We start from the raw sequence: 56,075 nt of genomic DNA on the forward strand, positions 1-56,075 counted from the left end.
CGGTATAGCGGACGTCGATGAAGTCGGCGCTGCCCGCTTTGGCCCGGATCGACATGAACAGGTCGAGCAGTTCAGCCAGCCGCTTTTCCCAGAACGCGCCGATCCGCTCACGATCGACCGTGGATGCCATGTGGTAAAGCGTCGTCATCATCGAACAGTATGACGGCACAGTGGCAACCGGATCGCGATGCGTCATCACGATCTTTGCGCCGGGGAAAGTCTCCAGAACGCCATCCAGCGCCATCAGGTGGCCGGGCGTCTTCAGCACCCATTTTGCACCCTTGCGACGCTTGTCCTGCCATTGCAGCGACTGGAGGATTTCCTTCAGATCCTTGTAGCAGCGCGTGCGGCTGTTCTCGATCAACCAGCGCGCATAGCTCGGCACATAATACATGCCCTCGATCATCGTGCTGGAAAACATCAGGCCCATGATGATCAGCTCTTCGTCCGATTGATCGATGTTCATCGGATGGATCGACATCAGATCGGGTGCATGGACGAGCATGTAATCCAGATAAGACTTGGCGGCGGCGCGGCGCGGTTCCGGGTCGCCGGGGGCTTCACCGGGGAAGGGCGCATAATTCTGGCATTCCCACCATTTCACGCCGGTCATCCCCGGCGCGGACGACAACATACGGTGAAGCATGGTGCTTCCTGTACGCGGCAGACCGACAACGACGGCCGCGACTTCGACCTTTTCTTCCAGAATCTCGGGATGGCGTTTTATCAGATCGACATGGCGCAATCGATTGACGAGTGCGGTCACGATCATCGTATGCGCGCCCGCCGCACCGACTGCGGTCAGTTCCGACTCGGTGTTGAGGATGGGAATAAGCGCATCGAGATTTTCGAAAATCCAGGGATCGCCGAAATCATTGAGTCCTGCAGTTTGCTGCGCTTCGGCGGCGAGAATAGCCCGATCGGGAACTTGGGCAAAGTTATTGGTCATTATAATACTCCTGAAATCAGACGCCGTAGCCGCCGGCGACGGCAAGCTGCTGGCCTGTGGTGTAGGCGGCGCGATTGGATGCGAGAAAGGTAACGGCGTGGCCGATTTCTTCGGATTTGCCCCAGCGCTTGAGCGGAAGTGCCTTTTGAACCTCAGCAACCCAGGTCTCATCGAATGAACCATTGGCGAGGAGGTCGTGGAACATGCCCGCGTCGATCACGCCGACCAGCACCGTGTTGGCACGAATGCCATAGCGGCCTTCCTCCTTGGCGATGCCGCGAACGAGCGATTCGTTTGCTGCCTTGGGCGCGACCGAAAGGCCGTCCCGTTCCGGCCAGTGGAGATCGCCTGCCGAGCCAAGATGTACGAAAGATCCGCCACCAGCGGACCGGAAGTGCGGGATCAACGCCTGTGTCGCGGCAAAAAAACCATGAACCTCGACATCGATCGCACGCTTCCATTTCTCCAGTGGGGTTTCTGAAAGATGGACCTGATCGACCAGCGGCCCGGCTGCCCAAACCATCGTGTGAATCCGCGAGTGTGCGGCGATAGCGCCATCGCGCGCTGCCTCCAGACTGGCGGGATCGGTGGCATCTGCCGCGTGCAGCGAAACCTTGCGCCCAAAGCCGCGGAATTCCTCCGCCAGCTTTTCAGCAACATCGCGTTTCGACCGATAGCATAAGGCGATATCGCTGCCGGCGCGGGCGAGTTCGCGAGCGGAGGCCGCTCCGAGTCCGCCGGTCCCGCCCATTATCATCGCTGCGCCTGCTGGAAAAAGCTGTTCGACCATTTCAAATCCCCTCGTTTCAGGTGCCCCTGCTTGCGCGATGCGCAGCGGTGCCCGTCTTGTTATGATGAATTGCAGATCGAAACACGGAAATCAACACGCATAACTTGACAGAGGGGCGATCGGCATTGAAGATTGCGTAAGAGAGCCGACGATAGTTGGTCATTATATGGAGAGCGCGAAATGGCACGATTGGCGGGGAAAGTTGCGATCATCAGTGGTGCGGCGCAGGGCATGGGTGCCGCCACGGCCCGCCTGTTCGCAGCCGAGGGCGCGAAGGTCGTTCTGGGCGACGTTCTGGTTGACAAGGGCGAGGCTGTCGCTGCCGAGATCGGTGAGAACGCATTGTTCGTAAAGCTTGACGTGCGCGACGAAGGCGATTGGGCAAAGATCGTGGCGAAGGCGACCGAGCGTTTCGGCAAGCTCGATATTCTGGTCAACAACGCAGCCATCACCCACTTCGGTGCCGCAGAGGATCTTCGAAAGGAGGATGCCGAGCGTGTTCTGGGCATCAATGTCATCGGCACGATGATGGGTGTGAAGCATGCAGTTCCCGCACTCAAGGCAAATGGCAGCGGTGTCATCGTCAACATCTCGTCGGTCGATGGAATGCGGGGGTGCAATGGCCTTGTCGCTTATACGGCCAGCAAATGGGCGGTACGCGGAATGAGCAAGTCGTACGCATATGAATATGGCCCGTTCGGTATCCGCGTCGTCTCGATCCATCCGGGCGGCGTAAACACCGAAATGGGCAACCCAGGGGGTGAAAGCGTGGCAGACGTCAACAACCGGTCTTTCCGGCGTGTGCCGCTCCAGCGCATCGGCGAGCCCGAAGAAATCGCGCGCACTACTTTGTTCGTGTGCAGCGACGACGCCAGTTACATCACTGGCGCGGAAATCGCGGTCGATGGCGGCTGGACTGCCGGGCACTACGAACCAGCATTGCCGGGTGCGCCTGCGCACTTGCAGGGCTGATCATGGCAGAGCTTTCTGGAAAAGTGGCGATCGTCACGGGGTCGGGGCAGGGCGTTGGGCGTGGCATCGCGCTTGCGCTCGCCCGTGCAGGTGCTGCGGTGGCGATCGTGGGCCGACGGGTCGAGAATACAAGCGCGGTAGCCAAAGAGATCGAAGCTCTTGGGGTGCGCTCTGCGGCGTTCCAGTGCGATGTTAAGGACGCGGCCTCGATCCAGTCGCTTGTTGCCAGCGTGTCGAGACAGTTGGGCGGGATCGATATTCTCGTCAACAATGCACAGCAAGTGCCGCTTGGGCCGTTGCTGTCCATTGAGGACGAAGCGTTTCAGGCGGGGTTCGCTTCGGGGCCGTTGGCGACGCTGCGCCTTATGAAGGCGTGCCATCCTTTTCTTAAACGGAGTGGGGAGGGGGTTATCGTCAACCTTGCAACCTCTGCGGCGGTGCGCTGGGATATGAGCGGTTATGGAGCCTATGGCGCTGTGAAAGAGGCGACGCGCATCCTGACGCGCGCGGCAGCGGCGGAATGGGGACCCGATGGTATCCGTGTGCTGACGATCGCCCCACATGCGGACTCGCCCGCATTGAAAGGCTGGGTCGAAAGCAGGCCAGAGGAAGCGGCGGCATTCTTTGAAACCATCCCGCTACGTCGCATTGGCCGCTGCGAGGAAGATATCGGAGCGGCAGTCGCGGCGCTTTGCGGGCCAGCCTTCTCTTATTTCACCGGTGCCACCGTCCCGCTCGACGGCGGTCAGGCGAATTTCGATTGATGACCGGGGCATGACTTATTCCCGTGCAGAGGTAGAGGTCGCAATCGCCGGGTTGCGCGATGCGTTTGTCGAAGCCGAACGACGCAATCAATGGTCGTGGCTGGCCGATGCCTTTTATCACGAAGATTGCATCTACGAATGCCCATATGGTGGCGTAATGCCGGTGCGGGCCGAGGGGCGAGAAGCAATTCGCCGCACACATTACGGTCGCGACATGGATGTCGGGTCGGGGTGGGCCGGGTGGACCTTTCCGATACTCGACTGGGCGATAGAGGGCGACCGCATCACCAGTCATTGGGTGAACCGTGGCCCCGGTGTTCGTCCCGATGGCGGCTTTTACGAAACGCACGGCGTGTCGTTCATAACCTATGGCGGCGAAGGTAAGTTCTCGCACCAATATGATCTTTTCGACATCGCGCATCAGATGGCGCTTTGTGATGAACTCGACAGTGCCGGTCTGTTGGCACCCGCGCTGCGTAGCGAATGGGTGGAACCGATGAAGCAGCGGATCGTGGCCATGCTTTCGGGAACCCCGGTCGCATTGGAGGTCCATCGATGAACACCGCTTTTTCGCCTGTCACCATTGGCCCGGTGACGTTGCGCAACCGCTTTATACGGTCAGGCGCAAACGAGATGATGGCGCGGCGGTCGCTGCCGACGCATGCGTTGCTTGAATTTCATCGGCAGCTTGCCGAAGGCGGCATCGGCATGACGACGCTCGCTTATGTCGCGGTGTCTCGCGATGGCCGGACTTTCGCCAGTCAGGGCGTGCTCGACGATGCGGCGATACCGCATTACCGCGCGGTCACTGACGCGGTTCATGCGGCGGGGGCGCTTGCTTCTGCGCAGATCACGCACGGCGGCAGCTTCGTTCAGCACAAGGAGCTTTCGACGAAGCGCGCAATGTCGTCGAGCGGCGGGATCGACAAGATGGGTGTCCTCATGGGCCGGTGGTTCCAGCGTGCAATGACTCGTGCCGACATGGATCAGGTTCGGGACGAATTCGTTGCTGCTGCGCGGCGAGCCGTGATTGCCGGGTTCGATGCGGTCGAACTCCACATGGGGCATGGCTATCTGCTCAATCAATATATTTCGCCGCTATCGAACAAACGACGTGACGAATACGGCGGCACGGCCGAAAAACGGGTGCGCTTCCCGGCAGAGGTTCTGGCGGCGGTAAAAGTCGCAGTGGGCGATCGCATCGCTGTCCTTGCCAAGATCAACCTGTACGATGGCGCAAAGGGCGGGGCCACGGTCGAGGATGGCATCGTTACGGCGCGAGCACTGGAAGCAGCAGGCGTCGACATGATCGTCATGTCGGGTGGGCGGAACATCGAATCCAGTTACGTGATGTTCTCCAGTCCGTTGCCTTATGACGATCTCGCCGCGATGCAGCCGGGTTTGCTCGCCAAGATCCAGTTCAAACTACTGAAAATGGCAACGCCGAAGACGGTGAAATTTTCGGAACTCTATTTCATCGAGGCCGCACGTCGTGTTCGGGCTGCTGTCAAATGCAAGCTTGGCTATCTCGGCGGCGTGCTTTCGCTGGACGCGGCTGAACGAACGCTCGACGAAGGCTTTGATGCGATCGTGATGGCGCGTGCACTGGTCCATGATCCGGCACTGGTGAACCGCTTTCGTGCCGACGCCAATCATCGCTCTGGCTGCACTGCCTGCAACCGCTGCGTCGCGCTTATGTACGGGCCGGCCGGAACCTATTGCCCAGTCACAAACAACCCGATCGATCCAATTCTAAACAAAACACCAGCGGGAGAGGAATTACATTATGCTGCTTAAAGACAAGGTAATCATCATCAGCGGAGTCGGCCCCGGAATGGGCCAGTCTCTCGCCAAACTCGCAGCAGCAGAGGGTGCCAAAGTAGGCCTCGGTGCGCGTAACAAGGCGTTCCTTGACGAGGTCGTGGCCGAAATTAAAGCCAGCGGTGGTGAGGCGATTGCACTGTCCACCGACGTGACAAATGCCGGTCAGTGCCAGGCGCTGGCCGACGCGACCGAAAAAGCATTCGGGCGCATCGATGGCCTCGTCAATTCGGCGTATATGCACGGCGAATGGTTGCCGACCGACGTTGCGAATGCCGAGGAGTTCACCGACGTATTCAACGTCAACTGTGCCGGCGCGCTGCGCATGGCTCAGGCATGCCTGCCCGCCATGAAAAAGGCTGGCGGCGGTGCGATCGTCAATGTGTCCACGATGTCGACGGTCAATCCATTCCCGGGCGAGGGGGCCTATTCCGCCGGTAAAGGCGGCCTCAACGCTCTGACGCGGCACATGGCGAAGGATTTCGGCAAGCATGGTATTCGCGTTAACGTGACACGTATGGGCTGGATCGGTGGCGCTCCCGTTTGGGGTCATATCGAACGCGAAGTCGCCACGGGCCGCAATCGGGACGAGGTCATTGCGGAAATAACCGACCGGATTCCGATCGGCATCATTCCACCAGAGGAGGATTGCGCAAAAGCGGTCCTGTTCATGGTATCCGATTATTCCAAGGTGGTGGCTGGCGCGTCGCTCGACGTGAACGGCGGTCAGTATATGGCGCCATGAGCGCGCAGGAGGCTGCAATGGGCGACACAGCAGAACATCGCGTCGCGTCAGGGAAAACCTGGCGCGACTTCTGCCAAAAGCTTGAAGCGATCGGCGAGACGGTGCTCAGCACCGAACTCGCCGGTTCGCCGATCGATCAGGCAGAGGGCTATCGCTATCTCAGTCGCCTGACGCGGATCGCGCTCGATATGCATGTCGAGAATGCCGACACCGATTTCCCCGGCTTCTATGCGGCCTCGCATCCGACTGCGAAGATCGGGGCGGATAATCCCGACAACATTTACATGAACGCGTCGATCAGCGGTGCGCAGCGATACCGCATCACCGGCAAGCGCGGTGGCGTGCCAATCTTGAGCTTCGGCACTAAGGCGAACCGTTACGCTATCGATGGCACAATGGCTTCCACGGGTGAAATCGACGCAGCGGACATGGTTTTTGCCGAGGATGGCAGTTTCGAGATCATTGTCAGCAAGACCCATGCAAATGGCAATTGGCTCCCGCTGGCCGATGATTCTTCGATGCTGCTTGTTCGCCAGACGTTTCTGGACCGGGACAACGAGCCGCCTGCGACAATCTCAATCGAAGCACTCGATGCTCCGCGCGAGACGCCGGAACCGCTGACAGCAGCGAAGCTGGAACAGGGACTGCAACGCGCGGCAGCTTTCGTTGAGGGGACTGCCAAGACATTCCTTCAATGGACCGAAATGCTTCAGGGTGAGCAACTCAACCAGATTGCCACCACCGACCAGACGATGTTCTACAAGGCTGGCGGCGACCCGACGATCTTCTATCTGCACGGATATTGGAAACTGGCGGAGGGTGAGGCGCTGGTGATCGAGACGCCGATCCCGGATTGCACGTTCTGGAATTTCCAGTGCGACAATATCTGGTTCGAATCGCTCGATTATCGGCACCATAAAGTGCATGTGAACAAGCATACGGCAAAGCTGAATGCGGATGGATCTGTAACCATCGTGGTTGCGGCGCGTGACCCCGGCTACGGTAACTGGATCGATACCGCGGGCCATGAACACGGCACGATGCTGCTGAGATGGACGGGGGCGACCGAGCATCCGGTGCCCAAAACAAAGGTAGTAAAAATCGATGGCTGACCTTGAAACCCGTATCGCGCGACTGGAGGCGGAAAGCGACATCCGCCGTCTTAAGGCGCGTTATCTGAACGCCTGCGACGCAAAGGACGTGGACGCGATCCGCGCCTGCTTCACGCCCGACGCCGAACTGGATTATCAGCCGCTCGGTAAGTTCGGGCCGGATAGCCTGATCGAAGCTTTCACGACGATCGCGCTTCACAGCCCGATTGTCGATGTGCACCAGATCCACAATGGTGAGATCGAGATTATCGACGCCGATCACGCCAGCGCACGGTGGAGTCTTGGGTTTTCCACCTATGATCCGCGCGAGGGAAGTTTCCGGCTGATGGGTGGCTTTTACTATGATGAATATATTCGCACGGCGAATGGCTGGCGCGTTTCGAAATCGCGACATGAACCACGCACGATCATCGATGGCACGATCGGGGCCGACGGAGTGACCGCGAAATCGCTGTTGCCGTGAGTGGTTTGCTGGATGAGGCACGGGCGTGGCTTTCGGCTGCGCTCGACGGCCCATTCGCCGATGTGCGTGGAATTGCCGATCTCAGCAGCGCCTATGATCGACGTCGGGAATGGGAACTGAAACTGGGTGCGGCCGGTCTCGGCGCAATCGGCTGGCCGGTCGAACATGGCGGTCGCGGAGCCACCATCGCCGATCAGGTGGCGGTGGCTCAGGAATATGCGGCTCTGCGCGCGCCCTCCCGTATCGCCCATGTCGGCGTCGAACTGGCTGGCCCGACCATTATCGCGTTCGGCAGTGACGCGCAAAAAGCGCGTTTCCTGCCAGGTATCGCGTCGGGGCGTGAGCTTTGGGCACAAGGCTATTCCGAACCCAACGCCGGGTCTGACCTTGCCAATGTGCGTACCCGCGCTCGGCTGGAGGATGGTCGCTGGATCATCGACGGGCAAAAGATATGGACCTCGCTCGGTATGATCGCCGACTGGGCGTTCGTCGTAGTGCGCACCGAAGAGGGTAGCCGCGGTCCAAAGGGGCTGTCCTATCTGCTCGTTCCACTCGATCAGCCGGGCATCGTGCGTCGGCCTATTCGTCAGATGACCGGCGATGCCGAATTTGCCGAACTGTTCTTCGATGGCGCGGTGACCGACGCAGACAATATCGTGGGCGAGGCGGGGCAGGGCTGGGCCATCGCTATGGCGACACTGGGCTTCGAACGCGGCGTTTCCACGGTCGTGCAACAGATGCAGTTCGGGAATGAACTTGCCGCGTTGATCGAGGTCGCCCGCGCCAACGGCAAGGCACGCGATCCGATCATCAGGCAACGGATCGCGGACGCATGGATCGGGCTTGAGCTGATGCGCCACGGCCTGCTTCGCACGCTGTCCGACGAAGCGACCGAAGATCTCGGCAACGAGGCACTGACCTCGAAACTTTACTGGTCGCGCTGGCACCGCGCGCTCGGTGATCTCGCGATGGATGTGCAGGGGCTCGCTGGCGAGGTTGCGCAGGGGAATGACTATCACTTCGGCGCGCTAACGCAGATGCATCTCGCATCGCGCGCAGACACGATTTACGCAGGGGCGAGCCAGATCCAGCGCAACCTCATCGCCGAACGTGGGCTTGGTTTGCCAAGGGAACCGCGCGGGACCGTCTGATCCCGCGCGGTATTATCTTCACCGCGCCACGTAGCCGCCATCGATAGCGAGCGGGTGGCCGGTGATGAAACTGGCCTTGTCCGATACCAGAAATACAACGCCGTCGGCGATTTCGCGCGCTTCGCCCATCCGGTTCATTGGATGCATTTGCGCCATAAATGCCTTTGATTGCGGATCGAGCGAATCCGATTCCGTCATGGGGGTAGAGATCGCTCCAGGGCAAACGCAGTTCACCCTTATGCCTTCGGCCGCATAGCGCATGGCCGCCGATCGCGTCAGGCCGACCACGGCATGTTTGCTGCTGCAATAGCCTGCGCCTGCCAGTCCCGTCAGCCCTGCGACCGAAGCAGTGTTGACGATAGCGCCCGATTTTTGCGGGGCCATGTGCTTCAGTTCGGCCGCCATGCACAGCATCACGCCGCGCTGGTTCACGGCCACGACCTTTTCATAAACATCAACCGATTCCCAAGGCGTGGTCATGTCCTCGAGCGACACGCCAGCATTGTTAAACGCAATGTCGAGCCTGCCCCATTTGGCGACCACGCCGTCTACCGCAGCGGTGACAGCCGCCTGATCGGTAACATCCAGCGTGATCGCATAGGCCTCGCCTCCCGCAGCGACGATTGTGGCTACGGTATCAGCGGCGCCCTTCAAGTCGGAGACAGCAACTTTCGCGCCTTCTTCGGCAAATGCGATTGCAGTTGCCGCGCCGATCCCACCGGCTCCGCCCGTGACGAACGCGATTCTGCCCTCCAGCAACTTGTTCATAGCTAATCCTCTCTTTTTATAATTTATTGTTCAGACGATTTCGAACAAGCCAGCCGCACCCATGCCGCCGGCGATGCACATCGACACGACAACCCATCGCGCGCCACGACGGCGACCCTCGATCAGTGCATGGCCGACAAGTCTGCTGCCGGTCATGCCGAATGGATGGCCAAGCGCGATGCCACCGCCATCGACGTTGAGCTTGGCATCGTCGATGCCGAGTTTGTCGCGGCAATAAAGAGCCTGACTGGCAAAGGCTTCGTTAATTTCCCAAAGGTCGATATCGCCAACCTTCAACCCGGCCCGTGCGAGGAGTTTGGGTATCGCAAAGACTGGCCCAATCCCCATTTCTTCTGGCGCACAGCCTGCAACCTGCATCCCGCGGTAAACGCCGAGGATGGGCAACCCTTCTGCTTCTGCGATATGCCGCGCGACGATGACCTGAGCGGACGCGCCGTCAGAAAGCTGGCTGGCGTTGCCTGCCGTGATGTGTTGGCCCTGCTTGATGATCTCGCCGTCTTTATAGACAGGCTTTAACGCAGAAAGGCTTTCCACCGTGGTGTCGGCGCGAATACCTTCGTCCCGATCCAGCGTTACGCTCTGGTGGCCTGCTGCGGTGCCGTCCTTTTCGAACAAGGCTTTTTCCACCGTGATCGGTACGATCTCGTCGGCAAAGCGGCCTTCGGCCTGTGCGGCGGCTGCGCGATGCTGGCTTTGTGCCGAAAACCGATCCTGTGCTTCGCGGCTGATGCCGTATTTTTCAGCAACGATTTCCGCTGTCTCGATCATCGGGATATAGGCGTGTGGTTCGGCGGCGATCACTGCCTGACTGCGATTGCGATAGGTCGATGCGTGTTTGTTCAGCGTCAACGAGATCGACTCGACACCGCCCGCCACTGCAACGTCGATGTCGTCAGCCATGATCGACCGTGCAGCAAGCGCGACGGCGGTCAGGCCCGACCCGCATTTGCGATCCAGCGCGAAGCCGGGGACGCTCTGGCCCAACCCGGCAGTCGCAGCGGTCAGCCGTCCGATATTATAGCTCTGGGTGCCCGATTGCGTACCGACGCCCATGAAAATGTCGTCGATCCGCGACGGGTCGATACCCGCCCGCGCGACGGCGGCACGCACCGCATGGCCCGACAGGACGGGCGCTTCGGTGTCGTTGAGCGCGCCACGATAGGCGCGGCCGATACCCGTCCGCGCAGTCGAAACGATCACTGCCTCACGCATGAGGAGCAGCCCCCTGACTGAAGTTGCCTGGACCGAAATACGCCCGCATCGAAACCACTTTGCCAGCGTCGTTGAATTCGAACACGTCGATCACGTCGATCTGCATGGGAGAATCGTTGATCGCGAGCTTAACTGAGAAAGCGAATGCTGCGGAATTGCCAGCGATCCTGACCGGACCCTCAAGATGCAGTTTCGCACCAGTCTCCATCGACTTTGCATAGAAGCCATAGATGGCATCGTGTCCGACATGCGGCGGCGAGCCGACCGGATCTTCGACCGTTGCATTGGCGGCAAAAAGATCCCGCACGGCGCTGGGATCGGCACGATCGAACGCGGCGACATAGGCGTGTACGGCGGCGGTCATTGCTTCAGGTGTAGGCATGGTTAGTCCTCCGGGTAATAACGGCTGATGGTTTCAACGATGCAGGCAGGCTTCGTTTCGCCGTCGATTTCGATTGTGATGCGAACGATCGACTGGATCGCGCCCTTGATTTCTTCGACCGAGACGACCTCGCCCCGTGCCCGGATGCGTGAACCGACCGGCACCGGAGACAGGAAACGCGTGCGATCCGAACCGACGTTCACGCCATGGCTGAAGCCGCGCACGTCGATCAGCTTCGGCAGGAAATCATTGGCCAGCGACAGCGTCAGATAGCCGTGAGCGATCGTCTTTCCGAACGGACCGGCGGCGGCGCGCTCTGGATCGACATGGATCCACTGGTGATCGTTCGTTGCGTCCGCGAACTTGTCGATCCGCTGCTGGTCGATTTCAAGCCAGTCCGTGGGGCCGAACTCCATGCCTTCCCGACCGACAAGGGCACGCGGCGAGAAAAAGACCGTTGGTTCCTTCATGCTCTTTGACTTGAGACGGAGAGTATTTCGCCCGTCATGTAACTGGCGAGATCGCTGGCGAGAAAGATCATCACGTTCGCTATCTCCCAAACCTCTGCCGGGCGACCGAACGCTTCACGCGCAGACAGTTCGGCGAGCAATTCGTCACTGGTCACTTTGGCAAGGAACGCGTGCATCGCGATCGACGGCGCGACGGCATTGATGCGGACGCCATGGGCCGCCGCCTCTATTGCAGAACAACGCGTAAAGGCCATCACGCCTGCCTTGGCCGCAGCATAATGCGCCTGACCCTCTTGCGCGCGCCAGCCCAGGACTGAAGCGTTGTTGACCACCGCTCCGGCACCGCGTTCGTACATATGCGGCAGAAAGGCACGGCTCATCCGCATGACAGAGGTGAGCGTTACATCGATCACCCGCGACCATTCCGCGTCGGTCATCGCAACCACGCTCGCGGTGCCGCCCAGACCGGCATTGTTGATCAGGACATCGACATGACCAAGCTCACGCAGCGCTGCGGCCAGCAAGCCCTGCACGGCATCCTCACTGGTCACGTCGCACACCACAGTCACCGGGCGCTTGCCGGTTTCCGCAGCGATACGGTCAGCCGCTTCACCGAGGCGACGTTCGTGGAAATCGCTCATCAACACCGTCGCGCCTTCTTCGGCAGCGCGTTTGGCTGCGGAGAAGCCGATGCCGGTGCCGGCTGCGGCGGTGACCACGACGGTCTTGCCGGCAAGCAGATTGTGGCTGGTGGGATAGGGTGGAACGGTGCGGCTCATTCAGACATGCTCCGGTTGGTCGATCGCAGGATCGATGATTGTGCGCGCAATCGCCTCCCGATGTTCGGCAGGTGAGCCGAGCATCGTCGAGGAGGAGCGGGCGCGCTTGAAAAACAGATGGGCGTGGTGTTCCCAGGTGAAGCCGATGCCGCCATGCAGCTGGATGGCATCGGATGCGCAGGTCAGGAATGCGTCGCTGCAATAACTGCGCGCTCCCGATGCGGCGCTTTCGAAGTCGCCATCTTCCGCAATCGCCCGCGCGGCCCAGTCGGACGCGGATCGGGCATAGTCGACGAGCAGCTTCATATCGGCGAGCCGGTGTTTGACCGCCTGAAACGACCCGATGGTGCGTCCGAACTGAACGCGATCCTTTGCGTAAGCGACCGTTTCTTCCAGTGACCGTGTCGCGCCACCCAGTTGTTCGGCCGCGAGCAGCCCTGCCGCGCCGATCAGCGTGCGATGAAGCGCAGGCCCAGCCTCTCCGACTGCGCCCAACAACTGGCTCTCATCGACCGTAACATTGTCGAAGCACACCGTGGTATAGGGACGCGTCAGATCGAGGCTGACAACGCGCTTAACCGACAGGCCCGGCGTATCGACGGGCAGCGCAATAAGTGTCAGGCCATCCCATCCAGATGTACCAGGACGACGCGCGGCGACGATCAACAGCGTGGCAACATGACCGAACGGCACATAATGAGCCTCGCCCGCCAACACCCATTGCCCGTCTTTTAGATCTATCTGTGGTCCAACACCGTCCGGAGCCGACACCCCCGACGACGCCAGCATCGCCAGCGTCGCAATCGTCTCTCCAGTGGAAATCCCACTGAGCAGTTTCCTGCGCTGATCGGCCGTTGCGGTCGCCGTAATCGCGCGGCCTGCCAGAACCACGCTTTCGAACCACGGGATAGGCGCAAGCGTCCGCCCCAGTTCTTCCAATATCAGGGCCTGCTCGATCGCGCCGAGTCCGATGCCACCGTCCTCTTCCGCTATTCCCGCGCCCGCAAAGCCCAGCTCACTGGCGAACCCCCGCCACAGCTCTTCGTCCCAGCCAGCAGTGCCGTCGACCGTGCGACGCAGCTGTTCGAACCCTGCATTCTCCTGCAGATAGTCCCGCGCAGCATCGCGAACCGCAACCTGTTCGTCAGTGAGTGTCAGTGCCATGGATCAGCCGGTGCCATAAACCGGCTTGGCGGTGGTGCGACCGGCGACCAGTGCGGCCACGATCCCGCCAACTTCATCCGCCGCAAGCCGCCGCCCGACATCGGAAGAGATCGGGCCATCGGTCCAGCCCTCTGCAATGCGGATCGTGCCGCCGAACGGTTCGAACACCTGGCCGGTTACGCCGCCGGATTGCTCGCTCGCCAGCCAGGCGACCAGTGGTGCGGTATTTTCAGGCGCATAGGGGTCGAATGCCGATTCCTGCGCGCTTGTCATCGTGTCGGCAAACGCCGTCATCGTCATCCGCGTGCGCGCGTTCGGCGCGAGTGCGTTGGCGGTTATGCCATAGCGTGCCAGTTCGGCGGATTGCACCAGTGTCAGCGCGGCGATGCCTGCCTTTGCGGCGGAATAGGCGCTCTGGCCGATGCTACCCTGCAATCCCGCGCCCGACGACGTGTTGACGATGCGCGCATCCACAGGCGTTCCTGCTTTTTGCTGGGCGCGCCAGTAATCGACGGCGTGGCGGCTTGTGCAGAAATGCCCGCGCAAATGGACGCGGGTCACGGCATCCCATTCCTCTGGTGTGCACGAAACGAACATGCGGTCCCGCACGAACCCGGCGTTGTTGATGACCGCGTGCAGCGTCCCGAACGCATCGACCGCCGACTGGACGAGCGCGCGTGTCTGGTCCCAGTCGGCCACATCGGCGGTGTTGGCTATCGCTTCGCCACCGGCGGCGCGAATTTCCTCAACCACCTTGTCCGCAGCGCCCATGGTCTCGCCCGCTTCGCCATGCGTGCCGACGCCAAGATCGTTCACGATCACTTTTGCACCTTCGGCGGCAAGGCCGAGCGCATAGGCACGGCCTAGCCCTCCGCCTGCGCCCGTCACGATCACGACCCGGCCGTTACAAATACCCGCCATCAGTTCTGCCTTTTCATTTCTTCGAATTCTCGTGTGCGTTGTTCGCGCAGCGCGGCCGTCGGGCCGCTCAATCGTACCGAAACCGCGTCCGAACGCAGTCGCCGCCGATCCGGCTCGACTTCGGTCAGGGGCGGCGTTTCGATAAAATCGACAAGCGCCTCGCGTGCCAGCCGCTGATATTCGCCGCCGCCGTCGTTGCGCCACGATATCTGGTGCGCCTCGAAAGTACGGACGATGCTCGCCGGATTACCAGCGACAAGGCTGCGCGTCGGGGTGATGGTATCGGACTTTACCAGCGCCAGCGCGGCTACCAGATTTTCCGCGCCGATCTGAGCATGGTCAAGCACCACCGCGTTCATGCCGACAAGCGTGTTCTCACCGATCGTTGCGCCGTGGATGATCGCGCCATGGCCGATCGTTGCCCCCCGACCGATGACCGTATCGCCATCGGCGGATGCGTGGATCGTCACACTATCCTGTATGCTGCTGTCGCCTTCGACCACGATCCGGCCAAAATCCCCACGCAGCGACGCGCCCGGAGCGATGAAACAGCCCGGCCCCACGATCACGTCGCCGATAAGGCTGGCGAGCGGATGGACATAGCTGGATGGGTCCACCACCGGAACGATCCCTTGATAGGCATAACAGGGCACCGTGAACCTGGCCTACAACCGCTCGATAATGGTGACGTTGGCTAGTCCGCCGCCCTCGCACATCGTTTGCATTCCATATCGACCGCCAGTGCGCTCCAGCTCGTAAAGCAGCGTCGTCATCAACCTTGCGCCGGTCGCGCCCAGCGGATGGCCCAGCGCGATCGCGCCGCCGTTGACGTTGACCTTTGAAAGGTCGGCGTCGAGTTCCTTGGCCCATGCCAGCACCACACTGGCGAACGCTTCGTTGATCTCGACCAGATCAATATCGGACAGCTTCAATCCCGTCTTCATCAGGGCGTGTCGTGTGGCTGGGATCGGGGCCGTCAGCATGAAAATTGGGCTGTCGCCACGGACAGTCAGGTGATGGATGCGCGCGCGTGGTTTAAGGCCGTGATCCTTCACCGCCTGTGCGCTGGCGATCAGGACTGCAGCGGCCCCATCGGCGATCTGGCTGGATATGCCCGCCGTGATGATTCCACCCTCGCGGACGGTCTTCAGCCCTGCCAGTCCCTCGACGGTCGTGCCGCGTCGCACTGTTTCGTCCTGCGCAAAAGCGCCGACGGGGATGATCTGGCTGTCGAACCGGCCTTCATCGATGGCCCGTTCGGCGCGGGCGTTGGATTCGGCGGCGAACCGTTCCATGTCCTGTCGGCTGATATCCCAGGTCGTTGCGATCTTTTCAGCCGCGTAAATCTGGTTGACCTCTTCGTCGCCATAGCGCGCTTTCCACGCGGGAGAGAGCGAGAATGGCGTGTCATGACCATAGGCCTGACCGGCGTACATTGCCGCAGAGATCGGAATGGCGTTCATGTTCTGGACGCCGCCAGCGATGATAAGATCCTGTGTGCCGGACATCACGGCCTGCGCTGCAAAATGAATGGCCTGTTGCGAAGATCCGCATTGACGGTCGATCGTCACGCCGGGAACCGATTCCGGGTAGCCCGCTGCCAGCCAGCAACTCCGCCCGATATTGCCTGCCTGCGGACCGACGGCATCGACGCAGCCCCAGATCACATCATCGACAGCGGCGGGATCGATACCCGTGCGATCGACGATTGCCGTAATCGGGATCGCACCCAGATCGGCGGAATGCCATTCTGCAAGGCTTCCCTTTTTACGACCTGTGGGCGTGCGGATTGCGTCGATGATATAGGCTTCAGGCATTGTTTAACTCGCTTGCGAAAACAGTGTCGGGTCCGATCGTCATGCCGCGGCCGATCACCGCTGCTTCGATACGGCGGAGATGGAAGGCGCGATCACCCCATGCGCCAGCCAATGCCCAGGCGCGTTTCATCCAAAAATGGAGATCGACTTCATAGGTATAGCCCATCGCACCATGAACCTGAATCGCAGTTTCGGCTGCCAGCATCGCGGCATCGGTGGCGGCGACCTTTGCATGGCTGATTGCGACCGCCGTGCGCGCATGGCCGTGTTCTGCTGCATAGGCCGCACGCAACACAACTGGTCGGGCGAATTCCACCTTCACGGCAACCGTCGCAAGGTGATGCTTGATCGCCTGAAAACTGCCGATTGCCTGACCGAATTGTTCGCGTGTTTTTGCGTATTCGGTGGATATTGCCAGCATGGCTTCGGCACCGCCAAGCATCTGGGCTGCCGAAATCAGCGCGGCGCGGTTCAGCAAATTATCGTCCTCGGTGCTGAATACCGGCGCGAACAAACTGCGGAGCGGATCGATTCCGGTCAGTGCTTTTGCAACCGGCGGGACGGTCGTGCCACCGCTGGTATATAGTAAATCGGCTGTACCAAGATCGGCTATCCACGGATTGATCGGGTGCGCGAGTGCAATCTTCAGCGTGCCTGCCGCAACCTTCTCCTGCTCGGCAGGGGACAGGAGCGGAGCCGCGATCAATGCTGTGTCGGCGATCGGTTCGGACACATTGGCGCGACCCAGTTCGACCGCGACCAGTGCCGCCTCGATCAATCCAAGGCCCAGTCCGCCCTGTGCTTCGGGGACGAGCAACCCGGCCAGTCCCATGCCGACAAGGCCGCTCCAGACCGCATCGTCTGGCTCACGCTGGGCATCGCGCCTCCGCAACACCTCGGGGCCATGTTCGCCAGCCAGATAGTCGCGCACAGCGTTGCGCAATTCCTGTTGTTCTTCAGTGAGGCGGAAGTCCATTTACGCCTCCTTCAACGTGGCAAGCCGAGCAGACGCTCAGCGATAATGTTGCGCTGGATCTCGTTCGATCCTGCATAGATCGGACCGGAGAGCGAGAAGATATAGCCTTCCTGCCAAATGTTCGGGCCACCATCCGGCAATTGGGCAAGCTCGGCGGATGCGCCTAGCAAACTCATCGCCGCGCGGTGGGCGGCACGGTCCATCTCGGACCAGAAAATTTTGTTGAGACTGGCCTCTGCACCGATATGGCCGCCCGCCATCACGGTCGCCGCCACCGAATAGGTGTTAAGCGCATAGGCTTCCGCATCCATCCATGCCTGCAACACCGCCTCATGCGCCTGTGTCGATGCGGTGGCCGCATGTGCGCGATACAGGTCGACCAGCCGCGCCGCCATTGCCTGAAAACGGGCAGGGGAGCGCAGCATCAGGCCGCGTTCGAAACCAGCCGTTGCCATCGCGACGTTCCAGCCTTCGCCTTCGCCCGCGATCCGGTTTTCAACCGGCACCCGGACCTCGTCGAAGAAAATCTCTGCAAACCCAGTTTCTCCATGAAGCTGGCGGATCGGACGGATCGTCACGCCCGGCGTGTCGAGCGGCAGCAGAATGAACGACAGCCCCTTGTGACGTTTGCTGCCTTCTTCAGTACGGAACAGACCGAAGCACCAGTCGGCAAACGCCGCGCGGCTCGACCATGTTTTCTGGCCGGAAATCACATAATGATCGCCATCGCGCACTGCGCGGCTGCGGATCGCCGCCATGTCGGACCCGGCATTCGGTTCGGACCAAGCCTGCGCCCACATCTTTTCCCCGCTCGCCATTGGCGTCAGGAAACGGGCTTTTTGCTCGTCCGTGCCATATTCCATGATCGTGGGACCAAGCAGGAAGATGCCATTCTGATTGGCGCGAAGCGGTGCTCCGGCGCGCCAATATTCCTCTTCAAAGATCAGCCAGCGGATCAGGTCCAGCCCGCGTCCGCCATAAGCTTCGGGCCATGTCACCATGCCCCAGTTGCCTTCGGCCAGCGTGCGTTCCCATGCCACATGCTGCTCAAAGCCCTCTTGGCCCTCCAGCGTCTTGAGCGGAGTCTTGGGTACGTTCGCCGCCATCCATGCGCGAACCTCTGCGCGGAAGACCTGCTGTTCTGGCGTGTAGGTCAGGTCCATATCAGAATTTGGCCGCCTTGCCCGTTTCGACGAAGGCATCGCGCGCGCGCTGGCTGTCTTCGTGCATATACATTTCGAGTGTGAAGCCCTGTTCCCAGCGGTAGCCGCGATCGACATCGCGCGGCTCAAGACCGTTCAATGCTTCCTTGGCGATCACCAGTGCCTTGCGACTCTTGCTTGCGATGATCGCACAGAACGCGCGCGCTTCGTTGGCAAGGGATTCGGGCGGCACTACTTTTTCCACTGCACCCAGCCGATATGCTTCGGCCGCCGGAATCGTGCCGCCGGTAAAGAACGCGGCGCGAACTTTGTGCAGGGGCAACATACGCGACAAATGGCTCGCACCGCCCATCGCGCCGCGATCGACTTCCGGCAGCGAGAAATAAGCATCTTCAGAAGCGACGATCGTGTCGGAGGCACCACAGATACCGATGCCGCCGCCGATGACGAACTTGTGAACGGCGGACACAACCGGCACTTCACAGTCGCGTATGGCCTTGAAAGTCAGATAATTGCCGCGGTTAAGGTCCGTTATGCGTTCAGGATGCGCCTGCATCTCCTTAATATCGACACCACCGCAAAATCCGCGGCCCTCTGCGCGGATCAGGACGACATTAACATCCGGGTTCGCACCGGCTGCCCGGACGATTTCCGGTATGCTCATCCAGGTCACGCTATCGAACGCATTTACCGGTGGAACGTCAAACACGATCTCGGCAATGCGGTCGTGAATGGTGGTCGTAATCGGCATCAAACTGTTCCGCTGTGTTCGAGAGGAGAAGCGATCGCCGCGAGCCGCGCCCGTGCTCGCGCCACGATCCCGTCAATCAATTCGGCGCAACTGGGTAAGTCCTCGATCGCACCTGCGACAAGCCCCGTCGCCATCAACCCGCCATCGGCATCTCCCGACACAACCGCGCGCTGAATCAGCATCGGTGCCGCCGCCGCCATCATCGCCTGCGGCAGGCTAAGCCCGCCGTGGCTGGTCATGCCCTTGGCCGACCGGAGCATATCGGCATAGCTGGCGTTCGTCTGCTTCTTCATCTGAAGCCCGCTTTCCATTGCCCGTATCCACAATCCGATGCCCGACGAACGCTCGATTTTGTCGAGTGCCTGATTGCGGATCATGCGCTGGGGCAACCCGTCGACCTTTGTCGATACGTAGATGTCGTCAGTGCCTGCCTCGACATAACGCGCCTTGATACCTTCGGGCGGAGCGCTCTCTCGCGTCATAAGGAATCGTGTGCCCATCGCTATCCCGACAGCGCCGAATGCCAGCGCCGCCGCGAGCCCGCGCCCATCGGAAAAACCGCCAGCAGCCACGACCGGCACCTGAACCGCGTCCAAAACCTGTGGCAGCAGAACCGTCGTTGGCACCGAACCCGTATGGCCGCCGCCTTCGCCACCCTGAACCGTCACGATATCGACGCCGAGTTGCACCATCTTCTGTGCATGTTTCACCGCGCCAACGGTTGGCATGCAGAGGATGCCCGCATTCTTGAACCGCGCGATCATTTTCGCGTCGGGGCCCCGGCCAAAGCTCACCGCACGGATTTGCGCGGCGTTCTCGATAATTATATCGACGATTTCCGCCGCGCCGGGCTGGAAGGAGTGAAAGTTGACCCCGAACGGCTTGTCGGTCCCGCGCCGGACTTCGGCAATCGCAAGACGCGCTTCGGCAGGGGTCATCACTGCGGCGGCCAGAAAGCCGAACGCGCCTGCCTTGGTGGTTGCGATGACTAGCGGTGCCGTCGAAACCCAACCCATCGCGGTCTGCACAATAGGATAAGTGCAACCGAGCAGGCGGGTGAGGGGTGTGACAAGCGGATCGGCCATAATCAGCGCGTCACGATGACCGAAGAACCATGGCCGAACAGCCCCTGATTGGCGGTGATGCCGACCTTGGCACCTTCCACCTGTCGCTGACCGGATTGACCGCGAAGCTGCCAGGTGAGTTCGCAGACCTGTGCCAATGCCTGTGCGGGAACCGCCTCGCCGAAACAAGCCAGTCCGCCTGAAGGATTGACCGGCAACCGTCCGCCGATTTTGGTAGCACCTTCACGGAGCATTGCAGCAGCTTCGCCACGACCACACAGCCGCAAATCTTCCATCCAGTCGAGTTCGAGGGCGGTCGAAAGGTCATAGACCTCGGCCATCGAAACATCCTCCGGCCCGATGCCGGCTTCCTCATAAGCTTTCATTGGAAGCGCGGCCCGGAAGCTCTGCGCGTCAGCAACCACGGCGCTGTCGGTCGCAAGATCGGGCATCTCGATGACCGACGACGCGAACGTCGGCGTTACAGTCGAGATGGCAGCGATGCGGGGGGCATTCGCCTTGCCGATGCGTCGGGCATAGTCGAGGCTGCACACGATCAGTGCGGCTCCACCGTCCGATGTGGCGCAAATGTCCATCAGGCGCAGCGGATCGGCGACCATCGCGGAAGCTGCGACATCTTCTGCTGTGAAAGTCTTGCGATAGCGCGCCTTGGGATTGGTGAAGCCGTGTTCTGCGTTCTTGACCTTAACCGCGGCGAAATCGTCCTGAGTATCGCCATAGATTTCCATCCGGCGACGGGCATAAAGCGCGAAGTATGTCGGGTTGGTGATGCCGACCCGGAATCGCACCCAATCGGGATCGTCGGGCCGGTGTCCCTTGGCGGGTGCGAGAAAGCCCTTCGGCGTGGTGTCTGCGCCGATCACCAGCGCCACTTCCGCCTGACCGGCGAGTATCTTTGAACGCGCGGCGGCAAGCGCCTGCGATCCGCTCGCGCAAGCGGCGTAGCTGGTATTGACCTCTGCCCCCTGCCAGCCGAGCGCCTGAGCAAAAGTAGCTCCCGCGACATAGCCCGGATAACCGCACCGCATGGTTGCAGCGCCGGAAACGAAGCGCACATCGCGCCATGGGATACCCGCATCCGCCAAAGCTTCCTGTGCGGCGGCAACGCCATAGTCGACGAAGCTCCGACCCCATTTGCCCCAAGGGTGCATACCTACGCCGATAACTGCGATTTCGCCGCTCATGCCGCTTCTCCCGCCATGGGTTTCCATTTCCAGACGAGTTTGCCCGCAGGATCGTCTGCGTCTGGCACGGTCTCGACCACGAGTTCCATTTTCAGGCCAGCCTTGAGTTGCTCGACACCCACGCCGGTGACGACCTGCCCCAAAACAACCATCTTTTCCTTCGCAAGCTCTACAGCCGCAATCGCATAGGGTTCGAATGGCTCAGCCGCGACATAGGGTTCGGGCGGCTTGTAGCAGGCGTTGGTGAACGACCAGAGCGTGCCCGTGCGCGAGAGTTCGACGATTGCGAATTGCGAACTGTCGCAGTCGGGATTGCGGCAAAAGCTTTCGAGCTTCGGGAAGTAATAAGTTTTACAATTCGCGCACTGCGAACCGAGCAGGTGCGGCTTGTCCCCGGTGGTGAACCAGCCATCCAGTACGGGTTTGATTGCTTCGCTCATGATCGCCTCGCCGGTGGATTGTCCTTGAAAACACTGGCCCGCATCCCCTTGGGATCGAGCGAAGCAATAACAGCCAGCGCCGCGTCGTCAGGACCGGGCGTTTCGCCCAAGCCCTCTGGCCGGATCAGCGGAAAGCCGGTTGCGTCCTGAACCTGATCGAATGTCACGCCGGGATGGAGCGAACGAACGCGGATCGCGTGATCCGGCCCTTCGAAATCCATTATGCACAGGTCGGTCACGATACGACGGAGATCGACGGCAGTCTGGTTCATGCCGGGCAGCCAGCGTGCCGGATTATAACCGACTCCACCGACGATATCGACTTCGCCCTCGACGAATATCCGCTTCGAGTGATTGGGCACGAACATCGAATTTATGTGGTTGGCGCTGTTCCCCGGAAGGCCACGCATACCAAGCATCGCAATCTTTGGCTGAGCATAGGGTCCGACGCCCGAAAGGTTGGTCTGGCCGAAACGATCGATCTGGAGCGGCCCAATCATCGCGTGTCGTCGACCCGACCAAACGATATCGAAAACACGCGCATACGACATGCATCCTGACAACGCTGGCGTGCCGGTGCGCGGACCCAGCGGAATGGGATCTTCGATGAGGAACGCTTCGCTGTCGGTCATCAACAGCTCGGGACTATGGGTAAGCTTTGCGAGGCCAGCGCCAATACGCGGGAGCGTTCCGACACCGGATGCAAGGATTTCGCCGTTGCCCCGAAAAGCGTCGGCACAAGCGACAATGACGAGTTCGGCGAGAGTGAATTCTTGGGTCATATGATCCTCAGAATATCGGCAGGGGCAGGGCGTTGATCGTGGCGACACCGCCCATGCGATCGATATAATCTGCCTCGTCCGTGCCTATCACGTCGCGGCGATATGCGTTCCAGCCGCCTTCTTCGCCGGCAGCAGCAGCATAAGCTTTCATCGCCTTGAAGTCCCAGCCATGACGTGGCGGATTGGTGGTGGGATGCGCGCCGCACGTGGTTTCTACCACTCCGGTCACGAAACAACGCTCGTAAAAATTGTCCTTGGCCGTTGCAGCGTCGAGATCCAGTCGCTCGACCACCTCGTCGGCGCTGACGAATGTGCGCGTGGCGGCACGGGCGAAGAGATCGTCGAAAAACGGATCGGGGCCCATCGTCAGGGTGTTGCCCAGTCGGTCGGCTTTGGTTGCATGAAGCAGCGCAACGTCCAACTTGATCGCAGGCATCGCCAACAGCACCTCACCATCATCATAAGGTGACGTGACGGTACGAAAATCCGGGTTGGCAGTGAGTACGTCGGAACCGAGGCCGGTACGTGTCGGCAGGAACGGAACGCGCATCGCAGCAGCGCGCAGACCCCATTGCAACAAACCTTCATCCAGTTCGCGCGCCTCGAAAGCGCCCGTCTGTCGCGCATGACGAAAGAACGGATCGGCCGGAATCACGTCCATGGAAACGAAGCCGTAGATAAGCGTCTTGATCTTGCCTGCAGCGAGAAGCATTCCGACTTCGGGGCCGCCATAGGCAACGACTGTCAAATCCTTGAGACCGCTGCGCAGGATAGCGCGGACGAGTGCCATGGGTTTGCGACGCGGCCCCCAGCCACCGATGCCGATCGTCATACCGTCGGCGAGCGATGCGACCATCGCCTCTGCAGTCAGGCGCTTGTCAAAGGTCGTGGTCATTGGCTGAAATCCCATTTGTGACCCCATAAATCTTCTTTGATCGTGAAGGTCGGCGTAACGACTGACCAGTCCGGAAACTGCTGGCCATCACAGCCATATTCAATGTCGAAGCCGCTGGGCGTGCGCATATAAAAACTCAACATCTTGTCGTTCGTATGCCGACCGATCGTGGAGGAGATATGAACACCTGCCGCCAGCGCCCGGTCATAGGCCAGACCGACGTCATCGACCGAGGGAACCTCGACCATCGTGTGGATCAGCCCCGATGGCGCTGGAAATTCACCCACTGCAACTGCGTGATGGCGTGGACCAGCGGCGTGCATGAAGCTCATTCCAAGGCCTTTTTCCGGGCCTCCAGGGAAATAAACACGCATCTCGTCACTGTCTCCGAAACCCAGTAGATCCTTATAAAAGGCCCGTGTCTCGATATACTTGTCGGTTGGGAGCACGACATGGCCGAAACCCATCTCTCCGGTCACGAAGCTCGGCACGCCGATTGGAGACACGAACGGCGTTCCCGCTATCGTGTTGCCCCAGCAAAGCTCAATTGCGTTCCCTGCAGGGTCGTTGAAGCTGGCAAAAGCCTGAACGTGACGCTCGCGCGTGCCAACAGGATCGCCATCGGTGATCGTAACGCCAGCATTACGCACCCGATCGAGCACAGCCAGGTAATCGGCCTCTCCTGCACATTCCAGACCTGCGCAAAGGTACCGGTCCGTGTCGGCAAGTTCGATGCGAAACCGCCACGGCCGGGCATCGATCCGAAGCAGCAGGCGTTTGCCGTCGTCGTCCATCGTCGCCGCAGCGCCGACGACAGTTTCCGCAAACCGGCTCCAGGCCGAAAGGTCGCGTGACTGTACGCGAATATAGGCGAGCGATCTTACCGCCATTGCCTGTCTTCCTCCCCAAAAACACAATTGTTCTGTTTCATCGTGTATCGGGAGCATCTTGGTGTTTCAAGCGGTATACGTGAAAAAATGGCGATAATTATACGCACATTGGTATAAAAAAGACGTTTTATGCGTATCTCGCGAAACTATGAGCGATTTGTTGCCTTGTGTTTGGACGCGTTCGGCGCGTAGAGCTTGCCCCGATCGGAACAACCGACGCGGAGAGGATTATGGCTATGACGACGGTGATGTCGTCCCCTGGAATGGACATGGTGCGAGTCCATGGCCCTAGGCACGTAAGTTGCGATCGGGTCGAGATTCCGATTATCGGCGACAACGATGTGTTAGTGCGCGTTGCGCGATGTGGCCTCTGCGGCTCCGATCTCGGCTATATTGCCATTGGCGGGGTTGCTGCCCCGGCTGATGCACCTTTCGGCATCGGACATGAACTTTCCGGGACGATCGAGGCAGCCGGGGCTTCGGTGCGGGGTATCTCCGTTGGTTTGCGCGTCGTCGTTAATCCGATGGGTGACGATAATATTATCGGTAACGGTGGGCCAGACGGTGGTTTTGCGCCATTGTTGCGGGTGCATAACGCGACGCTGGGTGGCAGCATTCATGCGATCCCCGATGATGTCTCGTTCGAACATGCGGCACTTGCCGAACCGCTGGCGGTGTCGCTCCATGCGGTGCGCCGCGCAAATCCTTCGTCGGGCAGCAACGTTGCCGTTTTCGGAGCCGGGCCAATCGGGTTGGGCATTGTCCATTTTTTGAAAGCTGCCGGTGTCGCGCGGATCGCCGTGATCGATCTGTCAGCCGGGCGACTGAAAAGAGCGCGGAGACTCGGCGCGGATACACTTATCGATGCCAGCCAGGCGGATGTCGCAGCCGCGCTTGGTGACGCACATGGTCGCGCGGAAGTATTCGGTTGGCCGACCGTGGCGACAGATTTGTTCTTCGAAGTTTCCGGTGCAGCGACAGTGCTGCCCTCTATCATTGCGATGGCACCGTTTCATGCCCGCGTCGTAATGGTTGCGGTGCATCACGCGCCTGTCCCCGTCGATTGGAAGATGGCGCTCGGCAAAGAACTGACACTTACCACCGCCATGGGGTACCCGGACGAATTTCCGGCTGCGCTGGCGGCGATTGCGGCACCGGGTTTCGATGCAGATGCGCTGATAAGCCATCGTTTTCCGCTCGATCGCTTCGACGAAGCTCTCAACGCCGCGCGTGATCGAACCGACTCGGCAAAAGTTATGGTGGCATGTGATGGCTGATATCGAAGCACTGATCCGTATCGACGACTTGGCCGAACCGCGACTGACCGACGCTCAGCGCATGGCGATAGACTCAGTCCCCGCGATGACTTTCACCGTGGCCGCTGTACTTGACGCTGCTCGCGCGACGACCGGACTTGATGCCTTTGGGCCGGACGATTTCCGCGAACGGCTTGCTGTGTGGCTTCAAAGTTTCGAGGATGACACTGAGCTCGGACCCCTCGGTCGCGCGACAGTGTTCGGCGAGTGCGTGCGCTATGCCAGCACCCGTCTGCGTGCTCATGATCTAATGCGCAGTCAGCCGGGAATTGCGAACATCGTGATCGACAGGCCGATCATGGTGGCGGGCCTGCCAAGATCGGGAACCACCCATCTCGTCAACGTCCTCGCCGTCGATCCCCGGCTGCGCTCGACGCCATTGTGGGAGACGATGGAGCCAATTCCGGGACCGGATGATATCGGTGATCCCGATCCACGCTTTGTCCGCACTCAGGCTATGTGGGGGGCATTCGAACATCTTTTGCCGCTGATGCCAGCGATGCACGAAATGGCTCCCGACCATGTGCATGAGGATATCGAGCTTCAGGGGCCGGACTTTTCCTCCTACCTCCCCGAATGGATTAGCCGCCCCTATCGCTGGCGCGATTACTATTCTGCTCACGACCAGACGCCGCATTATGCCTATGCCAAGGGGCTGATGCAGGCACTGACGTCGAACCACGGGCCTGCGCGCTGGGTTGTGAAATCGCCGCCGCACATGGAAAACCTGCCGGCGCTGATTGCGGTACATCCGACCGCGATCGTGCCGATTACGCACCGCGATCCGGTGGCGGTTCTGCAATCCGCCATCACGATGATTGCCTATGGCGACCGCATCCGCCGCAAGCGGATCGATTTGCCAGAACTCGCCGCATACTGGATCGACCGCATAGAGCGGTTGCTGCGTGCCTGTGTGCGTGACCGCGACGCCATTCCCGCTAGCCAGTCGATCGATATCCTGTTCCACGAATATATGGCCGATCAAAAGGCGACGATCGCTCGCGTTTACGATCTCGCCGACCTTGAAATGAAGCCTGAAGCCGATGCGAGGATCGACAGGTTTCTGGCCGCCAACCCACGCGGCAGGCACGGCCGGGTCGTCTATGATCTTCAGGGCGATTTCGGCGTGGACATCGGTGCCCTGCGTGAGCGGTTCGGTTTCTATTACGATCGCTTCCCGGTCCGCCGTGAACCTGTTCTTGGAGAACGCACATGACAGTCGAACTCGATCGGGCGAAGGGCCAGAGGCTCCTGTCGGGTCGCGCATGGGACGATTATTGCGAACAGGTCCGCCGCGCCGGTCACATGATCGATCGCTTCGAGGATGAAGCCGATGATCTGGACCGCGCCGAATGGTACCGCTTCGTCACCCGTTTGATGCGGAACGGCTTCGAGCGCTTTATCGAAAACACCGAACCCGAACGCCCGCGCTTGCGCGATACACCCTGGCGGCAGGGAATCAATTTCCAATCGCCGGATCAGGACCATTTGCTGGCAGAGTTCGTGGACGGACAGCATGATTACCGGATCACCGGCAATCGTGGCACGATCCCCTATTTCGTGATCGCCTCGTGGAGCGCGCCACAACCTGCCGACGTGGGCGCGCGAGACTGGGCAGAGCGTGGCGTTGAAGGGCTGGCCGACTTCGACCCCGCAACGCTCACAACGACGGGTTTCCTCCAAAGCGACGTTGTCCATTTCGATCAGGACGGTAATTTTGAGATCATCGTTAGCCGGGATCGACCCGCCGAAGGTCAGGACTGGCTGCCGATCACGGGCGACTGCGTCGGGCTGTTGGTCCGCACTGTCTATCATCTGCGTGAGGAGACGATTGCCCCGGTCATGAGGATCGAGCGGCTTGATGGGGCAACTCCACGTCCGATCCGTTCTGCCGACATGGCGGACGCCGTTGCAAAGGCGGGGCAGGTCGTTCTGGGTTATTGCGAACTCGTGCGTCGCTGGTGGCAGGACAATCTGGCGCGCCGCCCCAATCGCATCCGTTTCAGCCGCGCAGTCTATCTATCCAACGGCGGCGTACCCGATCGCCATCACGGGTTCGGCACATGGGAATGCGAACCTGACGAGGCGCTGGTCATTCGTTTCAACCCCGTCGCCTGCGATTACTGGATCTTTCAGCTCTGCAACATCTGGCAGGAAAACCTCGACAATTACGAAGACGGGGGCGGCCATGTGCAGAAGTACCGCGCCCGGCACGAAGCGGACGGATCGATACTGGTTATCGTCGCAGCGCAGGACCCCGGAGCCGGCGGGAACCATGTCGATCCCTATGGTCACCGGCATGGCGGGATGAGCCTGCGCTTCATCAAGACAGCGGGCGATCCGCCGCCGGTCACTCTCCACCGGCTACCGCTGTCGGTGTTGCGGGCGAAGGGGTTGGCGGCGCTGGACGATCTGACTCCGATCATGAGCGGCGAAATTACTGATTGAGGGAGCACGGTATGACGTGGACTGATTTACGCTACGATTTTACAGGCGCGCGAGTGCTTGTCACCGGCGGCACGAGCGGGCTGGGCGCAGCGATTGCCTCTGCCTATCGCGAAGGGGGCGCAGAGGTTTCTATCACCGGCACCCGAGCAACAGCGGCCGACTATGACGATGACCTGTCGGGTTATCGCTATCTCCAGCTCGATGTCGAACGCCCGGAGCAGGTGCAGGCTGTCGCCGCCGCGCAGGAAAATCTCGATATTCTGGTCAACAACGCCGGTCTCGCACTCGCGTCGACGGGGTTCGATGAACATGATCCGGCGGTCTTTGATCGCTCGCTGTCCATGCACCTCTCCTCCGCATATCGGATGGCGCACGGCTGTCGCGCGGCACTTGCGCGCAGCCAGAGACCCGGTGGCGGAGCGGTCGTCGGGATCGCATCGATGACATCCTTTTTCGGGATCGAACTGATACCCGGTTATGGCGCTGCAAAAACCGGACTGGTCGGCCTGACCCGCGTGCTCGCCGTCGCATGGGCAAAGGATCGCATCCGCGTGAACGCCGTCGCGGCCGGACTGACCCGCAGCCGCATGACCGCCGGTACCTTCGACGACCCTGCGTGGACCCAGCCGACGCTCGATCGAACCCCACTTGGGCGATTGGGCGAGCCGGTCGATATCGCCGGGGCGGTCCTCTTCCTCACGAGTTCGGCGGCAAGCTGGATCACGGGTCAGGTGTTGCCCGTGGACGGCGGCTTCACGGTGGCGGGCTGATGCCGGTCGCGGGCCTTGACCACGTCAACATACGGACGCCCGACCCCGCGCTGACGATCGCTTTCTATCGTGATGTTCTTGGCATGAAATTCAGTAACATCATGGGTCTGGTGGATGAATCTAAGGGCGGCTGGATGCTCGATGAGGCGGGCCGGGCGGCTATCCACGTCGGACATTCCAACTTGCCGTATCCGAGTGACTCGACAACGCCCTGGCGCCCGGCGTCGAGCAGCGGGTCTGTGCATCATGTCGCTCTGGCGTGCGAAGACCGCGTGGCGATGACCGCGCGCCTTGCCGAATATGGCTGCGTCGCGATCGAAAATCGGGTGCCTCAGGTTTCGCTTGTCCAGTTGTTCGTCACCGATCCGACCGGCATCCTGATCGAACTGAACTTTTATGAACCCTGATATGCTCGTCCTTGCGGCTGGGACGGTACAGTCGACGCCATTCCTTGATCGCCTCGCTCCTGCGCGGGCGGCCGGATTCAACGGCATTTCGATGTTCGCGGCCGATTTCGAGGTGCTGACTGCTGCTGGCATAACGGCGAACGAAGTGCGTATGCGGGTCGCCGATGCGGGACTTGTCCTTACCGAGGTCGAGATCGTCGGTAACTGGCTGCCGGGTGCGCGACATAAGGTCGGTTTGCCCGACTGGCTGGTTGCGCTGCTTGATCGAGCGACGCCGGACTATGTGATCGAGATGGCGGCATCACTGGGCGCGCAAGGCATCACGGTCGGTGAGATGTTCGGGATCGAGGCAAGTTATGATTGCGCTGCGGAGGCATTTGCGAAAATCTGCGAACGTGCCTCCGACCATGGCTTGGTCGTCGCACTGGAGTTTATCCCGACCGGTGGTGTCGCGACATTGAACGACGGGTGGGAGATCGTCCGCCGCGCCGGTTGCGACAATGGCGGGTTGCTGGTGGATAGCTGGCACTTCTTCCGCAGCGGTTCCAGCCTCGAACTTCTGGCGCAGTTGCCGCCGACTGCAATCAAGAGCGTTCAGATCTGCGATGCACCGGCCATAGCCGAGGCCGATCTCGACGACGCGATGGTCCACGCGCGGCGGCTCCCCGGCGAAGGCGCACTTGATCTTTCAGGGTTCATCACTGCGCTGGGTGCCTCGATTAGCCAAGTGCCGATTGCCGTCGAGGTTTTCTCGGATGCGCTGGCAAAACAACCGATAGATGAGATTGCCCGGCGTTGCGCAGAAGCCGCGCACAGGGTTTTACAGGGAGATGTGAAATGAACGGTGACAAACCTGGCGCCGTGGTGGTCGGAACAGGCTTTGGCTTGTTCACCCATGTTCGCGCTCTGCGGGATGCAGGGTTCGAGGTGCGTGCCATCGTGGGGCGGGATAGGGAACGGACTGCGACGCGCGCGGCACCGCTTGGCATTCCGCTTGCCACCGATCGCCTTGCCGAGGCGCTGGCGGACACGCACAACGTGCTCGTCACCGTTGCGACGCCGCCACATGCTCATTATCCCGTGGTCATGGAGGCGATTGCGGCTGGTCGCCATGTGGTGTGCGAAAAGCCATTCGCGCGTGATCTGCCGCAGGCGCGTGAGATGCTGGCCGCCGCGCAGGCCGCTGGAATCATCCATATGCTGGGTGCGGAATTTCGCTTCGATTCAGGGCAGGCGCTGCTCCGGCGCGTCGTGCAGGACGGCATGATCGGCGCGCCTCGCCAATTCATGCGCATTTATCATCAGCCGGGACTTCAGGACCCGACGGAGACGCTGAGCGACTGGTGGGAAGATGCGGCGCAGGGCGGTGGTTTTCTGGGCGCGTTCGGGACGCATATGATCGATCAGGTGATTTCCACGATCGGCCCGATCATCCGCGTCTCCGCGGTTTTACAGACGCTGGCACCGGGGCGACCTCGCATGACTGCCGATGATTCTTACAGCGTTCAGTTCGAGTGTGAAAATGGTGCCAAGGGGCTGATCGTGGCGGCCATGGCGGCTCCCGGGCCGCTTGTCATGGCGACCAAGATCGTCGGCAGCGAAGGCGGCGCGTGGATTCAAAGCGGAGCAAGCTTTGGCGAGGCCGAAGAAGTCTGGGTGAGCGATAAGAACGGTGCGCGACGGATCGCGATGCCCGACGATCTCGCCAACCCGCCACCAACTCCTTTTCCGGTCGCCGAACTGATCCAGACCGAACAGGATCGCTGGCACACGATGGGTATCGACGTTGCACCCTATGCGCGACTTTTCGGCGAAATGCGTCGGCGAATTGCTGGCACGGAAATCACGTCACGAGAGGTTGCGGGTAATTTTGTCGATGCCGTGCAGGGGCAGGCGGTTCTCGATGCCGCGCGCCGGTCTTCCGCCGAAAACAGGTGGGTCGATGTTGAAGCGCTCCAATAGCGCGTCTTACGCATGACGAGTTGTTAACAGTTGTTATTGTCGATATGCGTAAATTTTAGTCGAATAAAGTGAGGTCATGTGCTTCCCCAACCCGCTACTCTTGGTGCTTTGATCGATGCGGCCGCCGCGCGCTGGCCGGACCATGTTGCTCTTCAGGAAGAGGATGGCAGTCGCTTCAGTTTCGTTGAGCTGCGTGACTCCATCCGCGCTGTATCGAGTGCTTTTCTTGCCAAAGGGGCGCGCAAGGGAGACCGAATTGGGATCTGGGCACCGAACGCGGGTGCCTGGGCAATCGTCGCCGCGGGCGCGATGCAGATCGGGTTGGTACTCGTGCCACTCAACACGCGGTTTAAGGGTTCGGAGGCTGCGGACATCCTGCGCCGCGCAGGCGTTTCGCGCCTGTTCACTGTTCGCGGCTTTCTGGGCATAGATTATGCCGGAATGTTGAAGGGGCATGATCTGCCGGACCTTCGTGAGATCGTTTTTCTCGACACTCTCGAAGAGTGGCTTGCCGACGACCGGGTTGACGATACAACGCTGGACGCGGCGGTTGCTGTTATCGGTCCTGACGATGTCGCTGATATCCTGTTTACTTCAGGTACCACCGGCTGGCCAAAGGGCGCGATGAGCGGCCACAGCCAGAACCTGCGCAGCTTTGAGGCGTGGAGCGATGCTGTCGGGCTGACCGAGGGCGATCGCTATCTGATCGTCAATCCGTTCTTTCACAGTTTTGGTTACAAGGCGGGCTGGCTCGCCTGTCTGTTGCGCGGTGCGACCGCCCTGCCAGTTGCGAGCTTCGATGCGAGCCTGGTGCTCGCGCGGATCGCGGCCGAGAGCGTCACCGTGTTGCCCGGACCCCCGACGATCTTCCAGTCATTGCTCGACGCGCCGGACCGGGTGCAGCACGACTTGTCCAGTCTTCGGCTGGCAGTGACGGGTGCGGCGAGCGTACCTGCCTCGTTGATCCGTCGGATGCGCGATGAGCTTGGCATCGCCGACGTGCTGACTGCCTATGGGCTGACCGAATCTTGCGGCGTCGTAAGTGCCACACATGCGGGTGATCCCGTCGAGCTGGTGGCGGAAAGCTGTGGGACGCCGATCCCCGGCGTCGATGTGCGGCTTGTTGATGATGCCGGTCAGGATGTTGCGGTGGGAACGCCGGGCGAATTGCTCGTGCGTGGCTTCAACGTCATGCTGGGTTATCTCGACAATCCGAAAGCGACTGCCGAAGCGATCGACGGCGATGGCTGGCTGCGCACCGGCGACATCGCGACGCAGGATGTGCGCGGTTATCTGCGCATCACGGATCGCGCGAAGGACATGTTCATTTGCGGCGGGTTCAATTGCTATCCGGCCGAAATCGAGGCGCGGTTACTCGATCATCCGGATGTCGCGCGCGTCGCCGTAGTGGGACGTCCCGATGCCCGTATGGGAGAGGTCGGCCATGCGGTGATCGTGCCAACGCCCGGTGCTTCACGGGATACTGCCGCGCTGCTCCGCTGGTGCCGCGACGAGATGGCGAATTATAAGGCTCCGCGCAGTATCGAATGGGTCGATGCCTTGCCGACGAATGCCGCCGGCAAGATACAGCGCTTTCTCCTAAAGCCCGACGCCACTACCTGACGGAGCGGCGTCGGACCGTTCAGATCAGGCGACGGCCTTTGCCGCATCCCGCAGATCGACAAGGGTGTGACGTCCGTTGACGCGCTTCTGGAAATCGCCAGCCTGAGCGAGCGGATTGTAGAATTGCTTGTACCAGATGCGGCACTTGTCTGTCGGGCCGTCGCCACGCACCATTAATGGCGCAAAGCATGGCTTCTTGTGCGTCCAGATTTCGAAGTCCTGCGCAAACGCTTCGACGCTGGCCTGCTGATAGGCACGCGCCATCGGCACGTCCTCCTCGGTCGCCTTACGGCCCATGTCCACCATCAGGGCATGCCAGACCTGGATCTTGCCATCCTCGATTGGGGTATGCGTGATTAGCATGTGGGTCGGGAAAGTGCCGCGCATCGACGATTGCAGGATCGCCGGGCCGGTGTACCAGGTATCGAGTTCGAGCAGCCCTTCGCCTTCCTGAACGAGCGTGCGATGGCCTGCACCGAACATCTGCCACTGAACATGATCGTCGAATTCGTTGTAGAAATACTCGATATCGCGCGACCCGTGGATCGGGACGAAATGCGCAAAGTCGGTCATGTTGTCGACGACTTCGATCGGATGCTGCGGCAGTTCGCCCAGATCGTCGATCACCCAGCGCACCCAGTTTGGATTGTCCCACGCCTCGAACGCGGGCAACTCATAATCGGGTTCGTTACCCTCGGCATCGTGCCACATCCAGATGATGCCAGCGCGCTCCACGACTTGCCAGGTTTCGATCTTCGCAGCACTGGGCGGCTTTTGGTCGCTGTAAGGGATGTGGTTGCAACGGCCGTCCGGCCCGAAGCGCCAGCCATGGAACGGACAGCGGATCGATTCGCCCTGAATACGCTCGTTGTCGCGCACGATGTACGAAGTCTCGTTGCGACCGAGATGCGCGCCCATATGTGGGCAATAGGCATCAACCAGATGGGGCGTGCCCGATTCGCCGCGATAGAGCACCATGTCCCGCGCAAAGAAACGCACCGGCATCGGCGTCTTGCCCAGTGCCGACGCGTCCGCAATCATGTGCCACCCGCGCGCAAAGGTGTTTTCGCCAAGCCGGTATTCGGCGGTCGTCGCCATCGCATACTCTCCTGAAATACAATTGAGGGCGGCCAGTTATCCGGCCGTTGATTTCTGATATCGTCATAACACGACCAAAGGTTCTGGAACGTGCACTCCGCCTGTGCAATCATGCACGGCATGACGATCGAGTGGGATGATGTTCGTGTCTTTCAGTCGGCGGTTCGCGCCGGCGACTACAGCAATGCCGCGCGCAAACTCGACATGGACCGGACCACGGTTGGTCGCCGGTTCGCTCGTCTCGAGCGTGCAACAGGACGTTCGCTTTGGGAGCAGGCGGCGACGGGATATCAGCCGACAGAAGCCGGTCGCGCGGTTATTCGTGCGGCGACGGCAATGGAACAGGCGATGGCCCAGCTTGCCGGCGACCTTGCAGAAGGGGATGCCGAACGGACGATTGCCGGGCCGATCCGGGTGGCAGGGACGGCGGGAATTGCGGCCTTGCTGCTCCCGGCGATGGCGGATTTTCTTTCGCGCCATCCGGCAATCGCGATAGAGGTCGTCGGCGCGCGAGAGGCGATCGCTGCGGTCCAGCAACGCCATGCGGATATCGGCTTCGCAATCGCCCGCAGCAAGCCACGCGACCTCGCCGGAATACGGCTGACCGGGTTTGAACAATGTCGATATGTCCGCAAAGGGACGGCAAACAACGGCGCCGGCAACCGCGCGATCGGCTGGGGCCACGCAATGATGCTCGCCAACCCCCAGCCATGGGCACGCCTGAACGCGCTGCCGCAGGATGAGCCGGGACTGGAGGTCGATGGCATCGCAGCCATGCACGAGGCGGTAAGGGCGGGCCTCGGCAGCGCGTGGCTATGGCGCGCGATCGGCGATAGCGATAATCTTCTCGAGGCGCTGCCGGATGAAGCTCCTGCAACCACAGAGGCGGCGCTTTGGATCATCCATCGCAGCGATCTGGAGGTCGAGCCGGCGGTTGCAGCATTGCGCGATGCCGCAGACGGAATTGTCGGCGGATTTATAAAGACGACCTGAAACAGGCGTCCGGGGAGAGAAGTAATGGCTGATTGGACACACCATCACGCGCGGATCAACGGAATCGGTATGCATTGGGTCGAAGAGGGAGACGGTCCGCTCATCATCCTCTGCCACGGTTTTCCGCATCTTTGGTTAAGCTGGCGGCGGCAGATCCCGGCACTGGTCGCGGCTGGATGGCGGGTGGTTGCGCCCGATATGCGCGGCATGGGGCAAACCGACGCACCGACCGATCACCACGCCTATGACGTGCCCCATCTGGTTGGCGATCTCGTTGGTCTGCTTGATCATCTGGGCGAACGCGAAGCGGTGTTCGCCGGTCTCGATTTCGGCGTCTTCACGATCTACGATCTTGCCTATATCCACCCGGAACGTGTCCGCGCCATCATCGCGCTGGAAAACCCGGCCTATCCCGACACCCCGGCAAAGGCACCGTTGGTAGAGGCCGCCGAATGGGCGAAGGACCATTTCGTCCATATTGATTATTTTCAGCCGGTCGGCCCGGCCGATGCCGCACTAAACGCCGCGCCGCGTGAGTTTCTGCGCAAGGTTTTTTACGCGCTTTCCGGCGATTACCACTATCTCGACGTATGGAAACATCCGCCCGGCACGGCCTATCTCGACGCTCTGCCAGAAACGCCGCCGCTGCCGTGGCCGTGGCTCGAGGAATGGGAACTCGAATGGTATGTGTCGGAATATAGCCGCTCGGGATTCACCGGCGGCCTCAACTGGTATCGTGCGATGGACCTTCGCTGGGCGCAGCGTCAGGCGTGGCGTGAGACACCCAGTTTACCGCCGTTCTTTTTCATCGGCAGCGAAAACGACGTCGATCTGGAGGCATGGCATGGTGAAGATCCGCTTGCCGCGATCCACACGCAATATGCCGACGTGCGGCGCATAGAGATGCTGCCGCGCGCCGGTCATATGATCCAGCTCGAACGTCCAGACGATGTCAGCCGCCTGATGGTCGAGTTTCTGGACTCGCTGCGCTGAACCTTATTCCGCAGCTTCTGCTGCAAATGGCAGGCATACTTCGTCGAAACCGAGGACGTGCGCCACACGGCCAAGTCCGACCCACGCCGCTACGCTGTTGGCGAGGTCCGCAATTTCCGCATCGGAAAACTGCGCGCGCATACGCGACCAATAGGCTTCGTCAGCAGCAAGAGATTTCGGTTCGGTGCCAAAGCGTTCGGCGAATTCGATCGCAAGAGCTTCGCGTGGGGAAAACAGCTTCGACGTGCGCCATTCGGTGACTGCCGCATAGAACGCCTCGTCCGGGGCGGGGCCATTGTCCACGACGGTTCCACGGGTGCCGGTTCCAGAGAACATGCCGCCAAGATCGCGCGCCGCACGAAAGCTTTGGCAGATGATGCATCCGTTGATTTCTGCGGTGCGTGCACGCCCGCCCTCAAACTCCCGAAGCGACAGGCGAGAATGCTGATAAACCGCCTTTGAAAAGGCCGCACCCGCATTCATGATCTCAGGTGCAAGATGCTCGGTGGCATAGCCATAGGGGTCATGAGCACGGGGGCTGGAACGTCGATGCGCATCTTTCTCTCCTGTTTTATCGTTGCTTCAGTAAAACTGGCCTTTGCCCAGTGTCGGTGACGTCGGCCAATAAGTGTCGCCCTGTTCGTCGCGGAAACGGGCGATTTTGTCGGCAACGCCGGTCAGCCCCATTTCCTGAGCCCACCAGAGCGGACCACCGAGGTGGCGTGGAAAGCCGATCCCGTTGACCATTGCGACGTCGATCTCCTGCGCGCGACTCACGATTCCTTCGTCGATCAGTCTCGCGCCTTCGTTGACCATTGCAAAGATAAGCCTGTCGCGGATTTCCTCGTCGGTGATCTCGACGCGCTTTATGGCGTGTTTGGTGGCGTGGGCGGCGATCAGGGCTTCGGTCATGGGATCGGGTTTGGCTTTGCCGTCCTCACCATAAGCGTACCAACCCGCGCCGCTCCGTCGGCCCAGACGGCCTGCCGCGAACAATTGATCGACAAAGTCCGCCCGCTTCTCGCGCGGAGTCAGGCGATCGGCGCGCGCTTGTCGGACCGTATGTTGCAGATCGATCCCGGCGAGATCGCCCAGCGCGAACGGTCCCATCGGAAACCCGAAATCGACCAGAACGCGGTCGATTGCCCAGGGGCTGGCACCTTCTTCCAACAGAAAATAGGCCTCACGCGATCGTTTCGCGAGCATTCTGTTGACGATGAACCCGTCGCATACGCCGCTGACGACGGCGATTTTGCCGAGCCGCTTGGACAGGGCCATGACCGACGCCACCACATCGGGCGCGGTCGCCTTGCCACGCACGCATTCGACGAGTTTCATCACGTCTGCGGGGTTAAAGAAATGCATTCCACAGGTGTCGGCCGGACGACCCGATGCCGCGGCCAGTGCATCAATATCCAGATATGACGTGTTGGTGGCGAGGATGGCACCGGGCTTTGCAATGCTGCCCAGTGCAGCGAACAAAGCTTCTTTTATTTCACGTACTTCGCCAACGGATTCGATCACCAGATCGGCTCCTGCGACTGCCGAAAGATCGGTGGACCAGCTTACCCGGTCCGCGCGGTCGATACGGGCCGGCTCGTCGATCTGGCCCCGTGTGACCGACTGCGCCCATGCCTTGTCGATCGCCGTTCGTGCCTTGGTCAGGCTTTCATCGCTGCGCGCGATCGCGATGACCTTCAGACCGGCTGCTGCCAATGTCGTGACGATGCCGCGTCCCATTGTGCCAAGGCCGATGACTGCCACCTGGTTGATCGGCCGCACCGGCGTCGCGGGATTGATGCCAGGCGTCCGGGCGACGGCGCGCTCAGCCAGAAACAGATGACGTAATGCCGACGATTGCGGTGATGCTATTGCCTGACGGCACAAGCGATGTTCCTCGGCCAGTGCTGCATCCACATCATGCGCAAGACCGAAACGGATCGCCTGTAACGCGATGAGCGGCGCGTCCTGACCACGTTGCCGTCGGCGCGCCGTCTGTTCTGCTGCGTCCAGCAATTCGTTGTCGGCCACAGGGGACGGCAAATCGCGCGTGCGGCGCGGTGGCTCTCCCTTTGCGACAATCGCGCGAGCAAACTCCGCCGTCGCCGTTTCGAGCGCGCCGTCTGTGATGCGATCGATCAGACCGGCCGCCAGTGCTTCTTCCGAACCCACCTGTTTGCCTTCAACGGCGAGCGAAATCGTCAGCGGCAGGCCCGCCAGTCTGGGCGTCCGTACAGTGCCGCCAGCGCCCGGAATAATGCCGAGGCGCACTTCGGGAAAGCCGAACTGCGCATCATGGGCGGCGATGCGCGCGTGGCAGCCAAGGGCAAGCTCCAGTCCGCCGCCGAGTATCGTGCCATGCAACTCAGCGATCACGGGCTTCGCGGAGGCTTCGATCCGGGCGATCAATTCGGGGAGTTGCGGTTCCGTTTGAGGGCCATCGAACTCCTTGATGTCGGCCCCGGCGATGAACGTCCGACCTGCGCAACGAATGATGAGCGCCTGTAAGCTGTCGTCGGAATCGAGCCGGTCGAGCGCGGCGGCAAGGCCCGTCCGTACCGCAGCGGATGCGGCATTCACTGGCGGGTTGTCGATCAGGACGGTCGCTATCGCGCCGTCGCGGCTGAATGTTACCGTCTCTCTCATGGGAGAGACCTAGCATTCAATTTGCGCCATTGTCCATCATATCGGCTACGTATAGCGTTAGTCATTCTATCTGAATTTCGTTTTATGCGTGGCAACGACAAGGGTGATATGTGCAGACAAATGGTATCCGCGAGCGCCTGATTGATGTGGGCGGCCATTCGATCCGCGCGGTCGAGGCTGGCGAAGGTCCGCTTGTTCTTATGATCCACGGCTTCCCCGGACTGGCATGGTCCTGGCGGCATCAGATGGCACCGTTGGCAGCGGCCGGCTGGCGTGCGGTCGCGATTGATTGTCTGGGTTATGGCGGCAGCGACCGTCCGCTCGATCCCGCGCTTTATGCGGCCGACCGCGTGCAGGATTATCTCCTCGCGGTGCTCGATTTTTATGGGGTCGACACGGCGGTGATCGTCGGTCAGGATTTCGGCGCGCAATATGCGTGGAATTTGGCGGTTCGCGCGCCTGACCGGGTGTCGGCGCTCGTCACCACTATTCCTTATGACTATGATCTTGCGGGGCGTGCTTTGCTTGGTTCGGCGGAACGACTTTCCGCGGACGATCCGACGCCGCCGATCATGGCGTTTACCGACCGGCTGCCGACCGAGCGTTTCGCGGTTATGGCCGCGGATCATTTCGTGCATTTTCATTATTTCCAGACGGTCGGCCCGGCGGACCGTGAACTTGGCGAGGCGCTCGGTGATTATCTTCAGCGCAGTTTCTACGCACTCAGCGGGACCGGTGATCTATGGGCGTGGAAGACCATCCCGTCAGAGGGCAGCGGCTATCTGGACGCGCTGCCGGACGCGCCGCCTCTGCCGTGGCCGTGGTTGAGCGAGGAGGAATTTGCCGGTTTCGTGACTGGTTACGACCACTCGGATATGATGCGGCGGATGATCGGCGGCCTCAATTCCTATCGTACCGCCGACATCAACTGGACGATCGGGCGCGAATGGGCCGATGCTGATGTCACGGTGCCGACGCTGTTTATTTATGGCAGCAAAGACCCGTCGCTGGCATTTTTCCCCGACTGGGAAGAACGGATGAGGGCGCGTGTGCCGGGACTGCGCGATATCGTGGTTATCGAGGGAGCCGGTCACATGGTCCAGCAGGAGCAGCCAGCAGCATTCAATGCGGCGCTGCTGGCCTTCCTCGAAACGGCACGCTGAATGCGGCTGGCCGGGCATCTTGGCGTGCGGGCGCCGGATGCGCCTCTGCTTCGTCATATGGCTGGTTCGGGAGACGCGGTTTCGCAGATCGCGCTTCTGGCCGAACTTGGTTTTGCGGGTGTGTCGGATAATTACCTGACGCTGCGTTCCCCGGAAGAACAGGAACGGATCGGCGACGCGCTGGCGCAGCATGGCCTCACGATGGGGTCGTTCGTGCATGACCCACTCCGCTGGAACGAACCGACATGGTCGACCTGTGGGACCGCGCTCTCCAATGCGGTGGATATCAGTCTCGCTGCAGCAAAACGGTGCGGAAGTACGACGATAAACTGCATAACGGGACGCAATCCGGACCAATTGCTCGCAAATCAATACACGCAGATGGCAGAAAACCTCCGCTGGCAGGGCGATCGCGCGCTGTCGGCCGGCGTAACCCTGTGCGTCGAAGCAACCCACCCAACTTTCGCACCCGGCCTGTTAATCGAAAAATGGCAAGATGCGTGTGCACTGGTGTGCACTGTGGATCATCCGGCAGTTTTGATGAACCTCGATATCGGCCACGTCGCACTCCACGGCGACGACGTGATCGCCGCGATCGATGGGGCGGCACCGTGGCTCGGCATGGTTCAGGCAGCCGATGTGCCGGGGAGAGTGGAGCCCGGCGCGGGAAATCTTGACTGGACTGCCATCGCAGCGGCGCTCGACCGGGCCCAATATCGCGGTCTCGTCGAACTTGAACTGGAACCCGCTGATGACGGGGAGGTCGGTGAGCGTGCGATGTTGACGCGGCTCACCGACCTCGGTCTGCTTCCGGTTCTGGGTTAGAACGAAAAGCCGAAGTCGATCCCGTAAGTCGCGGGATCGCCATAGGAGATAGCCTGTGACGGATATCCGGTGAGGATCGACCCCGATCCGATCACGAAGCCGGGGTAGCGTTTGTCGAGGATATTCTTGCCCCACAATGCAACCGAGAAGGACCGGTTTTCGCCACGATCGATCCGATAGGTTAGCCGCGCATCGACCAGCGAATACGCCGCATTGACCGGCGCATCACGACCAGATGGTACCGAGGGGCCATCGCCTGCGGTCGTGTAAACCTTGTCCTTCCATGTGTAATCCGCGTGTGCGGTAAGCTTGCCCGGCCCAATTTCGCCGATTTCCCAATCGCCCGACAGGCGCACGCTGTTCTTGGGCGTGAACGGCAGCACGAAGTAACCGCTGATATTTTGGCCTACGACTGTCGGTGTGGCAGGGTTGACGACCGGATCGAAGATCGAACCGGCTGGAGCAAGCACATCGGTGATTTTGGAAGTGATGCGGGAATAGCTCGCCTGAAGCGTCAGTCCATTGACCGGCACTGCCGTGACGTCCGCTTCCAGTCCTTTCACAGTCGCACGACCAACGTTGAAGGTATCGGACAACGAAGCGTCCGCCGCGTCGGCAGAGATGTCGAGTTGCAGGTTCTTGTACTTGGCGATGAACCCGGCGAGATTTATACGCAGCCGCCTGTCGAGTAGATCGCTCTTCAGGCCCAGTTCGTAGCTGGTGACCGATTCTGGCCCGAACGTACGGGTGAACGTCGGTGAGGATTCGTTTGATCCGCCCGCTTTATATCCCGTCACGGCCTTTGCGTAGAGCGAGACGTTGTCGACCGGGCGGAAGCTGGCGGTGAACGAAGGGTTGAACTTCGAGTTGGCGACATGGGTTTCGCCCACCAATGTGCCGAGCGGAGTCAATGTACCAGCGCCATTGAAGCGTCGGTTTGCCAGAGGTGAAACAATGCCGGTGAAGAACGAGCGGCTAAGTGTCCGATCGGCATCACGACTATCCTTGGTATAGCGTCCCCCGACCGTGAAATCGACCATGCCGCCGGTGAATTCCGGGGTCCAGGTGACCTGACCATAGGCTGCCTTCGAAACCGATTTGGCCGTGGTAAAACGGTCCACTTGCACTTGCTGCCCCGGCATGCCGGTGCCGATGTCGGCTAGCTCAAGATGGCTCGCCTTTTCATTGAAATAATAAAGGCCAAAGACATATTTGATCGAAGTGCCCAGATTGCCGACTGCCTGGAGTTCCTGCGTGTAAGTCTTTGAACGGATATCGTCGAAGGCGGAGAACGGCGCCAAAAACGCTTCGACATAATCCTGATATGTGCCGACTTTGATATGGCGGTACGAGGACAGTGACCTTAAAGCCAGTGAATCGCTCGGCCGGTATTCGACAACCAGCGATTGGCCATCCGACTTCACTTTACTGTAGGGAAGGTAAACCGGGCGATAGGCAGTCTCGACATCCGAGTTATATCCGGGGTTGAGGAGCGGCGCGAGGGGGCTGTCGGTGATGTAGCGTACCGGGGTGGTGCGTTGTTCGCTGTAATCGCCCGAATAATCTACGGTTACGTCGCTGCTCGGGGTCCACCGCACGGCACCGCGGACGGCATATTTGCGATCTGCCTGGAAATCATGAGCATCCGGCGTTCCCGCGGTATCGGTCGCGTTCTTCGCCCAGCCATCACGATTGCTGTACAGGCCAGTCAGCTTGACCTTAAAATTGGCGAACTCCGGCAAATTGAGGTTCACCAGTGCACGACGATAACCAAGGTTGCCGAGAGAGGCGAGGCCGTCGATACCGAATTCGCCCGTTGGCTTGCGGCTGATGATATTCACCGCGCCACCCGTCGTGTTACGGCCGTAGAGCGTGCCCTGTGGGCCACGCAGCACCTCGACCCGCTCGACATCGGCAAGATCGAAAGTCGATGCCTGTGGGCGCGACTGGTAAATGCCGTCGACATAAAGGCCTACACCGCCATCTTTGGTTATGATGTTTGGATCACCGATGCCTTGTCCGCGCATGAACAGCACGAGCGTCGTGTTCGAACTTGGATATGGCGCGAAATAAAGGCTTGGCGTGGCCTGTACCACGCCGGTCAGGCCGGTGATTCCCGATGCCTGAAGTGCCGCCGAGGTGAGGGCGGTGATCGCGATCGGCGTTTGCTGAAGATTTTCTGCACGGCGCTGAGCGGTGACGACGATTTCCTCCACGCCATAGCCAGCAGTATCACCAGTCGTGGCCGGAGCCGCCTGTGCGGGCGCTGTTGTCGGGGCCTGCTCCTGTGCCTGAGCTGAGCCGACCGACATGGCTATTAGCCCTGATCCCGAAAGTGCAAGGCTCATCAATCTTTTCATGTTTATAGAATCCTCTCTTGTTTGTTCATATTATTGGCGCGTTTATGACCTTTTGTGGCGTTATGACAATAACTGCGTAATTCAAAGATCATTATGTTACGCGTAATGACAAATATGCCGCACTCGATTCGAGCGCGAGCGACGGGAGAGGTTATGTCACAGGCTTTGTTCGGTCCGATCGTCCAGATCGGTCATGTGGTTGCAGATCTGGATGCAGCCGTCGCAGGTCGCATTGCCGGTTTGGGGCAGGGCCCCTGGACGGTTTTTCGCGGCTCCGTCCTAAACAGTCACTATCGCGGTCATCCGACCCAGGTGACCATGGATGTCGCGCTCGCGTATCAGGACGGTGTTCAAATCGAGTTGATCCAGCAGCGCGGAACCGACGCTTCTCCCTATATCGACACCACCGGACCCAAATCAGGGCTTCATCATGTCGCATGGCTTGTTGATGATCTGGACGTCGCGCTTGCTGCGGCCAAAGCGCGTGGATTGAAGCCTGTATTTACCGCGACCAGTGCTGCCGTGCGTGTCGCCTATCTCAATTCGCCGGTGGAACCTGAAATTCTGTACGAACTGATTGAGGGCGCGGATATGCGCGCCATGATCGATGCTGGCATTGTTGCCACCGCGGACTGGGACGGGACAGATGCGATCATGGAGATCGATATGTCCGGGTCGGGAGCAGCCTGATGGCGCGCGCGTTGCCAGAGAGCGCCGATTACGTCGTGATCGGTGCCGGGTCGGCCGGTTGTGTCCTTGCCAATCGGTTGAGCGCCGATCCTCGCAACAAGGTCGTGGTTCTGGAGGCGGGCGGTCGCAACGATGGCCTGATGACGACGATGCCGGCGGGGATGGCGACATTGATGCGCGGTGCGAACGCCAGCAACTGGGCATTCGAATCCGAGCCTGTCGAAACACTCGATCGCCGTCGTATGTCGGTGCCACGGGGCAAGGGCTGGGGTGGATCGTCGTCAATCAACGGAATGCTTTATGTCCGGGGGAATGCCGCCGATTTCGACCAATGGCGGCAGATGGGCCTGCGGGGCTGGGGCTATGACGATGTCTTGCCCTATTTTCGGCGATCGGAAGATGGGCCGGAGGATTCAAACGCGTATCATGGTTCGGGCGGTCCCCTGCATGTTCGCTTTGGTAAATCACGCGCGCCGATATACCCGGCGTTTATTGAAGCAGGGGTCGAAGCCGGGTTTCCGCACAATCCGGATTTCAACGGTGCGACACAGGATGGTGTCGGTCCCTATCAAGTCAATATCGAAGGGGGCCGGCGGAGTGGTGCTCGGCGCGCCTTTCTGCTGCCTGCGCTCGAACGCCCGAATCTGGTAGCCGGAACGGACATCCATGTGACGCGGATCGTCGTGGAGGGTGGCCGTGCGGTTGCAGTTGAATACGCGCACGGCAAGTCCCGCGAGCAGGGCCGTATCGCGGTGACCGCAGAGGTCGTGCTGTGTGCGGGAACGATGCAGTCGCCGCAAATTCTGGCTTTGTCGGGAATCGGTGACCCCGACCAGCTTGCCATGTTCGGTATCCCGGTCGTTGCCGGGTTACGCGGTGTCGGTCGCAATTTGCAGGACCACGTCGATGTCGCGGTCACTTATCGGTCACGCCTGCCGCTGTTGTGGTCGCAGACCAAGGGCTTTCGTGCTGCGTTGGTTGGGCTTCGCTATCTGCTTCGCCATGATGGCCTCGGTGCGGAAAATTCGCTGGAAATGGGCGGGTTCATTCGGACACGTCCCGAACTTGACCGGCCCGATGTCCAGATACAGTTCATTCCAGGGGCGATGGTCAATCACGGTCTGAAGGGGATGCAGCCTTTCGATGGTTTCTCGATCGACATGATCGCGCTTCATCCGGAAAGCCGGGGGAGGTGATGCTGCGATCCGCGGACCCGTTTGACACGCCTGCTATACATCCCAACCATCTCGCTACGCCCGGTGACCTCGCCACGCTTCGGGCGGCAATCCGCATCGCACGACAGATCGGCGCGCAACCGGCGCTGGCGCCGTGGCGGATCGGCGAGGATGAACCCGGCCCGGATATTGCGGACGATGCTGCGCTCGACATTTGGCTGCGCGCGCACGCATCGACAATCTTTCACCCAGTCGGCACTTGCCGGATGGGGGTGGACGGAGATCCGGGCGCGGTCGTCGACGGTGCGCTCAGGGTGCGCGGCATCAAAGGGTTACGGGTTGCAGACGCTTCGGTGATGCCGACTATCGTCAGCGGCAACACCAATGCGACAACGATAATGATTGGCGAGAAGGCGGCCGACCTGATCCTCAACCCAGGCTGAAATCCGGCTGCGTTCGGTCCATAATCATCCGGTGGCGGCGTTCGAGCATAGGATCGAGCGCCTCCGGCTGGGGGACGATCCAATAGTCGCCGCGCGCGATCGCGTCGAACACTGCTGCCGCGAATGGTTGCGGGTCCATCCCGTGCGTGGCGATCATGTCGCGGAGGGTGTCGACGAATTGTGTCGTTGCGGGGTGGATCGCGGTGCCACCGAAAGGATCATCGAAAATCGCCGACCGCACCGGACCCGGCGCGAGCAGGCTGACAGCGATCGGCGCGCCAATCATGTCGAGTTCGCCCTTCAGCGCCTCGGTAAGGGCAACAACCGCAAACTTCGTGGCGCTGTACGGGCTCATCAACGGGCTCGGTCCGAAGCCGCCGACCGAAGCTGTATTGACGATCCGCGAGGGTGTGCCCGCAGCGATCATCCGGGGAACGAACGCGCGCAGTCCGTTAAGGACGCCACCGACATTCACTGCCAGCGACGCATCCCAGCGCGCTGGCTCGATTTCCCAAGTGAAACCGGTCGCCATGATCCCGGCATTGTTGAACAGCAGGTCGACCGTGCCAAGGTGATCGAATGCACGGTCTGCCAGCGCCTGCACCGCGACGGAGTCCGTGACATCCGTCGGGATCGCCAGCGTATCGGGAAGCGAACTCGCTACTTCCTTCAGTGCTGCCTCATCCCGATCGGCGAGAATCAGGCGGATTCCGCGATGTGCCGCCTCGTGCGCCAAGCCTAGCCCGATACCACTGGCGGCACCGGTAATGACGGCTGTTTTACCGGCGAAGTTCATTGGCTGATCTCCGTTCAATAGGTCACTTTGACTTCGACCGAGACCCGCCGCGGCTCGGCGTAGAACTTGCCGCCGAAGCCCAGCGATCCGAAATCGATACCGTAGAGCACCTGGTTCTCGTTCAACAGATTTTCTCCGTTTATCGCGATCTCGGCCTTGGTGCGCCCACCCAGCGTCAGGTCGGTCAGCGCGAGACGTGCATCGACTGTGTTGGTCGCAGACGAGTCAACCAGGTGCTGATAGGGGTTCACGGCATCGTTCGGATAGAAATATACGTGACTGCGATAGGAATAGGAAAGCCGGGCTGACATCTGTCCGACAGCAGTCAGATCAAACGCATATTCGGCTGCCACGTTGGAGTTGAATTTTGCGACGTTCGGGAATCGTGCAGTGCTGGCAATGTCGCTGACCACGTTGGTGGCCGGATCGACGAACAGGAACTGCTTATATTTCGGGCTGGTGTAACCGAGTGAACCCGACAATGTCAGTCCACGCATCGGCAGCGCCGTAACTTCCAGTTCGACACCCTTGAAATCGGCCTTGCCGGCGTTGACCAGCAGGGTCGATGCGCCGCCGCTGCCTGCGGCAAACTGGGGCACCTGCAAATTGTCATATTTGCTATAGAATGCGGCACCGTTGATCCGCAGGTGACGGTTGAGAAGGTCCAGTTTCATGCCCGCTTCGTACGAAACGAGCTTTTCCGGATCGAACGAGTTTAGTTCGTCTGCCCGCGGATTGAAGCCGCCGGATTTGTAGCCCGTCGATACCTTGGCATAAACCAGAGCGTTGTCGGTTAGCTGGTAACTAAGCGACCCCATAAACGACGTGTTGTGAAATTTAACCGCGCCGCGTGGTGGTCCGACAATCGTAGATACGCCAAAGCTGCTGTTCTGCAGGAATATGCTCTTGCGATCTTCGGTATAACGAATGCCGCCGGTTACTTCGAGGCGCTTATCGAGTGCGCTTGGCTTCCAGCTGATCTGGCCGAACCCGGCGGCGGACTTGGAGATCTGGCTATATTTTGCCTCGGGAGCGAGGTTGATGCCAAGGTAAAATGGCGCCTGCGGCGTGCCAGCGTTCAGGATGAACGTCAGCATTTGATGGTTATCTTCCGAAACCTTCTCGCGGAAATAATAGGCGCCGAGGACGTAATTAAAGTCCCCGAACGATCCGAGAGCCTGAACTTCCTCGGAAAACTGCTTTTGATCCTGTGGTCCGTTATAACCGTTGTACGGCGTAACCGACTGGACAGACACCGCGTTGGTCACTGGATTGAGGACCAGCCCCTTGAGATCTCCCTGACCGCTCAGGCCCAGCACATTGTCGAGATGCAGCTTGCGGTACCCGGTGATCGATTTGAGCGTGAACGCTGGGGAAAATTCGTAGGATGCCGTGAGGTTATGGCCCTGGCTTACGGTCTTCGACGTATAGCGATTTCCGACGCCGGGCTGTTGCTGACCCGATGTCAGGCGTTCGTCGGGGCCGACGAACTGGAGCGGAGCGCCGCCGAGCGAGGCCGAGTTACCATAATAGGCACGCGCCGCATCGCTGAGTGCCACCGTCTGGAAAAAGCCGGGTGTTCCGGTCCGGTGATCATAGTCGAAGGCGTAGGAAATCTGGAAAGCATTAAAGTCGCCTCGCAATGCGGCGTTGAAGGCATTGACGTTGAGCGCGCCGGGATCTTTATTTGCAGGCGTAAGGGTGTTGTCGAAATAGCCGTCTCGCTGGCGATGATAATAGGTGAATGCGGCTGAGATCGGCAGATTGCCCAAGTCGCCGGTGTCGACCCGCACGCGGCCGAACAAGTTGTTGCGCGTGCCAAAGCCGCCCTTCAACGTGACACCGAATGTGTCGGCCGGCTTTCGCGAGACGAGCTGGATGGCGCCGCCTGTTGTGTTGCGACCGAACAGCGTGCCCTGTGGCCCGCGCAGGACTTCGATGCGCTCGAGGTCCACCAGATCGAAGATCGAGCCAGCACTGCGCGCGACATAGACGCCGTCGAGATAGATGCCAACGGCTGTATCCAGCCCGAGAGATGGATCGGTCTGGCCGATACCGCGAATATTGATCGACGCGGCCGAAAGCGATGAGGATTGCTGGCTGATGACGAGGTTTGGCGCGATTTGCGCGACTTTTTCGACGGACTGCACATTGATTTTGTCCAGAGCGGCTGAGTCGAGCGCAGTGATCGAAATCGGCGTCTTCTGCAGGGATTCCGACTGGCGACGCGCAGTAACAACGATGTCCTGCAATCCATCATTTTCTGCAGTGACACTTGGCGCAACTGGCTCGGCGGTGGTGGAAACCGGCGCAGTCTGGGCGTGAGCGCCGGATGCGACTGCCATTGCCGAAACAAACGCAGCGGACGCCAGTAAACGAGCCTTGCCGAGCAACATATTTTATCCCCTAATTAGCTTCCCCGATCGATCGTCCGGGCGATTGCGATATTATGTCACGCATAGAGAGGCGTGATGAATGATGTCAAGCTAAACCGCGTAAGCTAAACTCTTCTAAGATACGCATTATGACATAATTATTCGTTTTATTGACGATCGATAGGGCAATGATAGGATTGTCAGTCTTGCTAATATTTACGCAAACTATCGCTGACTCTAGCTAATTATAACGACTTGCGCTAGCTTTGGGCATCGTCCGCGTTAGATGGATAAGGAGAGACCGATATGGGCAATGCCATGGCGAATGCGGAACTGCGGACGGCGCGGGCGCGCGTGCATGTCTATACCTATCGCTTTGAAACGCCTTCGCATCATACGCGCTCGCCGGGGCCGGATGTGCTGGCACTAATTTCCAGTAATGCTCCGGGTGGGGAGGGTTTTTACCGGTCTGCATCCACGACCAGTCGCATGGTTCCGCTCGGTGGTCTGATGATCGTCCCATCGGATACTTCGATCAGCGCGATGGGCCCTGGCGGTGAACGACGTCTTGCGGTTTGCACGATGGCTGACGGTATCCTGCCCAAAGGTTTTGACAGGAACGATCAGCGCCACTTGGCGATGTGCGCCGATATCCGCGATGCAAACGTACGCAGCGCAATGCAGCGAATGGCGGCCGAAGTTACGCGTCCTGGGTTCGGGTCGGACGTGTTGATCGATGGGCTCGCTGCTGTGTTGCAGGTTGATCTTGCACGCTATTTCGATCTTACAAACCGACGCGAAACGGGGCATCGAGGCACTCTGGCACCGTGGCAGCTGCGACGAATCGAGGATTTTGTGCACGCTGCGGATGGTGGCCCACTCCGTATCGCCGATCTCGCCGCTCTGGTTGATGTAAGTCCCGGACATCTGGCGCGCACGTTCAAACAGAGCACAGGCCGTACTGTCCACAAGTTCGTGGAGGAGGCAAGGCTTGCCCGCGCGCGGGTTTTGCTGGGCCAGACGCGTGTTCCCCTGAAGCAGGTTGCGGATCAGCTTGGCTTCAGTTCGCCCAGTAGTTTTTCGCTCGCCTTTCGCCGCGCCACGGGCACCACGCCGGGTCGGTTCAGAAGCGAGGCAACCACGATCAATTGATCCGTCAAAGTCGTCACTGGCGTTAAGACGGCTGCTTTGATGGCTAGATCGAAACATCGATGCGCCGATCGGAACATTCAGAACATGCCCGATAGATCCGATCTGCGGCTATGAAGAATGACAATCCGAGAGGGATGAAATGGCGAGCGAACGCATAATCAGGATCGGCGGAGGATCGGCATATTTCGCCGACAGCGCGCTTGGCGTGCCACAATTGCTGGCGGCGGGTGTGCTCGACTATCTGGTGTTCGATTACCTTGCCGAAGGCAGCATGGGAATGCTTGGGCGCATGCGGCAGGCCGATCCGGCTGCGACTTATCCGCCCGACTTTCTGTCCGTCCATGTTGGCCCCCATCTGGGCGAGATTGCGCGCCAGGGGATCAAGGTGGTCGCAAATGCCGGGGCGCTGGACCCGCTGGCGCTGGCACGTGCCGTCGAAGCGCGGATCGCTGCCGAAGGGCTGTCGCTCAAGGTTGCAGCAGTCACCGGCGACGATTTGCTGCCGCGACTGGATGAACTCCGTCAGCGCGGCGTGAAGGATATGTTCACCGGTGCGGAATTCCCCGACGACGTTATTACCTGCAACGCGTATCTCGGTGGCTTTCCGATTGCCGAAGCATTGGCGCGTGGCGCGGACATCGTAATAACCGGACGCATTGTCGATAGCGCGATTGTCCTTGGCCCGTTGATCCATGAATTCGGCTGGAAAGCCACCGATACCGACTTACTCGCAGCCGGGACGCTGGCTGGTCACCTTCTGGAATGCAGCACGCAAATTACCGGCGGCACGTTCACCGACTGGCGAGCTGTGGAAGGCTGGGAGACGATTGGCTTCCCGATTGGTGAGTGTCGCGCCGATGGCAGTGTGGTCATCACCAAGCCCGATGGCACTGGTGGTCTGGTTTCGGTCGGCACGGTGGCCGAACAGTTGCTCTACGAAGTCAGTAACCCGTCCGATTATGTGGTGGCCGACGTGTCGTGCGATTTCAGCGATGTGCGGCTCACACAGCAAGCGCCGAACCGGGTTCACGTCAGTGGGGCGCGGGGAAGGTTCCGGACGCCTTTTCTGAAAGCCAGCGTTACTCATGGAGCAGGTTGGCGAGCGATCGGTTACCAACCGATCATCGGTGAGGAGGCGGGGGCAAAGGCGCGGCGGCAGGGCGATGCATTGATCGCACGTGCACGCGCGCTGTTGCGCGGCCGCAACATGGCGGACTTCACCGACACCGCCGTTGCGGTCATCGGCGAAGAAGCGAGTTTTGGCGCACATGCCCGGATATCGGGCGCGCGTGAGGTCGTCCTGAAGATCTGCGCCGATCATCCCACGATGGAAGGGGCTGGCCTATTCGCTCGTGAACAGGCTTCAGGGATCACAACGATGTCGGTTGGCACCGGCATCAACATTGCGACCAGTGTGCTGCCGCTGACCGGGATATTCGCATTTTTGACCCCCCGCGAAGAGGTGACGGCGACAGTGACCATGGCTGGCGAGAGCTGGCAGGTGGCGAACCACGTCGGTCGCATGACGGAACCTGTACAGCCGCAACCGCCTGAGACTGCCGATGATCCGGGAACACTTATTCCGGTCGACCTGATCCGTCTCGCCTGGGCACGCAGCGGCGACAAGGGCGGCCTGTTCAATGTTGCCGTGATTGCGCGCGATCCGGCATTTCTGCCGTGGATTGCAGCCGCAATGACGCCTGAGTCGGTTGGTGACTGGTATGCCCATCTCGGGCGAGCGGGCACGCCGCCAAAGGCCGATCGTTTTCATGTGCCGGGCCTGTCGGCGCTGAACTTCGTCGTTCATGATTCACTCGATGGCGGAATTTTACGCGGTCGCGGACTCGATCCTGCCGCAAAGGGCATGGCGCAGGTCATCATGCGCTTTCCGATACCCATTCCCGCCACCCTGGCCGCACGAGCCGTCCCGGAACCCACGGAGAGTTTGGCATGAACGACTATTCCTACCTGATGAAAGGGATCGTGCCACTTTCGACCGAAAGCAGCACGATGGTGAGTTCGTCGCGCTATCTGAACGATCCGCGGCTGCGCGATTGGGTGGCGACGCATATGTTGCGTCGCAATGGTCCTGACGTGCCGACGCCATCGGATTCGATTCAGCTCGTGATGATCCTGCGCGAGATTCAGGATATCGACCGCATCAACAGCCTGATCGCGGAGGAGCGTGCGCGGAATCCAGTGCTCGATGCATGGTTTGCGGAACGTTTCTCATCGAGCTTTGGACGCGAAGACCTTGCCAAATATGGTGCAGATACGGTCGGCGGTATTTTCTATCGTCAGCTTGTCGACAACGATCTCCAAGTCGATATCGTGCCAAATTTCACCCCGCGCAACGACTATGAATATTTCCAGCTACGTTCGGGACAGGTCCATGATCTGGAGCATATCCTTGGCGGCGGCGGGTTCGACTTCATCGGTGAACTCGTCCCCTATTACATGCGCCTGACGAACCTGTTCGTGCACCTTAGTCCCGAACTTGCAGGAGAGCTTGCTGCGTTTTCGATCCTCGGCTCGACACGCATCATTACTCGCGCGGTGCTGCACTATCCGCAGACCTGGCTGATCGTGCAGGAGACGATAGAGCGTGGTGCAAAGGTCGGGCGTGAATCTGATCCGATTTATATGATGCGTTATGAGGATGTGTTCGGGATGACTCCTGACGATGCGCGCACGCACCTTGGCATACGCGGTGCGCGAATGGTCGATACTTTTGCTGCATCGGCGCTGTGGTCTTGACGATGGTTATGCAAGCCGCATCGATCCGGGATTATACCGTCAGGGATGGCCTGAAGCTTTTTGCCACGCATTATGGACCCGAACAGGGCGCACCGGTGCTTCTGCTTCATGGTGGAGGTCAGGCCCGGGGATCCTGGGCGCAATCGGGGGAGGCTCTCGCGCGAGAGGGGTTTCGGGCGATTGCGCTCGATATGCGCGGTCATGGTGATAGCGACTGGTCCCGCGATGGGCGCTATGCGCTGGATGCCTTCGCCGATGACCTGCGAGAGGTGATCGCGACGCTCGACCGCCCACCCGTGCTGATCGGTGCCTCACTCGGAGGACTGGCATCGTTGCTGGCGGTTGGCGAAGTGCCAGAGGCTCCGGCAGCCGCCGTTGTGCTCGTCGATATCGTTCCCTGGATGGAAAAGCGCGGCGGTGAGCAGGTCGTCGATTTCATGCGCGGCACGTCTGGCGGTTTCGATACGATCGAGGAGGCAGCCGATGCGGTCTCCGGCTATCTTCCGCATCGTCCCCGACCTGAGCGGCTCGATGGCCTGTCCCGCAATCTTCGCAAAAAAGTCGATGGCCGTTGGTATTGGCACTGGGATCCCAATTTCGTTCGCCCGCAGGAGGGCTGGGACATGGACAAAATCAATGAGCGGCTCTCAGACGCTGCGCAGGCAATCCGCGCACCTTTGATGCTGCTGCATGGTACGAACAGCGAAATAGTCTCGGCTGAGGGCGCTTCCCGGTTTCGGGCGCTGCTCCCGGATGCCGAGGTCGCACCGATTGCGGGCGCGCATCATATGGTTGTCGGCGACGATAATAATGCGTTTCTGGGGGCGATCGTGCCGTTTCTCCGCCGTGTGCAGCCTATGGCCGTGGCATGACGGGCTTCGTCGTCCCCTCGCGCGAGGAATCGATGGTGCGCCTGATGCGTGGCTATACACGCGTCGCCAAATTCGCGCGCGATCTGCCCTATACGACCGCCGACAGACTGGAGGAGCGGGCCATCGACGCTGGCGACCGGCCGTTCATCCTCTTTGAGGAACAGTCGATCAGCTATGCCGAGATGAACGCACGCGCCAACCGCGTGGCACATGCGGCTGTGGCGACGGGATTGGGCAAGGGCGACGTGGTTGCGCTGTTGATGCTCAACCGTCCGGAGTTCGTGATGATTTGGCTGGGGCTTGCGAAGGCGGGCATCGTGACGGCACTCGTCAACACGACCGCGACCGACGATATTCTCGGTCATGCTTTGCGTCAGGTTGGTGCCAAGGCGCTGATTGTTGGGTCCGAACTTGCCGATGCGGTTGCTGGAATGCCAGTCGGTAGCTTGCCCGATCTGGTTTTCGAACAGTCCGAAACCGGTGCCGATCGCTCAGCGAACGGCTGGCGCGATTTCAATACGGAAATGAATTTGGCCTCGCCTGCTAACCTCGATCCGGTGACCAGAGCCGGTGTTGTGATGGCCGACCCTCTCTATCTAATTTTTACATCGGGCACGACCGGGCTGCCGAAGGCCGCCAAGATGAGCCACATGCGTTTCCTGAACGCGGGCGAGATGATGACCGGACTGATGGAGTTCGGTGCCGATGACACGATGTATTGCGTGCTGCCGCTTTATCACGGAGCGGGGGCATGGTGGTGCCTTCGGTTGCTTTGGCAACCGGACGGCCGTTCGTGTTGCGGCGAAAGTTCAGTCGCACCGCTTTTTGGCAGGACGTACGGCGGCATAACATTACCGCATTCTACTATATTGGAGAGGTCGTACGTTACCTGATGGCGACTCCCCCAGCGCCGGACGATCGCAACCATAATTTACGTGTGATGACCGGTGCGGGGCTGAAGCCCGATGTCTGGGCCGCTTTCATGGAGAGGTTCGGCGTCAGCAACGTCATCGAGGGGCTGGGATCGACCGAGGCGAACTACGGCATCACCAATGTCGATAACCGGATCGGATCGGTCGGGCGACTACCCTATCCGAAGGCCACCAACATCCGCATCCTGAAGTACGACGTCGAGCGCGGCGAGCATGTTCAGGACGCGGCAGGCAAGCATGTGGAGTCCGGGCCCCATGAAGCCGGAGAGATCGTCGCCGAGGTGCTTGATGGCACCGGGGTTGGTGGTTTTTTCGAGGGATATACGTCCACTGAGGCAACCGAGGCCAAATTGATCCGTAACCTGTTTACGCCGGGTGATTGCTGGTTCCGATCGGGGGATCTCGTGCGTTTCGACGAGGATGATTATTTCTTCTTCGTCGACCGGGTCGGCGATACTTTTCGGTGGAAGGGTGAGAACGTGTCGACGGCGGAGGTCGAGACGATCCTGTCGGCGTTCGAGGGGCCGTCGGTCGTTAACGTCTATGGTGTGAGCATTCCGGCGACGGAGGGGAGAGCCGGGATGGTCGCGCTGACTTATCCCGATGGCGTCGCGTTCGATCCCAAAGGATTTTATCGTTTCGCACAGTCCCATTTGGCCCATTATGCGGTGCCGCTGTTCGTGCGACTGACCTCGGTCGCGGACATGACCACCACTTTCAAACTGCGTAAGGTCGAGTCTCAGCACGAAGGCTATGATCCCGTTGCCACCGGTGGTGACCCGCTGTTCGTCGCTGATACCGAGGCGGGAAGCTACGTCCCACTCACCACCCAGTCACTCGATCGATTGAAGATACTGCCCTTCCAAGGAGCTGAAGCTCATGCACGTTGATTTCACCCCCGAACAAAAGGCATTGCGCGCCGAATTTCGCGCCTATCTCGACGGTATCATGACTCCCAAAGTCCGTGCCGCGACGCTCAATGCGGAAAGCGGTCCAGCCTATCGCGGAGTGATCCGCCAGATGGGCAGGGACGGCTGGCTGACGCCAGGCTGGCCGGTCGAATATGGTGGTCGCGGCCTTGATCCGTTGACGCAGAAAATTCTGCTCGAAGAGCTGGTGTTGGCCGATGCTCCATTTCCATTCGTCACGGTCAATACGGTTGGCCCTGCTCTCATGCGGCTCGGCACCGATGCACAGAAAAGCGATATTCTGCCAAGGATTGCCAGCGGCGACCTGATCTTTGCGATCGGCTATTCCGAACCCAGTGCTGGAACCGATCTCGCCAATCTGAAGACGAGCGCTGTGCGCGACGGCGACGATTATGTCGTCAATGGGCAGAAGATATTCACCAGCGGGGCAGAGGGGGCAGACTTCGTCTTCCTCGCGGTCCGCACCGATTCGGATGCGCCTCCGCATAAGGGCATCACCATCCTGATGATGGATGCAAAACTGCCGGGTTTCTCCGTCACGCCGATCTGGACGGTTGGGGGCTTCCGCACCAACGTCACCTATTACGAGGACGTGCGTGTTCCCGCCGACATGGTCATTGGTCAGGTCAACGGTGGTTGGAAATTGATTGCCGAACAGCTTAACCACGAACGCATCGGCCTTGCCGCGCTGACTTATGGCGCGAACGGCTGTTTCGATCAGGTGGTAGACTGGGCACGCGGAACTGCAGCGGGGGCGACGGCAAGCTCGTCGATGTGCCTTGGGTGCAAACTGCGCTGGGTGAAGCCTATGCAACACTCCGTGCGGTCGGCGTGATGGGCAATCGTGTTGCGGCGGAGGTGGCGCATGGATCGACCCGCGCCG

The 56,075-nt window shown here is 60.3% G+C and carries 57 protein-coding genes (2 of these 57 running past the window's edge); 31 read left to right on the forward strand and 26 right to left on the reverse strand.

The window, feature by feature from the left end; all coding sequences use genetic code 11:
• On the reverse strand, positions 1-949 hold the 5' portion of the coding sequence (locus D3Y57_RS15350) for a sulfotransferase family protein (protein ID WP_121153971.1). 230 nt of this gene lie to the left of the window's left edge; only the first 949 of its 1,179 coding nucleotides appear in the window; it begins with the start codon at positions 947-949; the stop codon falls past the left edge of the window.
• A 16-nt stretch (positions 950-965) separates the two neighbouring features.
• The gene (locus tag D3Y57_RS15355; protein ID WP_121153973.1) at positions 966-1,739 is read right to left on the reverse strand and encodes an SDR family NAD(P)-dependent oxidoreductase; all 774 of its coding nucleotides are present in this window, start codon (positions 1,737-1,739) and stop codon (positions 966-968) included.
• A 180-nt stretch (positions 1,740-1,919) separates the two neighbouring features.
• On the opposite strand from D3Y57_RS15355, the gene D3Y57_RS15360 reads away from it, so the two are divergent.
• The 8 genes from D3Y57_RS15360 to D3Y57_RS15395 are packed head-to-tail and all read left to right on the forward strand — an operon-like array spanning position 1,920 to position 8,767.
• Positions 1,920-2,711: an SDR family NAD(P)-dependent oxidoreductase gene (locus D3Y57_RS15360; protein WP_121153975.1), complete on the forward strand. Its 792-nt coding sequence runs from the start codon at positions 1,920-1,922 to the stop codon at positions 2,709-2,711.
• 2 nt (positions 2,712-2,713) lie between these two features.
• Positions 2,714-3,475, forward strand: a complete 762-nt coding sequence (locus D3Y57_RS15365) for an SDR family NAD(P)-dependent oxidoreductase (protein ID WP_121153977.1) — start codon at positions 2,714-2,716, stop codon at positions 3,473-3,475.
• Positions 3,476-3,485: 10 nt separating this feature from the next.
• On the forward strand, positions 3,486-4,034 hold the full coding sequence (locus D3Y57_RS15370) for a nuclear transport factor 2 family protein (protein WP_121153980.1): 549 nt from the start codon (positions 3,486-3,488) through the stop codon (positions 4,032-4,034).
• Positions 4,031-5,272 carry an NADH:flavin oxidoreductase gene (locus D3Y57_RS15375; RefSeq protein WP_121153982.1) on the forward strand — a complete coding sequence of 414 codons (1,242 nt, stop codon included), beginning with the start codon at positions 4,031-4,033 and terminating at the stop codon, positions 5,270-5,272. Before D3Y57_RS15370 ends, D3Y57_RS15375 begins: the two co-directional genes overlap by 4 nt.
• A complete protein-coding gene (locus D3Y57_RS15380; protein ID WP_121153984.1) occupies positions 5,262-6,041 on the forward strand; it encodes an SDR family oxidoreductase in 780 nt (259 codons plus the stop codon). The genes D3Y57_RS15375 and D3Y57_RS15380 overlap by 11 nt, the downstream gene beginning before the upstream one ends.
• Positions 6,042-6,058: 17 nt before the next feature.
• Complete coding sequence (locus D3Y57_RS15385; RefSeq protein WP_121156036.1) at positions 6,059-7,153, forward strand: DUF1214 domain-containing protein; 1,095 nt, start codon at positions 6,059-6,061, stop codon at positions 7,151-7,153.
• Positions 7,146-7,616, forward strand: coding sequence for a nuclear transport factor 2 family protein (locus D3Y57_RS15390; RefSeq protein WP_121153986.1), 471 nt, complete (start codon positions 7,146-7,148; stop codon positions 7,614-7,616). The genes D3Y57_RS15385 and D3Y57_RS15390 overlap by 8 nt, the downstream gene beginning before the upstream one ends.
• The gene (locus tag D3Y57_RS15395; RefSeq protein WP_239025884.1) at positions 7,613-8,767 is read left to right on the forward strand and encodes an acyl-CoA dehydrogenase family protein; all 1,155 of its coding nucleotides are present in this window, start codon (positions 7,613-7,615) and stop codon (positions 8,765-8,767) included. The genes D3Y57_RS15390 and D3Y57_RS15395 overlap by 4 nt, the downstream gene beginning before the upstream one ends.
• Positions 8,768-8,785: 18 nt before the next feature.
• Here D3Y57_RS15395 and D3Y57_RS15400 read toward each other — a convergent pair whose 3' ends face one another.
• From D3Y57_RS15400 to D3Y57_RS15485, 18 genes are read right to left on the reverse strand one after another with little or no spacing between them, the layout of a single operon-like run.
• Positions 8,786-9,535 (reverse strand): SDR family oxidoreductase, encoded by a 750-nt coding sequence (locus D3Y57_RS15400; protein WP_121153990.1) that lies wholly within the window; start codon positions 9,533-9,535, stop codon positions 8,786-8,788.
• A 30-nt stretch (positions 9,536-9,565) separates the two neighbouring features.
• Positions 9,566-10,768: a thiolase family protein gene (locus tag D3Y57_RS15405; protein ID WP_121153992.1), complete on the reverse strand. Its 1,203-nt coding sequence runs from the start codon at positions 10,766-10,768 to the stop codon at positions 9,566-9,568.
• Entirely contained in the window at positions 10,761-11,150 is a 390-nt protein-coding gene (locus D3Y57_RS15410) for a nuclear transport factor 2 family protein (protein ID WP_121153994.1), read from the reverse strand. Before D3Y57_RS15410 ends, D3Y57_RS15405 begins: the two co-directional genes overlap by 8 nt.
• A 2-nt stretch (positions 11,151-11,152) precedes the next feature.
• A complete protein-coding gene (locus D3Y57_RS15415) occupies positions 11,153-11,620 on the reverse strand; it encodes a MaoC family dehydratase (protein ID WP_121153996.1) in 468 nt (155 codons plus the stop codon).
• Entirely contained in the window at positions 11,617-12,399 is a 783-nt protein-coding gene (locus tag D3Y57_RS15420) for an SDR family oxidoreductase (RefSeq protein WP_121153998.1), read from the reverse strand. Before D3Y57_RS15420 ends, D3Y57_RS15415 begins: the two co-directional genes overlap by 4 nt.
• Positions 12,400-13,563 carry an acyl-CoA dehydrogenase family protein gene (locus D3Y57_RS15425; RefSeq protein ID WP_121154000.1) on the reverse strand — a complete coding sequence of 388 codons (1,164 nt, stop codon included), beginning with the start codon at positions 13,561-13,563 and terminating at the stop codon, positions 12,400-12,402.
• A 3-nt stretch (positions 13,564-13,566) separates the two neighbouring features.
• The gene (locus tag D3Y57_RS15430; RefSeq protein WP_121154002.1) at positions 13,567-14,484 is read right to left on the reverse strand and encodes an SDR family oxidoreductase; all 918 of its coding nucleotides are present in this window, start codon (positions 14,482-14,484) and stop codon (positions 13,567-13,569) included.
• A complete protein-coding gene (locus D3Y57_RS15435) occupies positions 14,484-15,104 on the reverse strand; it encodes an LbetaH domain-containing protein (RefSeq protein WP_239025885.1) in 621 nt (206 codons plus the stop codon). The genes D3Y57_RS15430 and D3Y57_RS15435 overlap by 1 nt, the downstream gene beginning before the upstream one ends.
• A 45-nt stretch (positions 15,105-15,149) precedes the next feature.
• Positions 15,150-16,301, reverse strand: coding sequence for an acetyl-CoA C-acetyltransferase (locus tag D3Y57_RS15440; protein ID WP_121154006.1), 1,152 nt, complete (start codon positions 16,299-16,301; stop codon positions 15,150-15,152).
• Positions 16,294-17,277: an acyl-CoA dehydrogenase family protein gene (locus tag D3Y57_RS15445; RefSeq protein ID WP_121154008.1), complete on the reverse strand. Its 984-nt coding sequence runs from the start codon at positions 17,275-17,277 to the stop codon at positions 16,294-16,296. Before D3Y57_RS15445 ends, D3Y57_RS15440 begins: the two co-directional genes overlap by 8 nt.
• Before the next feature lie 11 nt (positions 17,278-17,288).
• Positions 17,289-18,440: an acyl-CoA dehydrogenase family protein gene (locus tag D3Y57_RS15450; RefSeq protein WP_121154010.1), complete on the reverse strand. Its 1,152-nt coding sequence runs from the start codon at positions 18,438-18,440 to the stop codon at positions 17,289-17,291.
• 1 nt (position 18,441) lies between these two features.
• Entirely contained in the window at positions 18,442-19,191 is a 750-nt protein-coding gene (locus D3Y57_RS15455) for an enoyl-CoA hydratase family protein (protein ID WP_121154012.1), read from the reverse strand.
• Positions 19,191-20,276 carry an NAD(P)H-dependent flavin oxidoreductase gene (locus D3Y57_RS15460; protein WP_121154014.1) on the reverse strand — a complete coding sequence of 362 codons (1,086 nt, stop codon included), beginning with the start codon at positions 20,274-20,276 and terminating at the stop codon, positions 19,191-19,193. The genes D3Y57_RS15455 and D3Y57_RS15460 overlap by 1 nt, the downstream gene beginning before the upstream one ends.
• Before the next feature lie 2 nt (positions 20,277-20,278).
• Positions 20,279-21,460, reverse strand: a complete 1,182-nt coding sequence (locus tag D3Y57_RS15465) for a lipid-transfer protein (RefSeq protein WP_121154016.1) — start codon at positions 21,458-21,460, stop codon at positions 20,279-20,281.
• Positions 21,457-21,900, reverse strand: a complete 444-nt coding sequence (locus tag D3Y57_RS15470) for a Zn-ribbon domain-containing OB-fold protein (RefSeq protein ID WP_205590071.1) — start codon at positions 21,898-21,900, stop codon at positions 21,457-21,459. The genes D3Y57_RS15465 and D3Y57_RS15470 overlap by 4 nt, the downstream gene beginning before the upstream one ends.
• Positions 21,897-22,682 carry a CoA-transferase subunit beta gene (locus D3Y57_RS15475; RefSeq protein ID WP_121154020.1) on the reverse strand — a complete coding sequence of 262 codons (786 nt, stop codon included), beginning with the start codon at positions 22,680-22,682 and terminating at the stop codon, positions 21,897-21,899. The genes D3Y57_RS15470 and D3Y57_RS15475 overlap by 4 nt, the downstream gene beginning before the upstream one ends.
• 7 nt (positions 22,683-22,689) lie before the next feature.
• Positions 22,690-23,577, reverse strand: coding sequence for a CoA transferase subunit A (locus D3Y57_RS15480; protein ID WP_121154022.1), 888 nt, complete (start codon positions 23,575-23,577; stop codon positions 22,690-22,692).
• A complete protein-coding gene (locus D3Y57_RS15485) occupies positions 23,574-24,467 on the reverse strand; it encodes a VOC family protein (protein WP_121154024.1) in 894 nt (297 codons plus the stop codon). The genes D3Y57_RS15480 and D3Y57_RS15485 overlap by 4 nt, the downstream gene beginning before the upstream one ends.
• A 230-nt stretch (positions 24,468-24,697) precedes the next feature.
• Here D3Y57_RS15485 and D3Y57_RS15490 point away from each other — a divergent pair, with 230 nt between their 5' ends.
• The 8 genes from D3Y57_RS15490 to D3Y57_RS15525 all read left to right on the forward strand — a co-directional run bounded on the left by D3Y57_RS15490 (position 24,698) and on the right by D3Y57_RS15525 (position 32,993).
• Positions 24,698-25,744 (forward strand): zinc-dependent alcohol dehydrogenase, encoded by a 1,047-nt coding sequence (locus D3Y57_RS15490; RefSeq protein WP_239025886.1) that lies wholly within the window; start codon positions 24,698-24,700, stop codon positions 25,742-25,744.
• Complete coding sequence (locus D3Y57_RS15495) at positions 25,737-26,999, forward strand: sulfotransferase family protein (protein ID WP_121154026.1); 1,263 nt, start codon at positions 25,737-25,739, stop codon at positions 26,997-26,999. Before D3Y57_RS15490 ends, D3Y57_RS15495 begins: the two co-directional genes overlap by 8 nt.
• Positions 26,996-28,231, forward strand: coding sequence for a DUF1214 domain-containing protein (locus D3Y57_RS15500; RefSeq protein WP_121154028.1), 1,236 nt, complete (start codon positions 26,996-26,998; stop codon positions 28,229-28,231). The genes D3Y57_RS15495 and D3Y57_RS15500 overlap by 4 nt, the downstream gene beginning before the upstream one ends.
• A gap of 11 nt (positions 28,232-28,242) precedes the next feature.
• Positions 28,243-29,001, forward strand: a complete 759-nt coding sequence (locus D3Y57_RS15505) for an SDR family NAD(P)-dependent oxidoreductase (RefSeq protein ID WP_121154030.1) — start codon at positions 28,243-28,245, stop codon at positions 28,999-29,001.
• Complete coding sequence (locus D3Y57_RS15510; RefSeq protein ID WP_121154032.1) at positions 29,001-29,408, forward strand: VOC family protein; 408 nt, start codon at positions 29,001-29,003, stop codon at positions 29,406-29,408. Before D3Y57_RS15505 ends, D3Y57_RS15510 begins: the two co-directional genes overlap by 1 nt.
• The gene (locus D3Y57_RS15515) at positions 29,398-30,249 is read left to right on the forward strand and encodes a sugar phosphate isomerase/epimerase family protein (RefSeq protein ID WP_121154034.1); all 852 of its coding nucleotides are present in this window, start codon (positions 29,398-29,400) and stop codon (positions 30,247-30,249) included. Before D3Y57_RS15510 ends, D3Y57_RS15515 begins: the two co-directional genes overlap by 11 nt.
• The gene (locus tag D3Y57_RS15520) at positions 30,246-31,370 is read left to right on the forward strand and encodes a Gfo/Idh/MocA family protein (protein WP_121154036.1); all 1,125 of its coding nucleotides are present in this window, start codon (positions 30,246-30,248) and stop codon (positions 31,368-31,370) included. The genes D3Y57_RS15515 and D3Y57_RS15520 overlap by 4 nt, the downstream gene beginning before the upstream one ends.
• Positions 31,371-31,448: 78 nt before the next feature.
• Positions 31,449-32,993 (forward strand): FadD3 family acyl-CoA ligase, encoded by a 1,545-nt coding sequence (locus D3Y57_RS15525; RefSeq protein WP_121154038.1) that lies wholly within the window; start codon positions 31,449-31,451, stop codon positions 32,991-32,993.
• Between the two features lie 24 nt (positions 32,994-33,017).
• On the opposite strand, the gene D3Y57_RS15530 is transcribed toward D3Y57_RS15525, so the two are convergent.
• Positions 33,018-34,091: a 3-ketosteroid-9-alpha-monooxygenase, oxygenase component gene (locus D3Y57_RS15530; protein WP_121154040.1), complete on the reverse strand. Its 1,074-nt coding sequence runs from the start codon at positions 34,089-34,091 to the stop codon at positions 33,018-33,020.
• Positions 34,092-34,211: 120 nt separating this feature from the next.
• Here D3Y57_RS15530 and D3Y57_RS15535 point away from each other — a divergent pair, with 120 nt between their 5' ends.
• Together D3Y57_RS15535 and D3Y57_RS15540 are read left to right on the forward strand one after the other, a co-directional pair.
• On the forward strand, positions 34,212-35,084 hold the full coding sequence (locus D3Y57_RS15535) for a LysR family transcriptional regulator (RefSeq protein WP_162987157.1): 873 nt from the start codon (positions 34,212-34,214) through the stop codon (positions 35,082-35,084).
• A gap of 24 nt (positions 35,085-35,108) precedes the next feature.
• Positions 35,109-36,077, forward strand: a complete 969-nt coding sequence (locus D3Y57_RS15540) for an alpha/beta fold hydrolase (protein WP_121154045.1) — start codon at positions 35,109-35,111, stop codon at positions 36,075-36,077.
• A 3-nt stretch (positions 36,078-36,080) separates the two neighbouring features.
• On the opposite strand, the gene D3Y57_RS15545 is transcribed toward D3Y57_RS15540, so the two are convergent.
• Both D3Y57_RS15545 and D3Y57_RS15550 read right to left on the reverse strand, forming a co-directional pair.
• The gene (locus tag D3Y57_RS15545) at positions 36,081-36,560 is read right to left on the reverse strand and encodes a carboxymuconolactone decarboxylase family protein (protein ID WP_239025887.1); all 480 of its coding nucleotides are present in this window, start codon (positions 36,558-36,560) and stop codon (positions 36,081-36,083) included.
• Between the two features lie 99 nt (positions 36,561-36,659).
• Positions 36,660-38,723, reverse strand: coding sequence for a 3-hydroxyacyl-CoA dehydrogenase NAD-binding domain-containing protein (locus tag D3Y57_RS15550; RefSeq protein ID WP_121154048.1), 2,064 nt, complete (start codon positions 38,721-38,723; stop codon positions 36,660-36,662).
• 110 nt (positions 38,724-38,833) lie between these two features.
• Between D3Y57_RS15550 and D3Y57_RS15555 the strand changes: the two genes are divergently transcribed.
• Complete coding sequence (locus tag D3Y57_RS15555) at positions 38,834-39,886, forward strand: alpha/beta fold hydrolase (RefSeq protein WP_239025888.1); 1,053 nt, start codon at positions 38,834-38,836, stop codon at positions 39,884-39,886.
• Positions 39,887-40,711, forward strand: a complete 825-nt coding sequence (locus D3Y57_RS15560) for a sugar phosphate isomerase/epimerase family protein (protein ID WP_121154050.1) — start codon at positions 39,887-39,889, stop codon at positions 40,709-40,711.
• On the opposite strand, the gene D3Y57_RS15565 is transcribed toward D3Y57_RS15560, so the two are convergent.
• Complete coding sequence (locus D3Y57_RS15565) at positions 40,708-43,071, reverse strand: TonB-dependent receptor (RefSeq protein WP_239025889.1); 2,364 nt, start codon at positions 43,069-43,071, stop codon at positions 40,708-40,710. The genes D3Y57_RS15560 and D3Y57_RS15565 overlap by 4 nt on opposite strands.
• Before the next feature lie 153 nt (positions 43,072-43,224).
• Between D3Y57_RS15565 and D3Y57_RS15570 the strand changes: the two genes are divergently transcribed.
• The 3 genes from D3Y57_RS15570 to D3Y57_RS20965 are packed head-to-tail and all read left to right on the forward strand — an operon-like array spanning position 43,225 to position 45,379.
• On the forward strand, positions 43,225-43,761 hold the full coding sequence (locus tag D3Y57_RS15570; RefSeq protein ID WP_121154052.1) for a VOC family protein: 537 nt from the start codon (positions 43,225-43,227) through the stop codon (positions 43,759-43,761).
• A complete protein-coding gene (locus tag D3Y57_RS15575) occupies positions 43,761-44,957 on the forward strand; it encodes a GMC family oxidoreductase (protein ID WP_239025890.1) in 1,197 nt (398 codons plus the stop codon). The genes D3Y57_RS15570 and D3Y57_RS15575 overlap by 1 nt, the downstream gene beginning before the upstream one ends.
• Positions 44,957-45,379, forward strand: coding sequence for a GMC family oxidoreductase (locus D3Y57_RS20965; protein ID WP_239025891.1), 423 nt, complete (start codon positions 44,957-44,959; stop codon positions 45,377-45,379). Before D3Y57_RS15575 ends, D3Y57_RS20965 begins: the two co-directional genes overlap by 1 nt.
• Here the strand turns inward: D3Y57_RS20965 and D3Y57_RS15580 are convergent.
• Positions 45,366-46,175: an SDR family NAD(P)-dependent oxidoreductase gene (locus D3Y57_RS15580; protein WP_121154054.1), complete on the reverse strand. Its 810-nt coding sequence runs from the start codon at positions 46,173-46,175 to the stop codon at positions 45,366-45,368. The two genes, D3Y57_RS20965 and D3Y57_RS15580, sit on opposite strands and share 14 nt — an antisense overlap.
• Positions 46,176-46,189: 14 nt before the next feature.
• A complete protein-coding gene (locus tag D3Y57_RS15585) occupies positions 46,190-48,571 on the reverse strand; it encodes a TonB-dependent receptor (RefSeq protein WP_239025892.1) in 2,382 nt (793 codons plus the stop codon).
• A 285-nt stretch (positions 48,572-48,856) separates the two neighbouring features.
• Between D3Y57_RS15585 and D3Y57_RS15590 the strand changes: the two genes are divergently transcribed.
• From D3Y57_RS15590 to D3Y57_RS21205, 8 genes are all read left to right on the forward strand, one after another.
• Positions 48,857-49,702 carry a helix-turn-helix domain-containing protein gene (locus D3Y57_RS15590; protein ID WP_121154056.1) on the forward strand — a complete coding sequence of 282 codons (846 nt, stop codon included), beginning with the start codon at positions 48,857-48,859 and terminating at the stop codon, positions 49,700-49,702.
• Between the two features lie 139 nt (positions 49,703-49,841).
• On the forward strand, positions 49,842-51,656 hold the full coding sequence (locus D3Y57_RS15595) for an acyclic terpene utilization AtuA family protein (RefSeq protein ID WP_121154058.1): 1,815 nt from the start codon (positions 49,842-49,844) through the stop codon (positions 51,654-51,656).
• Positions 51,653-52,459, forward strand: a complete 807-nt coding sequence (locus D3Y57_RS15600) for a hypothetical protein (protein ID WP_121154060.1) — start codon at positions 51,653-51,655, stop codon at positions 52,457-52,459. Before D3Y57_RS15595 ends, D3Y57_RS15600 begins: the two co-directional genes overlap by 4 nt.
• Before the next feature lie 2 nt (positions 52,460-52,461).
• Positions 52,462-53,331, forward strand: coding sequence for an alpha/beta fold hydrolase (locus D3Y57_RS15605; RefSeq protein ID WP_239026083.1), 870 nt, complete (start codon positions 52,462-52,464; stop codon positions 53,329-53,331).
• Entirely contained in the window at positions 53,328-54,224 is an 897-nt protein-coding gene (locus D3Y57_RS21195; RefSeq protein WP_277873316.1) for an AMP-binding protein, read from the forward strand. Before D3Y57_RS15605 ends, D3Y57_RS21195 begins: the two co-directional genes overlap by 4 nt.
• Positions 54,125-55,153, forward strand: coding sequence for an AMP-binding protein (locus D3Y57_RS21200; RefSeq protein WP_277873359.1), 1,029 nt, complete (start codon positions 54,125-54,127; stop codon positions 55,151-55,153). The genes D3Y57_RS21195 and D3Y57_RS21200 overlap by 100 nt, the downstream gene beginning before the upstream one ends.
• Positions 55,143-56,027, forward strand: a complete 885-nt coding sequence (locus D3Y57_RS15615; RefSeq protein ID WP_277873317.1) for an acyl-CoA dehydrogenase family protein — start codon at positions 55,143-55,145, stop codon at positions 56,025-56,027. Before D3Y57_RS21200 ends, D3Y57_RS15615 begins: the two co-directional genes overlap by 11 nt.
• Positions 55,976-56,075: the 5' end (the start) of an acyl-CoA dehydrogenase family protein gene (locus tag D3Y57_RS21205; RefSeq protein ID WP_277873318.1), read on the forward strand. 242 nt of this gene lie beyond the right edge of the window; 100 of the gene's 342 nt are visible here — the first part of the coding sequence; the start codon lies at positions 55,976-55,978; its stop codon lies off the right edge, out of view. Before D3Y57_RS15615 ends, D3Y57_RS21205 begins: the two co-directional genes overlap by 52 nt.

The sequence above is a fragment of the Sphingomonas paeninsulae genome (genome assembly GCF_003660165.1).
Classification (GTDB): domain Bacteria; phylum Pseudomonadota; class Alphaproteobacteria; order Sphingomonadales; family Sphingomonadaceae; genus Sphingomonas_O; species Sphingomonas_O paeninsulae.

Coding starts and splice junctions, on each gene's coding strand:
- D3Y57_RS15430 (WP_121154002.1), bottom strand. CDS start 14,484: ATGGCGGGTATTTGTAACGGCCGGGTCGTGATCGTGACGGGCGCAGGC.
- D3Y57_RS15375 (WP_121153982.1), top strand. CDS start 4,031: ATGAACACCGCTTTTTCGCCTGTCACCATTGGCCCGGTGACGTTGCGC.
- D3Y57_RS15540 (WP_121154045.1), top strand. CDS start 35,109: ATGGCTGATTGGACACACCATCACGCGCGGATCAACGGAATCGGTATG.
- D3Y57_RS15615 (WP_277873317.1), top strand. CDS start 55,143: ATGCACGTTGATTTCACCCCCGAACAAAAGGCATTGCGCGCCGAATTT.
- D3Y57_RS15415 (WP_121153996.1), bottom strand. CDS start 11,620: ATGAAGGAACCAACGGTCTTTTTCTCGCCGCGTGCCCTTGTCGGTCGG.
- D3Y57_RS15410 (WP_121153994.1), bottom strand. CDS start 11,150: ATGCCTACACCTGAAGCAATGACCGCCGCCGTACACGCCTATGTCGCC.
- D3Y57_RS15600 (WP_121154060.1), top strand. CDS start 51,653: ATGAACGACTATTCCTACCTGATGAAAGGGATCGTGCCACTTTCGACC.
- D3Y57_RS15355 (WP_121153973.1), bottom strand. CDS start 1,739: ATGGTCGAACAGCTTTTTCCAGCAGGCGCAGCGATGATAATGGGCGGG.
- D3Y57_RS15510 (WP_121154032.1), top strand. CDS start 29,001: ATGCCGGTCGCGGGCCTTGACCACGTCAACATACGGACGCCCGACCCC.
- D3Y57_RS15425 (WP_121154000.1), bottom strand. CDS start 13,563: ATGGCACTGACACTCACTGACGAACAGGTTGCGGTTCGCGATGCTGCG.
- D3Y57_RS15590 (WP_121154056.1), top strand. CDS start 48,857: ATGGGCAATGCCATGGCGAATGCGGAACTGCGGACGGCGCGGGCGCGC.
- D3Y57_RS15390 (WP_121153986.1), top strand. CDS start 7,146: ATGGCTGACCTTGAAACCCGTATCGCGCGACTGGAGGCGGAAAGCGAC.
- D3Y57_RS15445 (WP_121154008.1), bottom strand. CDS start 17,277: ATGGACTTCCGCCTCACTGAAGAACAACAGGAATTGCGCAACGCTGTG.
- D3Y57_RS15535 (WP_162987157.1), top strand. CDS start 34,212: ATGACGATCGAGTGGGATGATGTTCGTGTCTTTCAGTCGGCGGTTCGC.
- D3Y57_RS15605 (WP_239026083.1), top strand. CDS start 52,462: ATGGTTATGCAAGCCGCATCGATCCGGGATTATACCGTCAGGGATGGC.
- D3Y57_RS15420 (WP_121153998.1), bottom strand. CDS start 12,399: ATGAGCCGCACCGTTCCACCCTATCCCACCAGCCACAATCTGCTTGCC.
- D3Y57_RS15500 (WP_121154028.1), top strand. CDS start 26,996: ATGACAGTCGAACTCGATCGGGCGAAGGGCCAGAGGCTCCTGTCGGGT.
- D3Y57_RS15380 (WP_121153984.1), top strand. CDS start 5,262: ATGCTGCTTAAAGACAAGGTAATCATCATCAGCGGAGTCGGCCCCGGA.
- D3Y57_RS15585 (WP_239025892.1), bottom strand. CDS start 48,571: ATGTTGCTCGGCAAGGCTCGTTTACTGGCGTCCGCTGCGTTTGTTTCG.
- D3Y57_RS20965 (WP_239025891.1), top strand. CDS start 44,957: ATGCTGCGATCCGCGGACCCGTTTGACACGCCTGCTATACATCCCAAC.
- D3Y57_RS15580 (WP_121154054.1), bottom strand. CDS start 46,175: ATGAACTTCGCCGGTAAAACAGCCGTCATTACCGGTGCCGCCAGTGGT.
- D3Y57_RS15530 (WP_121154040.1), bottom strand. CDS start 34,091: ATGGCGACGACCGCCGAATACCGGCTTGGCGAAAACACCTTTGCGCGC.
- D3Y57_RS15360 (WP_121153975.1), top strand. CDS start 1,920: ATGGCACGATTGGCGGGGAAAGTTGCGATCATCAGTGGTGCGGCGCAG.
- D3Y57_RS15480 (WP_121154022.1), bottom strand. CDS start 23,577: ATGACCACGACCTTTGACAAGCGCCTGACTGCAGAGGCGATGGTCGCA.
- D3Y57_RS15470 (WP_205590071.1), bottom strand. CDS start 21,900: ATGAGCGAAGCAATCAAACCCGTACTGGATGGCTGGTTCACCACCGGG.
- D3Y57_RS15515 (WP_121154034.1), top strand. CDS start 29,398: ATGAACCCTGATATGCTCGTCCTTGCGGCTGGGACGGTACAGTCGACG.
- D3Y57_RS15460 (WP_121154014.1), bottom strand. CDS start 20,276: ATGGCCGATCCGCTTGTCACACCCCTCACCCGCCTGCTCGGTTGCACT.
- D3Y57_RS15385 (WP_121156036.1), top strand. CDS start 6,059: ATGGGCGACACAGCAGAACATCGCGTCGCGTCAGGGAAAACCTGGCGC.
- D3Y57_RS15520 (WP_121154036.1), top strand. CDS start 30,246: ATGAACGGTGACAAACCTGGCGCCGTGGTGGTCGGAACAGGCTTTGGC.
- D3Y57_RS15475 (WP_121154020.1), bottom strand. CDS start 22,682: ATGACCCAAGAATTCACTCTCGCCGAACTCGTCATTGTCGCTTGTGCC.
- D3Y57_RS15575 (WP_239025890.1), top strand. CDS start 43,761: ATGGCGCGCGCGTTGCCAGAGAGCGCCGATTACGTCGTGATCGGTGCC.
- D3Y57_RS15450 (WP_121154010.1), bottom strand. CDS start 18,440: ATGGACCTGACCTACACGCCAGAACAGCAGGTCTTCCGCGCAGAGGTT.
- D3Y57_RS15505 (WP_121154030.1), top strand. CDS start 28,243: ATGACGTGGACTGATTTACGCTACGATTTTACAGGCGCGCGAGTGCTT.
- D3Y57_RS15495 (WP_121154026.1), top strand. CDS start 25,737: ATGGCTGATATCGAAGCACTGATCCGTATCGACGACTTGGCCGAACCG.
- D3Y57_RS15595 (WP_121154058.1), top strand. CDS start 49,842: ATGGCGAGCGAACGCATAATCAGGATCGGCGGAGGATCGGCATATTTC.
- D3Y57_RS15570 (WP_121154052.1), top strand. CDS start 43,225: ATGTCACAGGCTTTGTTCGGTCCGATCGTCCAGATCGGTCATGTGGTT.
- D3Y57_RS15440 (WP_121154006.1), bottom strand. CDS start 16,301: ATGCCTGAAGCCTATATCATCGACGCAATCCGCACGCCCACAGGTCGT.
- D3Y57_RS15400 (WP_121153990.1), bottom strand. CDS start 9,535: ATGAACAAGTTGCTGGAGGGCAGAATCGCGTTCGTCACGGGCGGAGCC.
- D3Y57_RS15550 (WP_121154048.1), bottom strand. CDS start 38,723: ATGAGAGAGACGGTAACATTCAGCCGCGACGGCGCGATAGCGACCGTC.
- D3Y57_RS15490 (WP_239025886.1), top strand. CDS start 24,698: ATGGCTATGACGACGGTGATGTCGTCCCCTGGAATGGACATGGTGCGA.
- D3Y57_RS15560 (WP_121154050.1), top strand. CDS start 39,887: ATGCGGCTGGCCGGGCATCTTGGCGTGCGGGCGCCGGATGCGCCTCTG.
- D3Y57_RS21195 (WP_277873316.1), top strand. CDS start 53,328: ATGACGGGCTTCGTCGTCCCCTCGCGCGAGGAATCGATGGTGCGCCTG.
- D3Y57_RS15485 (WP_121154024.1), bottom strand. CDS start 24,467: ATGGCGGTAAGATCGCTCGCCTATATTCGCGTACAGTCACGCGACCTT.
- D3Y57_RS15365 (WP_121153977.1), top strand. CDS start 2,714: ATGGCAGAGCTTTCTGGAAAAGTGGCGATCGTCACGGGGTCGGGGCAG.
- D3Y57_RS15370 (WP_121153980.1), top strand. CDS start 3,486: ATGACTTATTCCCGTGCAGAGGTAGAGGTCGCAATCGCCGGGTTGCGC.
- D3Y57_RS15545 (WP_239025887.1), bottom strand. CDS start 36,560: ATGAATGCGGGTGCGGCCTTTTCAAAGGCGGTTTATCAGCATTCTCGC.
- D3Y57_RS15405 (WP_121153992.1), bottom strand. CDS start 10,768: ATGCGTGAGGCAGTGATCGTTTCGACTGCGCGGACGGGTATCGGCCGC.
- D3Y57_RS15465 (WP_121154016.1), bottom strand. CDS start 21,460: ATGAGCGGCGAAATCGCAGTTATCGGCGTAGGTATGCACCCTTGGGGC.
- D3Y57_RS15565 (WP_239025889.1), bottom strand. CDS start 43,071: ATGAAAAGATTGATGAGCCTTGCACTTTCGGGATCAGGGCTAATAGCC.
- D3Y57_RS15455 (WP_121154012.1), bottom strand. CDS start 19,191: ATGCCGATTACGACCACCATTCACGACCGCATTGCCGAGATCGTGTTT.